The following is a 57,671-nucleotide window of genomic DNA, read 5'->3' on the forward strand; positions in this document are numbered from 1 at the left end:
CTTCAATTTCTCTTTCACAATCAAGCGGTATTTTTGATTTCCGCAGCAACAGGGACATCACTGCAATATCAAAGTGGCAAAAAAGACGTGGCAACGACATTGCGGCTAAATTTAAGGAAAAGTACGGGACTAATCCATGCCCCCTAGCGATCATCATAAAACGGATAAAGAATGGCAATCAAGTCTTTGTATTCCTGAAGATGTATCAAGAGGGTCGTGCGAGGAAAGTTTATTTGTCATGCAAGTCGCTCCCGAAGTGCTGTCAAACGGGCTTTCTCGTGGCGGTTCAAAAACAGAAAATCAGTTTTGTCAACACTGCGACGATGACTCCAGTGGAAGTCTCAATCAGACGATATAGAGGGGCGGCTGCATTTCTTGATGCAATGATCGAAAACTAGGTACAACAGATGATTAGTGGAATAAATTAATGCAATTCAGAATCGCACATACATTCACTGATAGTCTGACTAAACTGACTGGTGAAGAACAAAAATCTGTCAAGATGACTGCATTTGACCTTCAAATGGACCCGTCTGGGCCAGGACTGCAATTTCATAGAATTGATGGAGCTAAAGACAAACACTTCTGGTCGGTACGTGTTAACCGCGACATTAGGCTCATCATACACAAAACAGAAGCCAGTTTTTTATTATGTTATGTAGACCATCACGATGATGCATATGACTGGGCTGAGCGGCGTAAGCTTGAGATTCACCCTAAAACAGGTGCCGCACAGATGGTTGAAATTCGAGAAACCGTCAAAGAAATCACTGTTCCTAGATATGTTGAGAGTGTGGAACCGTCCAACTCACCGAAATTATTTGAAAGCCTGGACGAATCAGAATTACTTAAATATGGGATTCCAGTTGACTGGATTGATGATGTTCATAATGCAACCGAAGATTCATTATTTGAGTTAATCGAGCATCTACCAGAAGAAGCCGCAGAAGTATTACTTGAACTCGCCACAGGTGGTAAGCCGCAACTAGTCCAGACTACTTCTGGTGCAGTAAACCCATTTGATCACCCAGATGCACAACGACGTTTTCATGTAGTTACAAATCAAGAGGAACTTCGCTTAGCACTCAACTATCCTTGGGAAAAATGGTTAGTCTTCCTGCATCCTGAACAACGAAAACTTGTTCAAAAACAATACAATGGCCCAGTAAAGGTTTCAGGGTCAGCAGGAACAGGAAAAACCGTTGTTGCCCTACATAGGGCCGCCTACCTGGCTGAAAAGAACCCTCAAGCAAGATTACTTGTGACAACATTTAGCGAGGCACTTGCGGAAGCATTAAAAAACAAGCTCCGCTACCTCATCGGTAATTCACCTAAGCTTTTCGAAAGAGTTGAAGTCCATTCGATTGATCAAACAGGTTACCGGCTTTATTCAGCCAATATTGGCAATCCTGATCTGATCGATAAATCTGATCTTAGTAAGATGTTACAGGAAGCATCTGAATTCGAAGGCACACATCGCTTTAGTCAACAATTTATCTGGTCGGAATGGAATGATATTGTTGATGCATGGCAGCTTGATAGTTGGGAGATGTATCGAGATGTATCTCGTCTAGGACGTAAAACACGCTTAGGAGAAAAACAGCGGAGTCAGTTATGGACGATCTTTGAGAGAGTGAGAAATAAATTAACTGAGCAAAACCTTCTCACAAAAGCATCAATGTTTTCTGAAATAACAAAATATTTACAGCAGGAACACAAATGCCCTTATGATTATGCAATTGTGGACGAGTCTCAAGACTTTGGGATTCCTGAAATGAAATTCCTATCAGCGATGGGATCTTCCCACCCGGACAGTTTATTTTTTGCTGGAGATCTTGGCCAACGTATTTTTCAACTACCTTTTTCATGGATGTCACTGGGGATTGATATTCGTGGGCGTAGTCATACATTGCACATCAACTATCGCACATCACATCAAATACGAGGCCAGGCAGACCGATTATTGCCGGTAGAACTATCGGATGTTGATGGCAATACGGAAAATCGTAAAGGTACGGTTTCTGCATTTAGCGGGCCAAACCCCACGATTAGAATCTTTGATTCAGAAGATCTGGAAATCGATGGTGTTGTGCAATGGTTACGTGATCGTATCGCAGAGGGAGTCCAAGCTGAGGAGATTGGTCTCATTGTCCGCTCTGAAAATGAAATCAACAGAGCTTCTAAAGTGATTGAATCACTTGGGCTCAAAGCGGTAATCCTTGGAGATAGTATTGAGACTAATCCTGATTCTGTTTCAGTTTTGACAATGCATCTTGCCAAAGGCCTGGAATTTAGAGTAGTCGCTGTTATGGCCTGCGATGATGAGGTTGTTCCTCTGCAATCACGACTAGAATCGATCACAGACGAATCCGATCTCGAAGAAGTCTACAATACAGAAAGACATTTACTTTACGTAGCCTGCACACGTGCACGTGACCAACTCATGGTTTCGGGAGTCGATCCTGCCTCAGAGTTTTTGGATGATCTCAAAGAAGACAATTAAACACATTGGTTTCGTTTCCCTATCCATTATTCTTTTCCAAAGTACAACTTCGTGGATATCGATGTGGATACTCAATTACTCAAATATGGACTCAGGAATGACCAGCCCACTCACATTTCAGAAGTCCCCTCAGGATTGAAATGTAACTGCAAGTGCCCACATTGCGGATCTCCACTCGTTGCTAGAAAAGGTATGCAACGAGAGCACCATTTTGCTCATCATGGACCATCATCTTGCAAGCATGCGATTGAAACTGCCCTTCATCTGGTTGCAAAGCAAGCTCTTGAGAAAAGTTCAGTCATCAAACTTCCTGCTGTGCTTGTCACATTTAGTACCTATTATGCGGCGACAATCCAGATTGCTCCTGAGTCAATGTACCAAATTGATTCTATCAGGTTGGAAAAGCGAGTCGGCGATATCGTTCCTGATTTGATAGCAACCATTCAAAACAGAGAACTTTTCATTGAGATATTTGTGACTCATCAAGTCGATGAGAAGAAAAGAAACAAAATAACTAAACTTGGTATTTCAGCAATCGAAATCGATCTTAGTAATGCCCCCAGAGACCTGGATTTCGATTCAGTTTCTGAACTTGTAGTGAATGGTATCAAGAATAAAAGGTGGATTTATAATGTGAAGAAGGAGAAAGAATACAAGAAGATAATGTCTCAGACGATTCGAAAACATTCAATCACAAGAGGCCTGGCGTCACATGTAGACTTGTGCCCTAAGAGTATCCGTGTGTGGCAAGGCCAACCTTACGCCAATATAATAGATGATTGCCTATATTGTGAGCACTGCTTAAACATGGGATATAATATGAGCTACGTTGACTGCAATGGCCACCTTGAAAAACAAACAAATTCTGAATTGTGATTGTCTTTTCCCATCTAATTAACTGAGATTTGTCTTCAACATATCTACTTGACGGACAACTGCTGTATGTAGCGATTCCAAAATTAGTTTAGCATCCCAATAAACTAGACTGTCCCAATCGTAGATATCTTCTTTGATAAGAAGGTCGAGTATTTCACAGATTTCCAGCATGTCTTGTGAATTTTTACTGTCATCCCAATGTTCCAGTAACTGTTCAATCTCGGCTATACGGTCATAGTTCGGTCCATCTGTATCGGCGATAGCCTTGAATGGGATCAAAAGGACCCTTGCGTCATCACTAGTGCATATTAAATCTGCAATCCATAAACAAGGACTATATTCCGCTATGGTTCCAATTGCCCTCTCTTTAATCCGTCTGATTCGGTCTAGTAACGATGGTGACAGGGTCTTAATTTCCGAACCTATTAGATTGATATCAACCATTTCAATGATTTTCCTCTTAGAATATAATACTTTGATGAGATTGAACGACTTCATTTAGCCATCGATAGTTTTATGTCAGTAGTTTTTCCATAGGAGCTCAGTGCGGTTTTGGCTAGAATTTGAAAATTGAACATGGGTGGATTTTTCAACACAGTTCCAGTTGGTTAGTTGCTCGCGGTACAGTCGAGAATCATAGCTGCTGATCAGGACTTTTCCCTTACATTGTTTGAGCGCATTTAACAGGCATTCATGTTCTACGTCTGTCATGTCAAAGCCATATAATGGTTTGCTTTTCCCTGAGAGCGTAGAACGTGGATAGGGAGGATCACAGTACAACAAAGCATCAGAACTGTCATACTTTTGAATAAGTTCAATGGCCGGGAGTTGCTCAACCATGACACATCGAAACCTATCGGCTACTTTACTCAATCCATCGACTGCAGACAGGTACTTTGATACCGGCTCGGGCATTTCACGGCGTGTTCTTGTACTCGTTGCCCATGCATTTTTCGTGAGATTGCCACTCCCCATACCACCACGAGCCTGACGACAGCGAACAAAGAACCAGTGGGCTCTTTCAACAGGGTTTGTTGGCTCTTCAGACTCACACACATCCTTAAACTCTTCCCTGCTATAGGGAGTTAATTCACAAAGACGCTGAAACACTTCAAAAGTAGAAGAATCCCGAATCACTTGGAAGAAATTTGTGATACGACCGTCGAGGTCGTTAAAATATTCGACTTCACTTGGATGCTTTTTCAGAAGGACGTTAGCCATTCCACTAAAGGGCTCAATATATACCCTGTGATCGGGCATCTGTTCGATGATCCATTTCGCTAGGTAGTATTTCCCACCGATCCACGCAATTGGTGGTTTTGGCCCCTTAGGATCATGCCAAGTTTCCATAGTCTGATTCATTACTAATTCGCTGTAGTTTTTGGGGATGATAAAAATCATTTCAATGATTTCTGTTTTTCTACGATATGATTTACTTCGATCCATCTTTGGTGTCTCATTCCCAATTAGATCTTGATCAAATTTGTAACCTTAATGAGTTTTGTCATTTTCCAGATTTAGCCATTCATGATGCGGAACGTTTTTTCCGTGGACAAAAAGTAGGCCGGTAAAACAGAAACCACGTGTCAGGTACTTGAAGTGTTTCCGCTGCTTTGAAGACAGAGAACGTTCGCCAGGACCCAAACTCCAATTACTTGTCTTTCGCATCGGACTCCTTCCAAAAATAGATTTGGCTCTCTTGCACCATTCTGCCTGATATCTTCGAAGACGAGAAAAGAACTGTGGATTGAGTTTCTCACACGTAATCGTGACGATCGGATTCGAATAGAGATATGTTGGTCTCTCAGAATTCAGCATTCCCATTGTCCGATCGCAAACTTCCTGATTTAGATTATCAATATCTGGTTCGTGCTTTCTGATGTGAACAGGACTCATCCTTGATTTTCGAGTTGGAGGAATCCTGTCATCATCAATACTCATGATTCGTGTTTGATGTGCCATTTTGTCAATCTTTCTTCTTCAAGCAGGTAGATTTAGTTATCGGCTTTGAATTCTTCAGGAGAAGTTCCACGAATGTTGACCAAGAGATTCCTGATAGATAAGCTTGGGCTTTAGCGTGATTGAAGGTGCTTTCCGGGACAGAAACATGGACTATTCGACAGCCGGAGACTGCATGGCCCTCTTTTGTTCGATTAGATCCAGTTTGCTTCACCGTTGGTTGGGTTGTCATTTTGATTCTCCAATTAGACTGGGATGATTTATTTGATTACTATTTCCTATTCTTACCGATTTTCCAGCGAAAGAATGTACCGCCCTGGGCGAGAATCGCTCGCTGGACGGTCGCCTGACCGTAGGTTGTGCCATCGGCAAAGTGTGATTGATCCCATTTGTCCCGAAATAATTTGCTTTTGCGAAAGAGACGATCTATCTGACAGGGATTGGGACCACACCAAAACGCCAGGATACGACAGAGCCCAAGGTCGGCCTCACTATGATTATTCTGGTGGTGTGACAAGCATCCTAACATGAGGTCTCGAAACTTTGTTCCGTTCCTTGCAGAGACTGCCGACTTTATAATTTGTGAATCAGGAGTGGTTAGAAGATTCGTAGGCTGGTAATTTATCGCAGAAATCTGAGACCCAGCGACAGGAAAATGCTCTGCGTGGACTTTCAGGATCTGTTCTGTGCGGTCAACGGGCTCAGGTTGGTTTCCTATTTGATCCCCTGTGATAGTAAAAAATCGACCAGAACTATAAATCTCAATTCCAGGAGAGGATTTTCTTCTACCCAGGACTTTCTTTGAGGATCTCAGGATGCACTTGACTCCTGTACCCGAAGGCGAGACCTCTGTGTAGGAATCAAGCTCGTCAACGAGCAACTGAGCCCACGGAGTCATGCCACCGGAATTCATGTCGAAACAATTATCCAGATCAATCCCGACGAATGGATCATCGTGCGTAAACACAAATCCAATTCCGTCCAAGTTGGAATCGCTTTCTTCGAAACAGGTAATTGCAGAGCCAAGATCTGACCAGGAAGACGGCGAAGTTACCTTGGCAGGTTTCCCAGTATTGGGGGAGATTGGCACCTTGCACCAACGGTGCTGGTTCCCGCTACTTGGTCTGGCGTATCGCCAGCAGACCCATTGGTCATGTTCCGCTAAGCGATTAGGAATAGCGGAGAGGTTTGTTTGTATGACAGGTCTCATTGAGTATTTACTCCTAAAAATTGATCTGATGTTTTAGAATGTACCGGCAGGTTGTAGATTTATCTTGTCGAGACAGATTGAACATTGCACCAAAGTCATCTTTCTTTCCGTTTCAGTTTTCATGGTTCGCATAAAACTTATGTGGTACAACACCTGTGATTTAATATGTGTTTTATAACTGTGACTTATTCCTGTGAGTTAATTATGTTTTCATGGTTCTAGTTCTTCTGGTTCTATCTCTAATTCTTTTATTTAAACTATTTCATTCATAGATTTGGAAAAGTGAAACTTTTCCGCACAGTGACTAAGCACCGGCACCGCACTCCTGAAAGATGATGCTAAGCATGCGGTTGATTCATTAGCTTTCAATACTACGTCCCAATCGAATCATTCACTTGCTTGTGCTAAACGCATAAAATAAGCCCTATGCACAATTCAGCGCACAGGGCTTGAGAATTTTTGTCACTTCAACTTAATGACTTTAGAGCTAGATTATCCTTTCGTTTTCATCATTTGAATAACTGTGTTTATTCAATTCTATATTCATGCCAAAAGCCCATGCTCATCCATATCATCATGTCCAGGGATGGGCGGCGTTTGAGGAGGATAAGGTTTGCTTTGATTCGAACTCCCATCTTTTCCTGACATATCGCCATCTTCTGGTGGATCAGGAGTTATCAAGTTTTGGCGATCTTCCTCTGTTAAATGTGGGTTTAGCAATTGATCCGCCTGATAATTTGCAAGACGTTCTCGAAACTTTTGGATTCTTCCATTACGTTGTTTCTCGCGTTCTTGTTGTCGTTGAACCGCTGACATCTCGTTATAGTACTCAACGTCAAAAGTTCCCCATGCCAGGTGAGGCTCGAACAACCGAAATGCATGTATTCGCCAGACACCCATCGTGACAGACCCCACGCGGACTGTGCATGTATTCCGATCCTTATCCTTCGTAGCAATCCAATTCTCTGCAGCAAGATTCTTCCCGAAGGATTTTTTGTTTGGTAGAATCGATGTACCAGACCTATTTGCTATGCTGTTAGCTGCTGCTAGGGCTGCTTCGGGAATTAAATCAATACATTCATTTTTCAAAGTTCCAATTCTAGATCCATGTGGACGATAAACGGTTTTCGTGACCCATTCAGTTTCAACACCTGCCCCATCATCACTCTCAATTTCTTGTTCAACTTGTGTTTCCTGAATAGTATATCCCAACAGTTGCAGTGGTATGGCCTCGTCCTGGTCTACATAATATTCAATGTCTTCTACTTCAATATGGCAATTAAGTGATGACATAGATGACTTTAGTAAATGACTGAAGGCTTCCGTTGGACAGTCTTCTAGAGATTCCAGGTATGCTCGATCCAACATCGCATCGACTGCCTCACGCATTGCAGTTGCATGTTCATTAAACTCTTCGTTTGAGATTACCTCAAGATCATAGGCAAACGTGAGAAACGCTCCCATTCCAGACAGGATGTCATTTGCGGCGTCCGGTAAACGACGATGTAACTTATCGTTCATTTTTAGACCATGCCCTGGATCATTGAGATACTCTTGTAACATGTCATTATCTTTTGCCGACCAGGCAAGAAACGCGGCCATTGATTTTGTGAAGGTTCCATCCGCTGCTAGCTGCTGAATATCAGAGAATCTATTTGGACGAGACCCTTGGATCGCCTCTTCAAAACAAGATTGATCAATTTGTACGTTAACAGTTCTCCGCTTTAGTGATTCGAGACCCGATGGGAACTGTTCTCCAGTAACAATAATCAATCCCAACGGACGATCATTTGGCCTGAGTGACCCATCCTGAGCAGCACGCTCTTTACCATTAGCATTCACAATTGAGCGGATAACATTATCGGCTTTTTGGACCATAGGCGAGCTTTGGCGTGAGCCAGGTGGCTCTATAAAGTCATCGACCACAACTGGCACATTTCCACTTGCCGAGAAACGGGCACGAAGCGCGTTTTCTGTGGACTTGAAACTTGCTAGATCAGATTCTTGTGGATCCTTGACAAAGAATGACAGAAGCAACATCGCAAAGGCTGTTTTAAGAGAACCAGTCTCGCCGTATAGGAACAGTGCAAAACGTGGATTTCGAAGAGCTGCAAAAAATACAGCAGCTACCGTAATATAAGTTACATTTGCATCTCCTAGTTTGAGTAGAGAGAGGGTATTTTTAACAGCCTTCTGAATTTCTTTTTTGGATTTTGGCTCATCAAATTTATACTTGGAGAATTGTTCCGGTAGTTCAACATAAATTTCTTCAATAGAGATGTCTCTATCGACCAAAATCGGAACATCGGAACATGCCTCATCAATGTCAGTCAGGGCAAAGATTTGCGAAGTTCCGATATTGCTATCACATGTGACTCCAGAAACATCCATTTCGGAACAAATTATCCCCCCTGCATGAGCAAATATTGGTTTTCCTTTCCAGCGAAACCACCCCAACTGTGTCAACACTGCGACGTGTTTCGCTTTTTTAATGTCGAGCATTAACATTTCACGGAGTTTATGAAAAGCACGATGAATGGAAGCTAGAGAGAATCCAGGTGGGGCAATATTCAGAAACGATTTTTCGTCGTTGAGATCCGTATGACTAACGCGCACCACTACTGGTCCCCTACCAGTACGAAATCTAAGTTCATATAAGACATCCACCCCACGATTATTGATTTTGAAGAAAATTTTCGAAATACTAATAGCATGGCTGGCAAGAGGCCTGTATACAGGCTTGCCATTTTTCACGGCGACCTCTTCAAAAGTTCCTTCTTCAGTACGATGGAATTCACGAAGATCATATACGAATTGTTTTTGATCTGTATTTTCATTCTCACTATTTTTTTTATTATGCGACATGATATAACTCCATTTTAGTATTGTTTTTAGAAACGCTACTTCTGACATAATTCCAGAAGTAGCATAGATTTCTGATCAATTAACTCAGTGATTTACAGACATGCGATTCAATGAAGATTTAAGTTCATCTGATGTATAAGTCACTGTCCGCCCAACAAGAGTGTGGGGTAACTTAAGCCGAAGCCTTGCATCGCGAAGCACGTGTGGCTTGACGCCGATACAAATCGCTGCCGATTTCTCTTCCAGTGCAACTTGACCAAGTGGCCAACCAGGAAATCCATCGACGGACCTCAAAACATCTTCAATCAAAGGACGAAGTGTTTCGACAGGAATTGAGAGTAGGTAAGCCGTTTCCGTGGAAACGCTTGGTGAGGTGTCTAAGTTAGTCATACTGTAACCTTTTTCACAAAGGATGATCAGCAGACATTACTGGAATGAAGCGATTCAACAGTAGAAAGCGCATACCGCAAGACTGCCGATCAAAACGATCGAAAATCTCGCGGAGTACTGTCGGGGTCCAGGACAAGCGGCGAGGATGAGCGTCACTATGCTCTCAAATATCAATAACCAATTAAATAATTACTACAACCAATTAAATAATTGCTATTTCCTTTAAATAGACTCTGATTTTGCGCACCAATCAGAGAGATATCGAAATCTCGGCAATCATTACCGGCTTACTAGTCTAGTGGATAAAAATTAGTCGGTCAAGGTAAAGAAATACTATTAATATCAAACTTTTCTAGTAAGAATGAAACAGATAATCTGACTCGATCGAATCAGGTCTTACACTATTGAATCAGTAGAATTGCATCGGGTCGTACTTCGGATTAAATCGTGTCCTGAATACATATCAAAACTTATAGTTCACTAAATCACGCATTTCTAGAGTTTACTGAAACTTCGACACCTGCTTGATTACCTTTTCTAGCTTACACTTTCAAATGAATTTATGACTATCGTTTTTTAACAAAGAGCTCACAAAGTTTGATAAATTCACATAGGCAAAGCATTGGTATAATCATCTAATCTACTATTACTGGTGAAAATAATGCAACGACTGCCGTACTGTGGGAGCATTCAATTGCGCACGACCAAGAGATCAAGTGAATAGCTGGGAATCTAGTCCCGATCACTTTAAGCTGCTTTTTGCTCAAATGATTTTACTAGACCACCGACATGTGATACCACTTGGATTTCATCTCGCGATAATACAACCACTTCGTCTGGAAGCTCTCGTATCGGTGGAAGATGGTCTCTTGCTGTATGCGAGCGACAGGTGTTGTAGTACGAAGTGAACCCAGAGACCAGATGATCGAGATGCTGCTTGCCAAAAATGATAAACTTCGCCAGGCATTCTAACTTGATCGTCTCAATAAATCTCTCACATCGACCGTTCAGATTAGGTGAAGCTTTCGGAAGTGGATTTGTTTGTATGCCGGATTGCTGCAAAGTCTTGGTGAATTCCTTTGTGTATTTCCCATCTCGATCGTGAATGATCATTGTTGGTTTTGCATCTCGTCCCCTGCTCTGTTCAATGAATTTCTGAGTCTGTTCACAAACCCAGGTTGAGTTAGGATGTTCAGTTGATTCGGTGACGATCGCTTCCCGTGTTTGTAGGCAGAGAAACACCATGACATAAAGATCACGGATGCCTTTTGTTGTCACTGATTTCACGGAAAAGAAGTCACAACCCCAAAGTGTTTCACCGTGTCTTTTCAGGAAATCAGACCATGAATCAGAGGTGCGATCAGGACCAGGTTTAATGCCCTCTTCTTTCAAAATGTTTCGCACTGTCTGTCGGCTGATTTTCTTGATTCCGAGTTTTCTTAACTCGCCTATGATTCGGGTATAACCAAAACCAGTTTTCAGTGCGATCTCAATTACTAACTCTCGGAGTTCTCTTGGTTTTCGACGACCACCTTTAGAGTTTTTCGTTTTAGTCCTTCCGGATTTCTCTTCTCTGATCCAACGCTTAAATGTAGCCGGACTGACGATTGAAACGAGTTCTTCGATCGCTCGGCCGATAACTTTGCCATATCGCAACAAAGTTCGTCGTTCATCTGCAGTGGTGTGGACTTGTTTGGGAAGACGTGAACGTAGAATCCGATTCTCATGCTTCAAGAATTCAACATATTTGGCGAGTTCACGATCAGTTGATGAGGCGATTAAAGCAAGCAGTGGGTGGAAAATCTTGGACATCTTGGTATAACGTATTTTCTGCTATTTTTAGGGAGGTAACACATTAAATGTACCCCGCTGAAACGTAGAATTTAACAGATAAAAACCACTAATACCTCATTACTCAAATACCTGAGTACATGATTGAGGATAATACTCCGGTCCTCCAAACCGGTGGTCTATCTCTATGGGTACACATCCTAAAACTGTACCCAGTTTTGCCGATTTTTGCTCTTTTGTCGACTCAGGTCGCTCTTTCAAGTCCCATGATTTCTAGAATCAGCAGGCTATCCGAAAGCCATCCGAAATGCGTATTAGCTCTTCGGAACCGGGGGCTACGGAGCGGTACCTTCAATCTGAGGCAGCCTCAATTAAACTCAGATCAATTCGGCGATTGGTGTCCCATGCGGTAGAATGGGAATCGGTCGTCCCTGGTGGTCAACCAGAGACTGGGTAAAATCAATGCCCAGGTGCTGGTAGATAGTAGCCAGCATATCCTGTGGCGTGTAGGGTGAGTGTGTGGGGTACTCTGCTTTAGAGTTGGTGGCACCGACGACCTGTCCCATTTTTAGATTACCACCAGAGAAGAGTGCAGTGTAAGCCTGGGGCCAATGGTTTCGACCGGTTCCCGAGTTATTGGATGAGAGTCGGGGCGTGCGACCAAATTCGCCGACTGCCACCACCATGATTTTTTTCTCCAGACTTCGTTCATGAATGTCTTCGATAAGTGTCGCCAGTGCCTGATCCATATAGGGCAGACGGACTTTCATATACTTCGCGAAATGTCCGGGGCGCCCGGCGTTTAAAACATGATCATCCCAGTTCGTAAATTCCTGACCGGTCTTGGGAGTATTGAAGAACAGGGAGACAACGCCACAACCGGCTTCCGCGAGTCGGCGGGCCAGCAGGCAGCCCTGTCCCCACATGTTACGACCATAGCGGTCACGCAGACTGTCCGGTTCTCGATCAATTTCAAATGAGCTGGCTGCATCAGGGCTGGTCAGCATTTGAAAAGCCAGATCACGGAATTTATCGTTGCCTGCCAGGTCACCGTTGAGATCCAGGTCGTTCCGCAGACGGTCGAACTGTCTTAATAACTGGCGACGTTCGACCAGATGCTGGCCATCCAGACCGGCCTGTAGTTTCAGGGAAGGCGGGCGATAACTTGCAGACGAGGGTTCGGTGGCTTCAAAGGGACCGTGCTGCATGCCGAGGTAAGTTGGTTGTACCATATAAAACTTTGAAGGGATCGAGACATAGGGGGGCGTCCCCTTGTCCGACAAACCTCGCACAGCGCTGGTGACGGATCCAAAATCAGGATGTTCGCTTTTTGATCCAGACGAAGGATCCAGTTTGGAGGGACGCTTGCCTGTCAGTACAATGATGCCACCGTCGCTGTGGATTCCCACATCATGGTGTAAGGATCGAACCAGAGAGAATTTATCGGCGATTTTAGCCTGCCGGGAAAAGAGCTCGCAGATATCCATACCCGGCACATTGGTCGAAATCGGATTAAAGAGAGAACGATAGTCCGAGGGAGCTTCCGGTTTCAGGTCGTAAGTCTCCAGCTGCGAAGGTCCACCATGTAAAAACAAGAGGATCACGGATGTGTCCTGCCGCAGCTGACCTGCTTCAGTACGTAATGCCAGCAGTTGTGAGAGCGATAACCCGCCCAGGCATAAGGAACCAATTCGCATGAATTCCCGACGATTCACCGGTCCGCTACATGGTTTGACCGCCATATCTTTTTATCCCGTTCCGGAAACTTTCGAGGCGTCTCAGCTTGAGCTGATAGAGTCAATCGATGATTCTAGTTGAACACAGACATTTCCCAGGTAGCTGGAGCCTGGAACCAAGCCAGTTTTTTAATATCCTGTATTCTAGCAATGCCACTCTCGACAAAGCAATTGCAGCATGAATTTCGCTCGTTTTATAATCATGATCCCCCTTTTCCGTCTGATGCGAGAGAACCCGGGTTCCGGCCATGCCATGTGTAGATTCATTACATGGGCATCGCGCAGTTTGTCCCTGTCTCTGGGTAGACCAGAAGAGATCATGGAAACGTGAAGGGCTTGAGAGTACCATAGACGAATGTCGCCGCTGGTGTGCCCGGATCTGTTTCTACCTGGGGAATGCAGGATATCTTCCCGCCCCACCTGACATGGCATCATTCGATAAATTAGAAAGACTGCAATCATGAGACATTTTCTGATTCTCACCGCCATCCTGCTGTTAATGGTGCACGCTCCCCTGCACGCGGGTTCGAAGGATACCCCTGTCGCCACCGGAGAACTGTTAAAAGACTTTGTTCATCCGCAAGTCAATTTCAGCCCGGGGACAGAATCAAACTCGGAGGCGCGAAAATATCAGGGCATCCCGTCAATTGAACGCGCACCGGACGGTCGCCTGTGGGCAGGCTGGTATGCCGGACCGATTAATGAAGACCGCTTCAACTACGTGATGGCCGCCACCAGCGGCGACGATGGCAAGACGTGGAGCGATCTGAAATTCGTAATCAACCCCGATGGCGATGGACCACGCCGCGCTTCGGATCCCTGCTTCTGGCTTGATCCTTCCGGCAAACTGTGGTTGTTCTGGTGGATGAACGGCGGAGGCCTGAACGTGACGATGTCGATCACCACTGAGAATCCTGATGCGGAAAAACCCACCTGGACCGAACCACGGGCGTTGTTCCCCGGCGTAATGATCAATAAACCGATCGTCACCAGGGACGGTGAATGGCTCATGCCAGCCGCGATCTGGAAGCAGGACAAAAGTTGTCGTGTCATGGTTTCCCCCGATCAAGGTCGTACCTGGGCTCTGCGCGGTGCTGCCAACGTTCCGCCCGACCGTCGCAATTGCGATGAACCGATGCTCGTCGAACGACAGGACGGCTCTCTCTGGCTGCTGGTCCGCACCACCGGCTACGGAATCGGCGATTCCGTCTCCACCGACGGCGGGCGTACGTGGACCGAAGTGAAAGATCATCTCCAGCAAACCACTTCCCGCTTCTATCTCCGGCGACTGGCGTCCGGAAATCTGTTGTTGATCAAGCATAACGGAATCGACGAACGCGGACGTGGACGTAATCATCTGACCGCCTACCTGTCCGCTGATGACGGTAAATCGTGGAAAGGAGGGCTGCTGCTGGATGCACGTGATACGGTTTCCTACCCGGACGCCACCCAGGCTCCCGATGGAACCATTTACGTGATTTACGACTGGAACCGTGCGGACGAGAAACACATTCTGATGACGACGTTCACTGAAGCTGATGTTCTGTCTGGCAAATATGGAAGTTCCGTAGCGCGTCAGCGTGTACTCATCAACCATGCAACCGGCATCAACCCGAAGCCCTGGCGGAAGAAGCAGCGTGTCACTTCACTGAATCAGCATGAAAAAGCGGCAGCGCAGCTAAAGGGCCCCGGTACAGAACTGAAACCCGTAAACGGAGAAATACGCGACGTGAAACTCGGTGAGGCGATCTTCAGCAACCGCAGTTATACCTTCCACGATCAGTTGCCACAGTTCCTGCACGGCGGGCACTTTGTATTCAGTACGATGGAGAATACCGAAGTCGTCTGTAACACACCGGGTGTGGTCTATACCGTGACGCCGCTGCCGGAACGCAACAAAGACAGCGTCACGAAAGAATTACAGGAACAGGGATTCGAACTGGCTGCCGTTCCCGAATTCGTACTGTTTCTGATGCCAGGCGGACGCGAGATCCCCGGCAATGTCTGTTCGGTCTATCAACGTCGCGTCGCAGCAGGCGACCGAATCAAGGTCGGCAAATGGGGCGTTCTGTTCACAACACCACGATAATCTCGCACAATGCGTTCCAAGTGAACGCAAACGTATTCCTATTTGTGATGCTTTTTCAACCCAGCAACATACCAACAGGAAACTCGTTATGAATGACAACATTGCCACGTTCATCAGGTTCGCGCTGGTAGTCGGTCTCATCACAACTTCAGAGACATGGCTCATTGCTGCGGAACCGACAACCATTGTTGCCTTCGGTGACTCCACTTCACCTGCTCAAAAACAGATTCCACTGACGCACTCAGAGCAGTGGCAGAATTTCAAACAATCAGAACGAATCACGGACCTGACGCGCTGCGTCCCGGAAGACGCGTTTTCGGAGGGTCGTCATCATGATAAGTGGAAAGTGTTTGAATATGAAACGGCAGAGTTCTCGGGAAAATGCGTCTCCGTCGGACGTGAGTCATCCGCGCCGGACCTGACCTTAAAGCTCGGCAAGCAGGGCTGGCACGCCGTCTATATCGGTCTGAGTTCGATTACCGATCTCGTACGCCCCGCGAAGAATAATGTGGAAGTGAAGTTCACGAGCGACTCTGCTTACACCCGACTGAGCAACCGGCTCAATCTGGGTCCACAACGTCGTGATATGCTGGAAGAAGTATTTCTGGGCGCCGCTGACCTGACCGACAACGACTTACAGTTCTCCACCGTATACCAGATGCCTGCGCGGATTCATTATGTCAAAACCGTTCCACTGACGGATGAGGAAGTCGCCAGGTTACTTGCCGATCGTGCTCAAAAGACGACAAAATCAGCAGTGGCAACCTTCGACGGTTATACATGGATTCATCCGTTCCGTCCTCAAAATCGCGCCGATCTGGCAGCAACGTTTTCCGCGTATCGCGACAGTGATTTCAAGACCTGGTGGTTTCAGGTCGGCGGCGCTGATCTGGTCCATCACCCGAGCCAGGTGGGTAACCTGATGGGGGGGCACCTTGATACATTCCCGAGGGAAGTCGATCGCGAGTATGTCGAATCGGTTCGCCATCTGCATCAGCAGGGGATCGACCCTCTGAAAGTGGCCGTTGAGGAAGCACACCGTCAAGAGGCGGAAATCCTGGTCTGCCTGCGTGCCGCCGGTTGGAAAGCAGCGCCGCCGTGGGAGGAATTCTTCATGAGTGATTTTTACGAAGCACACCCCGAATGGCGCTGCATCGATTATGACGGAACGCCGACGATGCATCTCAGCTACGCCGCCGAGGAGGTCCAGGATCATCTGATCGAAGTCTACCGCGAAGCACTGCAGCGGGGCGCAGACGGCGCAGGCTTTCTCTTTCATCGAGGCATGCCCATGATTCTGTGGGAAGAACCGTTCTGTCAGCGGTTCATCAAAGAACACGGTGATAATCCTCGCGATCTGGCCGAAGACGATCCACGCGTGCTCCAGTTGCGAGCGAAGATCGTCACGCAGTTCGTTCGCAAAATACGGACAATGCTGGATGAAACTTCGTCTCAGCGCGGAAACGCCAAACGCCGTCTCAAACTTGCCGTTTCCACATTTTCTTCCCGCGCCGATAATCAGAAGTTCGGGCTGGATGTGGAACGCTGGATTGAAGAGAAACTGATTGATCAGATCGGCATTGCCTGGTTCGCTTACTATACCAGTGGTCTGAAATCGAAGTCGGGAGACACAGCTTACTACGCACGCATCACGGAGGGGACAAATGTGAAAATCTTTCCCTTCTATGTTGGCTGGAAAATGGAAAGTGCGGACAGTCTGCTTAAGTCTGTCGCGAGGGACTATGACCATGGAGCCGATGGGATCGCAGTCTGGGATCCGAATCAGTTTGTCACCTGGCAAAAAGGCCACAATCCTTATTGGCCCCTTGTTTCAAAGCTCGGTCATCGCCAGCAAATCCGCGCTGGTTCGTTAATCTTCAAACCCACTGCCATCCCACTCACGAGACTCGGCGAAAATCACTATAGCCGCTGGTATCCGAATACCGGATTTTAAAAACCTGCCCTGCCTCGGCGAATGACATCAGTCACGCGACTGAGTGTTCTGTTGTTTTTTTGGCTGCACTGCACTCCTATCCTAGCGGGACGAAAGCAGACGATCAGAACAGCTTCGCTTAAGTTTTAAAACCAATTTGCCCCTCTCCAGCAGATGCTATGTTTTATGGCTGTTGTTTACAGTCGAATATGCAGAAACTAGAATAAGTGGGTACGAAGATAAGTATCGGAGGAGTTTTGGAATGACATTTACAGAGGCACGTTTTATCCGCGGCGCGATTGCCATCATGGTGTGGGGCGTCTTGTGGGTTAGCCCGAACACTGGCATGGCTGAGTCAAAAGAGGATGAGTCTCTGGCGGCACGGAAAGCAGATGCCAAGGAGTTCTTCAGTAAACGTGTCACTCCCTTCATCAAAAAGTATTGCCTGGAGTGTCATCAGAACAGACGACCGACGGAAGCCGGCCTGACTTTTGACCCGGCTCTGCGTAGTCCCGGTCATGCGGCCTTCAGCGAGAAGTGGAAGAAGTCGGCGGCCCGAGTGAAAGCGCACGACATGCCGCCGGACGGGTTGGACCAGCCGACCGATCAAGAACGCAAGATGTTTGCTGAATGGCTGGAGAAGGTCAAATATCTCAGCCCGAAAGATCCAGGGCCGTTTGTCATTCGTCGGTTGACCAAAACGGAATATGGCAACACGCTTCATGATCTGTTGGGTGTCGATCCCAACATCGTCGATAGTCTCCCCGACGAAGTCAGTGGCGAAGGATATCTCAATTCGCTCTCCCCGCTTCAGCTCGAACAGTATCTGACGATCTCTCAGAAGGTCTTGGATCAGGTTCTGGCACCGGAAGGTGAGCCACCCACCGAAATACAAAAACAACTCTTTGGGGAATCACCAACGTCTGAGACGGATATCCAAGCGACTGCCCGCAAGGTGGCGCAGTCACTGGCGCGAAAAGCCTATCGCCGACCGCCTTCCGATGCGGAAATTGATGTTCTACTGAAGGTGTTTGACCTGGGAAGAAAGAACAATCTCAGCTATCAGGCGTCCAGTCGCCTGATGCTCAAGGCGATTCTGGTCTCTCCCCAGTTTCTCTTTATTACTCCGGCCAAAGAGATCCAGGCTGATAAAGGGATTGTGCCCCTTGATGATTTTCAGCTCGCGTCTCGACTGTCTTATCTGCTATGGACCACTATGCCCGACGATGAGTTGATGGCGTTGGCTGACCAGGGAAAACTCCACGAGTTGCCGGTCCTGGAGGCTCAGGTCACGCGGATGCTGATGGACCCGCGATCACGGGCCCTGTTTGATGGCTTTGGTGCGCAGTGGCTGAAGCTGGGAAATCTGCACGATCGAACCTTTGATCCTGAAAAATTCCCGCAGATGACCGCCGACATGCGCACGGCGATGTACGATGAAGCCCGGCTCTTTTTCGAAAGCATCGTGCGTGAGAACCGCAGCGTTGCCGGTTTTATAGACAGCGATTACACCTTCCTCAATGAAAACCTGGCCACGCTGTATGGTTTGGAAAAAACAGTCACCGGCCCCGAGATGCGCAAAGTCAAACTGACCAACGGCAATCGAGGCGGAATTCTGGGAATGCCCGGCGTGCTGGCGGCGACTTCCTTTCCCAATCGTACCAGCCCGGTGAATCGAGGCGTTTGGGTCCTGGAACAGGTACTCGGGGACCATGTGCCAGCTGCCCCGCCCGATGTTCCGGCATTGGAGAAACAGGATCAAAAACAGGTCGCCAAGCTGTCGCTCCGCGAGCGCACTGAACTGCACCGCGCCGATCCTGTCTGCGCCAATTGCCATCGATTACTCGACCCGATCGGGTTCGGGCTGGAAAACTTCGATGCCATTGGACGCTGGCGAGACCAGGACGACAACGGTCAGACCATCGATGCCTCAGGAGAACTTCCGGGGGGCAAGCATTTTTCCAACCCCAGAGAATTAAAAGCCATGATCGCTGAACACAAGGCAAAGTTTTCTCGCAATCTGGTCGAACGCCTGTTAGCCTATGCTTTATGCCGAAAGCTTGAAGGTTATGACGAGATTGTGATCGATGAGTTGATGCAGAAGATCGCGAAAGACAACTACCGTATGCAGACGCTGATCACCGAGGTCGTCACCAGCTATCCCTTCACGCATCGACGCATCGAGTGACCCGCGAACCGTATATTAGATGATTATTGGACGACGGAGTTGCAAACTGTCGTGCAAAGAATCCCTTTTCCTCCGCAACCCACCTGAAGGCCTTCCCATGAGCAAACACACCACCATCGACCGTCGCACCTGCCTGAAAGGCCTGGGAGCCGCCCTGGCCTTACCTCTGCTGGATGTCATGGGCTGGGCGGAAGCCAGCGAGAAAAAGGAATTCAAGCCGCCGGTCCGACTGGGGTTCATGTATATGCCGCATGGCGTGATCATGGACCAGTTCTGGCCCAAAGATGCAAAAAGTTTTCTGACTTCGCCGCCCCCTGCCCTCGCGTCGCTGCGTCCCGTGCTCGATCAGTGTCTGCTGATGAAAGGGATTGCCGCTGTTTCCAATGGTCCCTTTCGAGGCGCGCCGCACGCGCTCGAACTCTCGACGTGGCTTACAGCAGCATTGCCCGATCCGGACAAGCGGGACGAGATCAGCATCTCCATCTCCGCTGATCAGATTGCCGCGAATTCGCTGGGCGCGTTTACCGCGCTACCTTCACTGGAACTGGCTACGATGCCGCAAACCTGGAAGGAAAACCAGGCGGGCCTGAACGAGGCTTACTATTCACATTGCAGCTTTCGCTCGCCAACCCAGGCGGTCCCTGCCGAGACCAATCCACGTAACGTGCTGAATCGTCTGTTCAACAAGAAAGAACAGGGTGGCGGACTTGCATCGTCGGGAATGAGCAGTTTAGATCGGAGTATGCTGGATCTGGTGATTGGCGGCGCACGCGATCTGCGTCGCACCCTTTCACAGACCGACCAGCGCAAGCTCGATCAATACCTGGACAGTGTCCGGTCGGTGGAACGACGGATTGCCGCCATTGAAATCCGCCAGAAAGAAGCGGCTTTGGAGAAGGCAGGAGTCAGACCCAGCCGAAGTTACAAGACCTCTTCCCCGCCCATTGAAATCAAGATTCCAGAGGGGGATAAACGCAGCGAGTACATGCAGGTCATGTGTGACCTCAACGTGCTGGCCTTCCAGACCGACACGACCCGCGTCTGCACTTACATTGGCTCAACGCCGAACGGCGTCTCTTATCCGGAACTCGGATTCAATGACCAGCACCATTCGCAAACGCACCACAACGGCGAAGAGAAGAAGGTCAACAAAGTCGCCGCGATCACGAAATTCAATATCGACCAGTTTGCCTACATGGTCAACAAGATGCACAGCCTGCAGGAAGGTGACGGCACGCTCTTGGACAACTGCATCATGATGTGGGGCTCCGGCCTGGAAGACGGCGACAGGCACACCCGCGCCAACCTGCCTTTCATCCTGGCGGGACGGGGAGGCGGTTCGATCAATACCGGACGCTTCTTGCCGGATGTGAAGGGAAACCAGGGTGACCTGCTGACGACCTTGCTGACGTGCGCCGGGATACCACTGGACCGTCCCGTTGGGATCGCCACGAAACAAATCACAGAGATCCCCGCCAAATCGTGAACTCGTTAGCTGACGCAAGTAAGGTAGCCGAACTCATCAAGAGCCTCTGTGCATCGCACAAAGTGGTCTATTCGAATGCATGACGCCTGGTGGGCATATTCGCCTCATGCTCAATTGGATCAGAATCCTGATCAGTAGATCAAGTTCCGGATCGGGTTGGAGATCTCTATCTCGACTCGGTTCCCCATGCTGAAACAGTGCCTGGCAACATTTTCGCAACACTTTTGAACGAACGGCGATACCACTGACAGCCGAGATTATTATCACGCTCATTGATGCGTTGAATCAGAGGAAACGTTGAGTCGGCAATGATAGTTACCCTTGACTGAAGCGATTCTTATTCATCGAATATCCCTTGGCTTGATGCACCATAAAAAACACGAGTTAAATCCGTCATTACACCTACAATCCCAGATTGCTGAAGAGCACCGTTTCTCGGAACATAGAGTGCCATACCGAAATACGTAAACGGTGGTTTTTCTACAAATCTTACAGCTAACGAGAGTGTGGGATCTTCCTGGTCGTGTCGTAAGGCGGCTATCGGATCAATCCGTGCGGTCCTGCGCGCGGGTAGCGAGATCACATCGGGGCAATCCGTTTGGAGCCGACATCGGTTGTCAAGACGACATGGCTATTAAAGCTCTTTAATATCAACTGCTGTTTGGCAGCCTGATGCTCCGGGTCGTCCCATAAGTTGTTGTGTTCCCAGGGATCCGTTTGCAAATCGTAAAGCTCTCCTAAATCCTTGTTGTGATACAGAGATAATTTATACCGATCGTCGCGATACATGGTCGCAAAACTGCCATCCCCGCCCGTGAAAAACGGATCGAGTGCGTCAAAGTATTCACAGCGAACACTATCGCGAATTTGTGCGCCCGTTTGTTCTCCTGTGAGTACCGGGAGCAAGCTCTGCCCCTGATGATAGTCAGGGATGGGAGTCCCCGTTAAATCGAGTAATGTGGCAGAAAGATCGAGTAATTCCACAAGCCCGGTTGCACGCTGGTTGGCCATAAAGTGTCCCGGCCAGGAAAAAATCAACGGTACCCGTACCAATCCTTCATAAAACCGACATCCCTTTTGTACCAGCCCATGATCTCCCAACGTCTCACCATGGTCTGAAGTGAATATGATGACCGTATTATCTCTCTGTCCTGTTAATTCTAATGCGTTGAGTATGCGCGCAAACTGATCGTCAATTTGAGCAATCATTGCATAATAAAGTGCCTGAATTTTTTGCAGCTCACTTGTTTCCGTTGAGATCGTGACAGGCTGAAAATCAACCTGGGAAAGCAATTCTTGAGTCGCCTTATCAGACTCCTCAAAATGTGGACCGGGCATAGCGGCAGGGTCGAACATATTCGCATATTTTTCAGGAGGAATAAACGGGGGGTGCGGGTCATAGATATTGATATTCAGCAACCAGGGTTGTTGATGATCTTGTTCGATAAATTCGATCGCCCGATCAGATGCCCACTTTGTCTGATGATATTCGGGGTCAACACCCTCTTTGCTGTTTCGCATGTCATCCAGACTTTTCCCTTGAGCGCGCACCCAGTCGGCATAATCGTGTGTTCCTGCAGGCCAATCATCACGCGGGGCATGGCTGTGCAGCCACAGTGTGAACCCATCATCAAGCCGAGGTTCCGCGCGATGGCCGGCACTCACTAAATGGAATTTCCCAATCAACCCGCACAGGTAACCGCTCTCTGCGATCAACCTGCTAATTAGAGGTGGCCAATCAGGAAAGGTGTCGTTGCCATTTCTGGTATTGTGTAAGCGCGAAGGATACAACCCGCTCATAAAACTCGCCCTGCTGGGGGTACAGATTGGACTTTGACAATACGCATGGGTAAAGGCCACCCCCTCTTCAACGAGCGAATCAACCACAGGTGTTTTCACATACGCGTTCCCCAGCGCACCAATGGTGTCAAACCGTTGCTGGTCGGTGCAATACCATAATATATTAGGGCGGGTCATGAAATAGCCTTCGTAATTAGAGACTTAGTGGTTGAAAACACTCTGCAACCTCTGCGTGAGGTCTGTTTTTCTGAACTGGAATGAACCAGTTAAGGCAGCACAACAGAGAATACCGATGTGAACACAATTTCTGTACCCAAACCAGTCAACAAAGCGAGTTCGATGAGAATTAACAAATAGTTCGGTCGCCATTTTGCCATAGATCCTCCAGTTACGGTAACCATTAATGCTGTTGCCAGCCAGTAATTGAACCAGCCCTGATCTAACACCAGCACATAACAGCAAAGCAGTACAAAACAACAAATGGTCAGCCAGATGCGCGGCTTGCAGTTTGAGAATCTATTTGTTGACGGTGTTTGACTGAGAAATTTATCCTGTACGAGGACAATGCTTAACAATAAGAGAGTTGCAAGGATAATATAGAAAGGAAAATCCGGAAGCTGAACTGTTGAGCCGGGAACCAGTTCGCTGAAGATATTCTCACTTTGGCTGATATTCTCATTTAATTTCTCGTCCCGATAATACACAGGTGCAATAGACAACGCCCGCAAACTATTCCTTACAGAATCAGATTGCATCGCCTGTTCCAGTGCATCTGCCAGCAGATCAATCCGCTCTTGCGGAGTCCCTTTGGGTGCAAACCAGTATAACGAGTTACCAACCACAGCATCGATACCCTGTTCATGAGCCGTCGAAATGTTCGGCAGGACGGAATTCCTTTCTTTAGACAATACTGCCAAAGCGCGAATCTGCCCATCTCCTCGATAGGCCAGAAATTCTGCCAGCGAAAAAATGGTGGCATCAATATGACCACCAATGAGCAGCGTGTATCGATTTTGCCCACCTCCCGATTGCACATAATTAAAATATTCACCACCATAAGCCTGTTCTATTTTTTGGGCAGCGAAATGGGCGAGTGCCCCCAAATTGGTTCCAAATTGAACTTCACCAGGATGTTTCTCGGCATAATGCAACAGCTCAGCCAAATTTTTGTGCTGAGCGTTTTGATGCATGACAACTACCAGGTTGATGTCTCCCGTTTGGGCAATCGGTTCAAACGCCTCCGGACCGTAGTTCACTTTGCCTGAGTATTTCGATGTAATAATACCCTCATGGGTACAGAGTATTTTGTAACCATCAGCCCGTGCCTGTTTGACATTTCGGCTTCCAATCGTACCACTGCCCCCTGCCTGATTAATGATGACGACAGGTTGTTTCAACAGCCTGTTCTCGGTGATTGACTTTTGAATAATTCGGGCAAACAGGTCCGTTCCGCCTCCCGCAGAAAACGGCACAACAGCCTGAACCGGGCGTTGTGGAAATTGCGTCAGCTCAGATTTATTCGAGAAGAATCCAGTAAACTGAAAGACCGTCATGCCAATAATGGCCATCACCGCAACAGCATGCCATAACGGTAAACCGTATCGACTCCAAAATGAGTGAGACTCATCTTCAGCGTTTTCACTCAATATTTCTGAGGAATTAAGGGCAGCCGACTCTTCGGCATCATCATGCATGGTCTCTTGTTTGCTGTCCGATTGTCTGTGGAACCGACGCGCAAGCGGCACAATCAGCAATAAGGCAGAGACGACGACAAAGAGTAAAGAAATGGGCCGGGTGATGATCGGTAACCAGCTACCATGCGATGACATCAGCCCGGCAGACAAATTTTCTTCAGCAATCGGACCTAACACAAAACCAATTACAAAGGGCGCCAATGGGATTCGGTTTCGCTCTACTACCAGTCCCAGCAGCCCGAAACCGAGCATCACCCAGACATCGAACATTCGGTTCGACAACGCAAATGCTCCAGCAATGCAAAAGGTGAGAATAATGGGCAACAAAAAAGGACGTGGAATACGTACCAGTTTTGCCAGAAAACCGACTGATGCCATCATCACCGCAAACATGACCAGGTTTGCCAGAAAATAGGTTCCCATAATGGTATGCACGAGTTCGGGATGATCACTGAACAACCGCGGACCCGGTTGCAAACCATGCAGAACTAATGCGCCGAGCAAAATGGCATCGATCACACTACCGGGTATGCCCATCGCCACAAGTGGAATTAAAGCGCCTCCTACAGTCGCATTATTGGCTGCTTCTGAAGCAATAATTCCTTCAGCAGAACCGGAACCGAATTGCTGCGGCGTTTTGGAACTGTTTTTGGCGGCTGAATAAGCGGCGATCGAGCCGATGTTTGCACCAATGCCGGGAAGAATTCCAATCGCTGTTCCAATCAGAGAAGACCGTAACATATTCACCCATTGATTTTTCCAATCTGTGAAAGTCAGCCACACACCCTTGTGCGTTGCCGAGACACGCGGAACTTTTTGATCAATATTCGCAATATCGCGCAGCACCTGATTAATCGCAAATAATCCAATTAAAACGGGCAACAACTTGAAACCACCATTCAGAGGAGTGAACCCAAGTGTGAGTCGCACTTCGCCTGTGGCTGCGGAAATTCCCGGCATGGCTGCCAAAATCCCCAATATGCCAGAAAAGAGTGAGCGCGACAGCGATGCACCATCAATTGTCGCGATTAACACCAGGGCCATTAAAACCAGCGAGAAATATTCAAAAGGTCCCAATTGTGTTGACCAGCGGGCAATCGGGGCAGACAAGGTGACTAAAAATACACAGGAAATTAAACCACCCACCAGGGAAGCATAAATTCCCAGCCCCAGCGCACGACCGGGCTGACCTTTTTGCGACATGGGGTAACCATCAAGCGTTGTCATAATTGACGCGGGTGTGCCGGGCATTCGCAGGAGCGTCCCGGTAATCAAGCCACCGCTGATTGATCCCACATACATACTCACTAACAATGTCATCGCCAGTTGAGGATCGAGCGTAAACGTCAACGGCAACGTGAGTGCGATCAGCATGGCACCGGTTAACCCGGGAATAGCACCCACGAAAATACCAAGCGATGTTCCCACAAAAATCAGCGTCAGGCTGAGAGGCGTCGATAATTGAACAACTGTGGTTTGAATCGCATCCATATTTTGCACTGGTGCAGTTGACTGCTTGCCGCCTTACTCAACGGAGACCGTTCGATTGTGAATATGTTTGAAGTGAATTGAGTTGTCTCATCCTATCCAGAATATTCAAGGTGATAAAGCCTGATACTTGAAATTCATTCGCCAGAGTTCAGCTCTGACCCGCCCCATGACTTAAAGCAGTTGCAAGACTTAACCCTTTGCTGTATCAACTGACGTTCTGTTTCTCAGCTGGAGCGAAAATTGAGTCCGAAAAACGTTGATTTAATCGTTCGTTCCAAAGCCCGTCCCGATGAGAACGATTTGGTCGAGTCTGAATTCGCAATAACGCACGAGTTCTCAGAACATGTTGGCAGCCAGCGAAATCGGTGATTTTCTCGGAATCCAGAAATACGGATGAGTTGATGCTACAGCGGCGGCCAGTAGGCGGAGTCTACCTGGGAGCTGGTTCGCCTTCATATGGGACAAAAAAGGTGACTACCTGTAAGACGAATTTCGTATCGGTACTACATGGGCCGCTATCGTCAATCCAGATCCGTAGCGGCTGGAACCGTAAATGTAATCAGACAGCGACGTTTCACCTGTCAGCCTCCCCGCGATAAGCGCCCAATGCAACTATTCTTCTATTTAGAGAATTTTTCTCTCTTTTTTTCTTTTTTCTTTATGTTCACCGGTAAGAATCTGCAAGGTGCTGACAAATACAGTTACATCAGACTGCTTCCTGGCCAGCGGGCCAAATGGCCCTGTACTCAGAAGGGCCATCAACTGCTTTAGACACTCGGTCCCTGACTACAGGGGGCCTAAAATATGATTCTCAAGGCCCCTTTTCTATTCGCATCTGAACCATTTGAATGAAATTCTCATAGTCATTTTATACGAGGCCCAGTCAGCATGCTAACTTCAACAGATTTGATTCGAGTTGTCTTTGTCGATGATCACATGATTCTGGTAGACTCAATCGTCTCCAGGTTTCAGCGAGATCCTGATATAGAAGTTGTAGGTTCAGCCACAAATGCTTCCGATGGGCTGGAATTAATTCTGGAGACAGAACCTGACGTTGTGATTTTGGATGTAGAATTACCTGGACGTGGGTCATTTGATATTGCCGAAGAGATTAGCTCTCGACTGAAAAACACAAAAATGATTTTTCTGACAGGCTATCTTTCGGACATCTTCATTGAGCTGGCATTGAGAGTAAATGCGAAAGGTTACTTACTCAAAGGAGAGCCAATTGAATCATTGATCCATGCCATTAAAAAGGCCTCTCGCGGAGAATACTGTTTTTCGCAATCGGTTCAGGAACGTCTGGTCTTTGACCACAAGAAAGATCGGTATTCGATTCAGTCAAAAAGTATGCTGACCTCTCTGACTTCTCGACAGATCGAAGTGCTCAGGCACCTGGCCAGAGGGATGAGCGTGAAAGAAGTCGCCCGCTCCATGCACCTCTCGGAGAAATCGATCGACAGCCACAAATATCGGATTATGCACAAACTGGGTATCCATGATCGTGTCGAACTGGCTCGTTTTTCGATCCGTGAAGGTTTGACGCTGCCTTAAGTGGCAGTGCTAAAAACACATCTCTAGAGAGAAGCGTACCTCGCTGTTCAAGAGCACGATCAATGGAATCTAGCTGGGAGTCTGACAGTGGAGATATTCAACGAAGGTCGACTTGACGAACTGATGCGTCAGGCTGGTCTGGCTCCTGTTTTCTTCGGGGAAACGCTGCTGGGGAATTGACCTCCCAGTCTGACCTTTCTGCTGTCTGCGGAAAATGAAGTGGAACACGAAAAACATTGGCGGACTTTCCGGTCTGATCCCCGCTGGGAGCGCGTACGGCAGATGAAGAAATTCCAGTCGACTATCTCAAAGATCAGATCACGTTTGCTATAGCCGATGTCTTATTCAGATATTCGCTAGAACATGGGGGCAAACAGGAGAACATCTTCTGTCACAAACTCTCAGGTACCAAAGCAGATCGACCAGGACTTATGCTTTGCCTGGAGCGCATCACATTTAACCATAGCGTCTCTCAATCTATGATACTCGGTCCAAATGGCCCTGGAGACGCTACACTAAAACGGGGCACAGTCTAAACCACAGCCCCCTGCTCTTGCAGTGTTTTTCGCAATCGTTCAATATCAACTTCGCGAGGCGCGACAGACTGCTTCAGGGAAAGACTGGCTGCGGTTCCTGCGGCCTGGCCGGTGGCATAGCAGGGTGGAATTACGCGTGCTGAAGCGGCTCCTTCATGATCTGCGGAGATCGGTCGCCCAGCTACGAGGAGATTGCTGACTTGTCGGGGGACGAGACAGCGATAGGGAATTTCATAATGGTCGGCGTGAATACCTTCCAGGCGGCCGCGGGGGCCCTGGGGATCATGAATATCAATCGGATAGGAACACTGGGCGATCCCATCTTCAAACTTGCGTCCTTCGAGTACATCCTGACCGTTGAGTACGTAGTCCCCAAGAATATGCCGCGTTTCTCTCACGCCGACCTGACTGCCTGTGGCAAGCAGCTGTACGTTTTCCAGACCGGGACAATGCGATCGAAAAAAACGAATCAGGTCCCAGACTTGACGCCGACTTTCGACTTCGGCGCGAGAGAGGTCATCGGGATTTGTCCCATCCACATTCTGAACGCGGGTCGTATTCACACGCCACTGACCGGGTGTCGGCTCGCGATAGATATTCAGAAACTCGCGTTCCAGAGTCCAGGCGCCGGTTTCGCGTGCTTCTTTCACGATACATTCAAACAAGCGTTCTCCCGGATGCAGTTTTTCATGCTCGCGCATCCAGGCAACCACGCGGTCATCATCCACATTGCCGATCGTCAGGAACAAGGTAACAGGCATCATCCTGCCATCTTCGCGCCGGCCCATCTCGAAGGGAGCCCCTGCTTTAGCCGCGATATCACCATCTCCTGAAGTATCAATCACCACTTTCGGTCGCAGCAGCCCCAGGCCGGCTTTATCCAGAATCACAATATCAGAAATGCGTTCGCCGTCCATGATGACATCCACAAACGAAGTATGAAAGCGAATTTGCGCACCGGAATCGCAGACCATTTCCAAAGTCGCCATCTTGAGCGCTTCCACATGGAAGGGCGTCACGTTGGCATGCCCCAGTTCGATAAAGGAGCCCCAGGCAGAACCGGCTTCTGTTGTGGAAGGGTCAACGGCGCCTCCCATCGCGACCATCCGGTCAATGACTTCCTGAAACAGACCAGCGACGAGTTGTCGTTTGCCGTCGGGTGTGTAGGACGTCATGAAGGGTCCCACCATCCCGGCGGTCGAGGTTCCTCCTAGAAAACCATAGCGTTCGACGAGAATCGTCGATGCCCCGTTGCGGGCGGCGGCAGAAGCGGCGGCGACTCCTGCAGAACCACCGCCGATGACGGCGACATCCACGCTGGCACGCAGTGGGATATCCCAGCTTTTAGTAATGAATTCGGTCTCAATAGCCATGGTTGTCGATCCGGTGAGAGTGATTGTTGTTAAAGATATAACAATCAAAATAGCAATCACTGATTCGGGTCGCAACACAGTCACTGAACGTTCTGAATCCTGATCAGCGAGGATTCTTTCTGGACTCACTTTGTTCTGCCAGTTGCGCGTGCGCCAATCTCAGTTCTCTGTCAGCGGTTCAAAGAAAGCCATTCAGAATCTCAGGCAGAAGTCGGGGCGAGTTCAGGAATGGGGCTTCCAAACGGAAGAATCGCCACCGGGCGTCCCTGGAGATCGTGGAGTACATGCTCATGGTCGATGCCCAGATGTCGATACACGGTCGCCCATAGATCGTTGGGAGTCATGCGACGTTCGACCGGATATTCCCCCTTGGGATTGGTCGCACCAATGACCTGGCCCGTTCGCATCCCGCCACCTGATACCAGGACAGACATGGCTTTCGGCCAGTGATCGCGGCCGGGCTGCATCACACCAGTCTGTGTACCACGCCGCACTGTGATTTTAGGGGTCCGACCAAATTCTCCCGTGACCACCAGCAAAACCCGTCTATCCAGTCCACGCTGATACAGGTCTTCGATCAGAGCAGAAACGGCCTGATCATACGGAGGCAGACGCCAGTCACAGTCTTTAAACAGATGCGCGTTGACCGCATGGGAATCCCAGTTATAGGCGGCTGTCTTCGGAGTGGGCTTTCCTGGATAAGGGTGTTCCCAGACCATCGTCACGAACCGGACACCAGATTCTACCAGTCGTCGTCCCAGAATGGCGCGTTGACCGTAAGCATTCCAGCCGTAACGGTCCCGCAGCTCTTTGGGCTCTTGCGAGAGATCGAATGCGCTGCGAACCTTCTCGCTGGTCAACATATCAATGGCCTGGCGATTGAAACTGTCCATGGCCTTCATTGAGCCGCTCTTGTCGACATCGCGGCGGAATTTATCGATGCCCTTTAACATGGCTATCCGGTCATCCAGTCGCGTTTCCATGGATGACTTGACGCCGATGTTCTGAACTTTAAATTCTGGATTGCTGGGATCACCGGCAACCATAAACGGAGTTGAGGAGGGTCCCAGATAAGCGGGTCCCATGGCAAAGGTATCGATCGAGGCACGAGACGCATCGACTTCGGACACGCAGACCGGCATTTCATTCCCGTTTTTCTCGAGCATCTTTTTCACGATGGTGCTCACAGCGGGTGCATCATTGATGGTTCCCACAGGAGTTGCGGGAACCCGACCGGTCATCAATCGTTTGTGCCCGCCGCCATGGTCTGCAAATTCATGATGAATGGAACGAATCAAATTGAACTTGTCTGCGATCTTGGCATGCTGCGGAAGCATTTCACAGACATCAAGACCGGGAACATTTGTATGAATCGGTCGAAATTCCCCACGATACTCTGCCGGTGCACCGGGCTTCATATCATAGGTTTCCATATGGGGAGGACCGCCAGGAAGCCAGACGAAAATCACAGAAGTATCTTCAAGTGAATCACCCATCGCTTTCGCCAGTGCCTGTTGACGCAGCAGATCGTTCATTCCCAGTCCCAGCAGGCTGGCCCCGCCGAACTCAAGAAATGTACGACGCTTCATCGGACCTGCACAGCGAGCTGTTCCAGATTTCACACCCATTGCAATCTTTCCAATCGGTAAAAAACTCGATACGCTTTGAAAACTAGTACGCATCAACGTATTGTAATGTATATTGCATCGTTTAGAATGGAAATACAAGTTCAATTTAATTCAGAAACTTCTGAAATTTGGACTGAATGAAGAAAAACGATCGATAAATCCGATGCAGCAGCCAGTTTAGCCCTTTTCAGTCACTGATCTGGTCAAATCTGTTTAAGTCGGATTCCTCGAGAGAGTGAATTCAACAGTCAATATAGTGAACCTTCTGAGCCAGTTATTTCGGGAAGCTCTATGAAATCGATCTCTCTTTTACTGCTGCAGATTTTCTGTCTGACAGCTGTCTGCACATCGTATCCCGGTTCTGCTGAAGCCGCGGAACTGGTCGGGTACCTTCCCCGACAGGCGAAGACGATTCAACTCACCGACCCCGATGCCTGTCAGCAGCTGCTGGTAACATTGGAAGATGATCAGAAAGGGACCCAGCGCGATGTGACACGGAAAGTGAAATATGTCCCCTTTCCTGTAGGAATTGTCAAAGTGACTTCCACAGGTTTTGTGACGCCGCTATCCAATGGCACTGCCACCGTCACAGCCCGGTTAGATGAAAATCTGACGGTAAAATTTCCGGTGGTAGTTACTTCTTTTGAAAAACAGCGACCTGTTAATTTTTATAATGACGTGATTCCACAACTGACACGGGGTGGATGTAACAGTGGAGCCTGTCATGGCACGCCTTCCGGAAAGAATAATTTTCATCTTTCCCTGCTTGGTTTTGAACCAGCCAATGATTTCGAATACCTCACGAAAGAATCACTGGGACGCCGCGTTTCTGCCGCGGCACCGGAAACAAGCTTGCTGCTTCGTAAAGCAACGGGTGAGCTTGCTCACGGTGGTGGAAGTCGCTTTAAAAAGGGAGGCGCAGAATACAAACTCATTAAGCGCTGGATACAGGAAGGAATGCATTATGATCCTGAGACCGGCCCGACTGTCAAACACATTGAAATCTATCCTCAGAATCGTGTGCTCCCGTTACATGCGAAGCAGCAGTTGACGGTTACCGCTTACTTTTCAGATGGAACAACACAGGACATTACCCGTGTCGCAGAGTACAAGCCGAACCAGCCCAAGATGTCTGAAGTAGATCATCATGGACTGGTAACACTCAAAGACATGACGGGCACCACATCGGTCATGGTTCGCTTTCAGGAACATGTTGCCGTCTTCATGGCAACCATTCCTTTAGGAAAGCCGACACCCAACCTGCCTGAACCGACGAACTTTATCGACAAGCATATTTTCGCCAAATTAAAAGTTCTGGGACTGCCCCCCTCAGAAAATTGTGATGACTCCACGTTTCTGCGACGCGTCACCCTCGATATGACAGGGAGAATTCCGACACTCGCACAGACCCGCGAATTTCTATCAGACAATCGTCCCGATAAACGGGCGCGAAAAATTGACGAACTGCTGGACAGTCCCGGATACGCTGATGTGTTCGCCGCCAAGTGGGCAGGAATTCTACGCAATAAAGCGGGGAGAAATCTGGAACAGATCGCGCGGGAAACATTCGCTTTTCATTCCTGGATCCGCAGCAGTATTTCTTCCAACAAGCCTTATAATCAGTTTGTCACCGAACTGGTGACGGCACGAGGTAAATCGGGAACCAATCCCGCTGTCTCCTGGTACCGGGCTGTAAAAGACCCTAAAGACCAGATGTCTGATATAGCCCAGGTTTTTCTGGGTGTGCGAATTCAGTGTGCCCAGTGTCATCATCATCCCTATGAAAAATGGAGCCAGGATGACTTCTACGGATTCCAGGCTTTCTTCACGACAATTGGTCGAAAAGAAGTCTATAAACTACCGGAAGATGACACGATCTTTCACAAACGCATGGTTGCCGTCGCGAAAAACCCCAATACTGACCGCGAGTTGAAACCGACTCCACTGGACGGAGATGCTTTGGACATCCCAGCCCATCGCGATCCACGAATCGATCTGGCAGACTGGATTTCCTCAGCCGAGAATCCTTTCTTTGCCCGAATGCTCGTGAACCGTTACTGGAAACATTTCTTCGGCCGCGGGCTCGTCGAACCGGAAGATGATATTCGGATTACCAACCCAGCCACTCATCCGGAACTGCTGGACGAACTTGCTGAATCATTTGTCAAATCGAATTATGATTTGAAGGAATTATGCCGCGTAATTTGTAACAGTCGCACCTATCAGTTCAGCTCTTTTCCCAATAAATACAATCAGGATGACGACCAGAACTATGCCCGCTACTACCCGCGCCGCTTATCCGCAGAAGTCATGCTGGATGCGATGAACGATGCCGCCGGCGCAAAGAACAATTTCAATCATCAACCTGTGGGCGTTCGTGCGGTGGCGTTACCTGATGACTCTGCGAATGTGGAATCATTTTTCCTGCGAGTCTTTGGTCGTCCGCAGATGGATACCGCCTGCGAATGTGAACGCACAGCCAACGCGGACCTGGCGCAAAGCCTGCATTTGATCAATTCTGACACCATGCAGAGTATTCTGTCTGCTTCTGATGGCAGAGCCATACAACTGGCACGCGACAAATCAAAAGATGACCAAACCCACATTACAGAACTCTATTTGCTCGCCATGTCGAGGCAACCGACCCAGGATGAGCTGGATACGGCTTTGGCTCATCTGGCTAAGAAACGTCAACAGGCTGCAGCAGATCCCAAAAAAACATCTGAAGAACAGGCTGTGAAAGAAGCTTACGAAGATATTATCTGGGTGGTCATCAATACTAAAGAATTTTTATTCAACCATTAAACAAAATGAATCATATAAAAATGAAGCCGATCAATCGTTTGAGTTTATGTGGCTGTTTCTTCTCAGTGCTGTTGTTTCTGTTACATCAGCAGATAATTTCCGCGCAACTGCCGACCGCTGATCTCAGACAGATCAGGCCATTCGCTGCCGCTGCAGGAAAAACGGTCAAGGTGTCAGTCATCGGATCGAATCTGGATGATGCCAGTGAACTTCGTTTTTCACATCCGGGGATCACGGCCAAACCGGTGATGCTGCCTGCAGATGACATTTACCCGAAACCGCGCATTCAAGGCTCCCAATTTGAAGTCGTCGTTTCAGATGATGTTCCTCCCGGTATCTATGAAGTCCGTGCCGTCTCCTATTTTGGACTGTCCACAGCCCGCCCGTTTGTTGTGGCACCTGCTGACAGTCAGGAAGTCGATGAAACAGGGAACCATGCCAGCCGAGAAACAGCGCAGCCTGTTGAGGTAAATTCGACTGTTACCGGCAGTGTTCCTTCACGAGGCATCGACTGGTACCGGTTTCAGGCCAAAGGGAGACAACGGATACTCGTTGAGCTGATAGCTGAAAGAGTTGATTCCCGCCTGGATGGCCAGATCGTTGTTTATGATTCCGAAGGACGGGAAATCACCCGTAATCGTGACTGGTATGGACGTGACCCTTTTCTCGAACTCCAGTCAGAACAGGATCAGGAATATTTCCTGGCAATTTCTGACATACTTTACAGAGGCGGTTCAGAGCATTTTTATCGTCTGCATATTTCTGATCGCCCTCACATCGATTTTGTCTTTCCGCCTGCAGGAGAACCCGGATCTCGGAACGTCTATACCGTTTATGGACGCAACTTGCCAGGTGGAAGCCTGGGGAATGCTGTCGTATTGAATGGACAGAGACTGGAGTCCCTCGAAGTGGAAATCCAGCTTCCTGAAGTCGCTACTCCGCCTGACAGTTTTCAGCCTTGGAAGCCTCGACAGGGAATTCTGAATGGGCATGGATTCCAACTGGAGAATTCAAATTCAGTCAACATTGGCTTTGCCACGGCTCCTGTTGCTCTGGAAACCGCCGGAAAGGAAATACAAACCGTCTCTGTTCCTGTCGAAATTGCCGGGCAGTTCAATGAGCCCAATGAAGAAGACGTCTACCAGTTTCACGCCACCAAAGGTAAAACCTACTGTATTGAAGTCATTGCGGACCGGATGAAATCGAAGGTGGATCCTTACCTTGAAATTTTTCAGATCACGAAATCAAAGGACGGTGAAGTCACACGGAAAAAAATAGCCGAGAACGATGATTTGCCTTCATTTTTCAGTACCGACAATAAGGACGCGATCAATTTCGATACCGTGGATGCGGCAGCTTCATTTACTGCTGAAGCAGATGGATTATATGAAGTGGTCGCTTTGAATCAGTTCGGCGGTGGCAGCCCGGCCCATATCTATCGGCTGGCGATCAGAGAACCCACGCCTGATTTTCAGCTATTCGCTTCAACGGAACGAACGCTGCCGACCAATCGGACCGGTTACTCTGTCACCCCCCTGCTCAGGCGAGGTGCAAACTGGGGAGTCCGGATCGTCGCACCGCGACAGGACGGTTTTACAGGTGATATTGTTGTGACCGCAGAAGGTTTGCCGCAAGGCGTCAGCGCAAAGCCGCTGGTTCTGAGTGGTAAAACGGACCGCGGCGTGCTGGTGCTTTCAGCTGATCCCACAGCAAAGCGCTGGGCTGGGGAAATTAAGCTTGTGGGTAAAGCCCAGGTCAATCACAAACAGGCAGTTCGCGAAGCAAAGTTTGCCTCGCTGATCTGGGGACATATTTTCTCAGATTCGATTCGAGTACGCTCCCGACTGACAACGCAAATTCCGCTGGCTGTCAATGAAGATGAAGAGGCTCCAGTGGTGATCACACCCTCTGAAGAGAAGACCTGGACGGTGGAACTGAACCAGAAACTGGAAATTCCGATTCAATTAACCGGCAAAGGAATACGCAAAGGAAACCTGACGATTGAACCGAACGAATTGTTCGGCATGCTACGCCGCCCTCCCACGGTAAATATTGCCGAGAAAGAAACAGAGGGAACCCTGGTCATCGATTTCAAACCCAATGGGAACTTTAAAATTGAACCGGGTCAGTATCAGTTAGCTTTAATGGGGGTGGGCGTCACCCAATATCGCCATAACCTTCCCGCAAGTGAGGCAGCGACTGCCGAAGTGAAGCGTCTCGAAGAACTTATTAAAATGATCAAATCAGATGTCGAACTTACAAAAACGAACACTGAAAATTCCGAGTCTGCTCTGGAACAGGTGAAACAGAATGCGGAGCAACTGAAGCAGACGCAGGAAGATTACGCTACTTCTTTAAAAGCAAACCAGACTGCAGCAGATCGATTGAAACGAGCGGAAACCGCGCTGGCACAAGCAATTGCCAAGGCGAGTTCAACAGAAAAAAAAGCCGTGGCTGCGGATAACAAATTTGCCGCCTGGTCCAAACTCATCACAGTCAATGTGACAAAACCCGCTGAGAAATAAGCTCCCTTCAATTCTTCGAATTTCTCGCTTTTCAAGCGGCGTAACTGTAATTCCGAAATAGATCATGTTCATTTTTAAATTTTAGACTGTGTCCAGTTTTACTGTAGCGTCTCCAGGGCCATTTGGACCGAGTATCATAGATTGAGAGACGCTATGGTTAAATGTGATGCGCTCTAGAATTCCTGTTTAGATTCATTGCTGTTTTCAGAACCTGTGCTGCGCACATCTTTTCGACAGAATTTTACGACACTGCGACAAATTGTCTTCAGCGAACACTCCCCTGAGGACACATATGATGTTTTCATTCCATTCACAGAAACCAGCAGGCATGTGAGATTCTTTTCTGATTGCATTTCCCCTTATTTTCCGGGAGTTCTCCGTCTAAATGCTTAGCAGGCAGGACTTAAAGAGCATATCCATCAACGTTTTCAATCCCTCTGAATCCACAAGGACAAAGCAACGCATGTTCCTGATCTTACTCTTAACCTCGAAGGTATAGCGTCTTTTCAATGGAAGCGCGTAGACAGAAAGTAATGGCTTGCTGATAATATCTTTGAGGTTGTTGATTTTAACCTGACAGGTTGCCTCACCCGAATGCGCAGACTGAAAGAGGAGTTCGCCAGATAGAAAAGTCTTTCTAACTGGTCACAGAGTCGATCAAGACTCTCATCACTGATTAAAAATCTGGATTAATTATTTTCGTGAATGTGAGAAGACAATGACGACAGAATCAAATCGTGTCCAGATGGTGGAGACAGGAAATCCAGCATTAGACACCATTCTTGAAGGTGGTTTGACATCCGGTCGGGTCTATTTAGTGGAAGGTGACCCGGGTACGGGCAAAACCACCCTCGCCCTCCAGTTTCTGCTGGAAGGAGCTAAAAATGGACAGACGGGTCTATACGTCACGCTGTCTGAAACCAAAGAAGAACTCGAGGCGGTTGCCGCTTCGCACGGTTGGAGCATGCAAGAAATTGAGGTCTACGAACTGGTTGATTCGAGTGAACTGGTTGACTCCAATGCCTCACAGTATTCCATGTTCGAACCTTCCGAAGTGGAATTAAGTAAAACAATCCGCGGGGTACTGGAGCACGTGGAACAGAGTAAACCCACGCGAGTCGCCTTCGATTCACTTTCGGAAATGCGGCTGCTGGCACAGAGTCCTCTTCGCTATCGACGCCAGATACTGGCCCTCAAACATTTTTTCACCGGTCGCAACTGCACGGTGCTGATGCTCGATGATAATACCGCACAGGATGCGGATCAGCAATTGCAAAGTATTGCACATGGCGTCATACGCCTGGAACACATGATGGGAGATTACGGTGGTGAACGTCGCCGCTTGAGAGTGATAAAGCATCGAGGCCAGAAATTTCAGGGAGGCTATCATGACTTTCAGTTGCTGACGGGGGGGCTGAATCTGTTTCCCCGCAAGGGGCAGCCACAACCGATTGAAAATGCGAATTTCCCCCTTATCTTGAGTGGAAACGAATCGTTAGACCACCTGGTAGGCGGCGGTCTCTCCCCCGGAACCAGTACCCTGCTGCTGGGACCGGCAGGGGTCGGTAAATCGTCCACTGCCATGCTGTATGCAATTTCCGCTGCCAGTCGGGGCGAAAAAGCGGTCTTTTTTATTTTCGATGAAACGCGTGAAGTCCTCCTGGAGCGTGCAGCCAGTTTAAACATGCCACTTCAGAAATACCTGGAGTCAGGGAATATTCTTATTCATCAGCTGGATCCCGGTGAATTACTGCCCGGAGAGTTTGCCTGTCAGATTCGAGAAGCGATCCAGCCCAGCGAAGATGGCCGGCGGGTTTCTGTCGTGGTCATCGACAGCCTGAATGGTTATATGAACGCAATGCCTCACGAGCATTTTCTGATCGTGCAGATGCATGAAATCCTCAAGACTTTGGCCAAGCAGAAAATACTGACATTTCTTGTTGTTGCCCAACATGGGATGCTGGGGCATATGGCTACTCCCGTCGACGCCAGTTACCTGGCAGATGCAGTCATTCTGTTTCGTTATTTTGAAGCGACAGGAGAACTGCGGCAGGCGATTTCAGTAGTAAAAAAACGGACGGGCTCTCATGAGCGCACTATACGTGAATTTCAAATGCGGGATGGTGTCATTCGAGTTGGTTCACCGTTAGACGAATTTCAGGGAATCCTCAGTGGTACCCCCACTTTCACCGGAAAAACCTCAAAGTTACTGGGAAAAGAGCATGAGTAAAGAATCAGTGACAGAGGATTCCGACAGTCTCTGTGTGCTGATTCTGGCTCCGACCCCCAAGGACAATGAATTTTGCGTCCAGGTGCTGGAAGATGCTCGAATTAAAACACGCGTGTGTACCAGTCTGAAAGGTCTCTGCGAGCAGGTTAACCAGGGGAATGCTGCTGTCGCACTGATCGCAGAAGAATACCTGAAAGCTGATCAGAATGGTCTGATACCGGACTTACTGTCAAACCAGCCGGCATGGTCCGATCTTCCCATCGTTGTTTTACTGATCGCCGGTGAGCATGCCTCGCCTTCACTTAATCGGTTACAGGAACTGGGGAACATTACGCTGATTCGGCGACCGGTTCGGATTGCGGTATTTATCAATACGATTCGGGCCAATCTTCGTGACCGGCAACGCCAATACAGTGTGCGAAACCTGCTGAAAGAACGGAACGATGTTAATCAGAATCTGGAGATTCAGCAAAGACGCTTTTCGCTGGCCTTGAAAGCAGGAGGCATGGCCGCTTGGGAACTGCAGAATGAGAAACTGTACTGGTCGGATGCGATTTATGATTTACTGGGCTTGCCTCGCGGTGAACCTGTCACACTTGAGCGTTTTTATTCCGTGATTCACCCTGAGGATTTACCGAAGCTCCAGGATGTCTGGGAAGCGTCCGTCAGGAAAAGACAGTCTTTTGAAGAGGAATTTCGTATCCTTTACGCTGGTAAAGAACAGAGATGGATGGAATTAATGGGCGAATCTGTAGAATGGGAACTGGGAAACCCCGGTCATTTCGCCGGCCTGTTCTGGGATATTACAGCGGAAAAAGTTCAGGAGAAACGGGAACAGCGTGCAGCTGAAATTGAACGGTTTCTGAGTGAAGCAACGATGACACTTGCCGCTTCGCTTGATTTTGAAACCACACTGGAAAGTGTTACCTCATTGTGTGTGCCCACCTTAGGAGACTGGGCCATCCTGGAGCTGATCAGCGATGATCATACGATTCGACGCATGAAAATCGCTCATGCGGATCCGGCAGCGTCTCCTCTGGCAGATCAACTGATGCAAACCATTTCGAATCCTCAGATGCAGCAGCATTCCAGTCCACATTTGTTCGGAAACGAAACCATTTTTGTTGAGAACATGACAGAGGAATTGCTCCGGGAAGTCGTTCCAACCTCAGAACAACTGCCTGCACTGCGGGAATTAGGTGCTCAGTCATTAATTGTGGTCGCTTTGGGAATCCGTGATCAGCAGTTTGGAGTTTTAACGCTGATTCAAACCAATGCGGCGTCTCGCCATAAAACCAGTGACTTCAAGACGGCCGAAGAGCTGGCGCGGCGGGCATCCATCGCGATTGACAATGCCCGGTTATATAAAATTGGACAACAGGCGAGCGCTGCCAAAAGTGAATTCGTTGCCAACATGAGCCATGAAATACGCACTCCCATGACAGCAGTCCTGGGCTATGCCGATTTACTTGCCGGTTCAGAAAATGATCCAGTAAAGCTGAAACACCTGCGCATGATTCAGAAAAACGGAAGTTTCCTGCTGGATATCATCAATGATATTCTGGACCTTTCTAAAATCGAAGCAGGTAAGATGGAATGCGTAACGGAGAGATTTGCCGCGAATGAGCTCATCGCAGACGTGTATTCGATGATGCAGGTACGCGCCGTAGAAAAGAAACTCGATTTCAGTGTCGAATACGCAACGACCATTCCCAGTCAGATAGAAAGCGACCCGAAACGCTTGAAACAGATCCTGGTGAACCTCGTTGGTAATGCGGTCAAATTCACCACCGAAGGTTCAATACGACTTGTCATTTCATATGTAACCTCAGGTGAGTCGCCTGTGATCCAGTTTGATGTCATCGATACCGGGATTGGGATTACGGAAGCACAGCTTTCTCAGCTGTTTCAGGATTTCTCCCAAGGTGACACTTCTGTCACTCGTGCTTTTGGTGGAACGGGACTGGGGCTTGCCATCAGTGCGCGGCTGGCCCGCATGCTGGGAGGAAGTATTGAGGTTACCAGTCAACCCGGTTCAGGTACTACGTTTACCTGTAAAATCAGTGCCGGGTTAGTCGATTCTGCTCCGTTAATTCATCCGGTGAAAAAACATAACACTACTACTGAAACGCCGGAGTCACAGGAAACGCAACCCGCTTTGTCCTGCAATGTACTGGTCGTTGATGACCGACGAGATATCCGTTATCTCGTCAAACAGTTTCTGATAAAATCAGGTGCCGAAGTGGAATCGGTCAATGATGGGCTCGAAGCAATCGAACGGGTAGAACGCGGACAGAATTCATTTGACATGATTCTGCTGGATATGCAGATGCCAAGACTGGACGGATATCAGACAGCAGAACGACTTCGCAGTCTCGGTTTTAAACGACCGATCATTGCACTCACGGCTGACGCCATGCACGGCGATATGAACCGGTGTCTCGCGAGTGGTTGTGATGCCTTTCTCAGCAAGCCAATCAACACGAAAGAACTGATTGAAATTGTGGCACGGTACACACAGTAAACGATGTGCACCGACTATTATCATGCGAATTTCAGGATCAGGGATATAATCCGCGTGCCAGTTTTGCCTGGGAGACGCGTTCGACCCCCTCAATCATGGCAGCGGTCCGCATATCAAACTGATTCTTTTGTGCGCGATTCAAAGTCCTATGAAACGCGTCTTTGAGAATCGACTTCAAGCGCTGGTTCACTTCTTCGAGCGTCCACATATAGTTTTGCGTATCCTGCACCCATTCAAAGTAGGACACGGTCACGCCACCGGCGTTCGCCAGGATGTCTGGCAGGATAAATACGCCTTTTTCATTAAGCACTTCATCTGCTTCCAGAGTCGTCGGACCGTTCGCCCCTTCTGCCAGCAGTTTGCATTGAATGCGGTCGGCATTCTCTGCAGTAATCTGATTCTGCAGCGCTGCCGGCACCAGAATATCACACTTGAGTTCCAGCAGTTCCTCATTGCTGATTTGATCTCCTTCAGGATAACCTTCCAGAAACCGGTTTTTGGCTACATATTCCAGCAGTGAGGGCATCGATAACCCGTGTCGATTATAAATGCCCGTCGTGGCATCACTCACACCAATGAGCTTCACTCCCAGTTCGCTCAGGAACAGGGCGGCATGACTGCCGACGTTTCCGAAGCCCTGTACCACGGCCGTGCATTCACTCAGATTCATCTTCAGGTGTTTCGCGGCTTCCTGGATCAGATAAACCACACCGCGTCCGGTGGCTTCATTTCTGCCGCGGGCTCCCCCCAGTACCAAAGGTTTTCCGGTAACAACTGCAGGAACAGTGTAACCTTTTTCCTGGCTGTAGGTATCCATGATCCAGGCCATGACACGTTCGTTCGTTCCCATATCGGGGGCTGGAATATCTTTCTCGGGACCGATAATCGGGCTGATTTCTGTCGCGAATCGCCTGGTCAACCGCTGCAGTTCATGGCTCGTCAACCCGGTCGGATCAATGCGAACCCCGCCCTTCGCTCCCCCGAACGGGAGGTGCACCAGCGCACATTTCCAGCTCATCCACATGGCCAGCGCAGAGACTTCTCCCAGGCTGACATCCTGGTGATAACGGATCCCCCCTTTCGTGGGCCCCATCGTCAGAATATGCTGGACTCGATAACCGAAGACGGTTTCCACCTCCGTGTAATGATCCCGTCTGAAAGGTAATGTGACCACCAGTGTTCGCTGCGGGAATAACAGCCGCTGCCTGATATTATCATCCAGCCCCATGAATTGAGCTGCTTTCAGAAACTGTCGCTGGGCCAGACGAAACATGGGAGAATCCCATTCTGCGTCGCGTACCCTTGTCCGTTCAATCGCATATCGTATCGACCGGATCAGTGAAGTTCTGCTGAGCTGCGTCTTCACCAGGTAGTCCTGGGCACCGGCTTCGACCGCCTTGGCAGCCAGTTTGATATCATCCAGACTGGTCACAATCACAATCGGTATCGCGGGGGCAAACGAACGAACCCTGATGAAAGTATCCAGATCCTCACTGTCGGGAAGAGTCAGATCGAGGAGCACCATATCTACCGAAGCCGCATCCAGCTGATTCAATCCGGCCTGCAACGTTCCGGCAAATTGAAGTTGAAAGACCGGGGATTTTGATTCAGCCAGCAAGGTTTTTACCAAACCGACATGAATGGGATTGTCTTCAATCAGCAGTACTTTCACTGTATTCCCAGATGCAGTATTCATGACTCATTCCTTTTCAGAGGTAGTTGACTCAATGTGGTTGGCGACTGCCGGAAGCAAACGGTCGAATTCCCGGTCCAGGTTCTCTAATGCCTCTCTGGCTTCGCTCAGTTTTTTCTCTTTCCCAAGGATTTCCAGCTTCAGCGCCGCTGCGGCAGCAGGATGCGCTTCAAACAGGGCAGCCGAACTTTTCAATGTGTGGGCCGCGCGTCTGAGCGACTGCGCGTCATTCTCTTTCAGTGCTTCTTTGATTTCTGATAATAAGCGAGGTGCTTCGGTCAGAAAGATCTGTCCAAGTTCATTAAGTGCTTCAGCAGGAATTTCAGACTTTTCCATCGCCTGCTGCCAGTTAATGATTCTCTCCGTATCGATGTCGTTCGATTGTTCTTGTTCTCCGGCTGTTGAATTGCTGTTTGAACCACTCACTGTCTCGCCCTCGTTTTTTATTTCCGGAATTATGATTTCTTCAGTGAGAGCATCTGCTGAAGTAAGATGCAGACATTCTTCCATGGTCGAATACAGTTCTCTGACACGAACCGGTTTGGATACGTAACCGTCCATACCTGCTTCCAGGCAACGTTCGCGATCCCCCTTCATGGCATGTGCGGTCATCGCGATAATGGGCACATGCTCTCCTGTTTCCTGTTCGTATTCTCGAATCTGTCGCGTCGCTTCCAGACCATCCATTTCGGGCATCTGCACATCCATCAGAATCAGATCAAAGTCGCGAGACTTCCTCTCCGCAACGGCATCACTGCCATTCAGAACGACAGCGATATCATGGCCATGTGGTTCCAGCAGAGCGAGCGCCAGTTTCTGGTTTACCAGACTGTCTTCCGCCAGTAATATCTTGAGGGGTGGGATCCGCCGTGCCAGATCTGTTGTCGCGGTCCGGACATGATGCTGGGGTGTTCCATTCATTCCCAGTGTTTCGGCAATCGAATTGAACAGTTCGGATTGTTTCAAAGGTTTAATCAGATGGGCGGCTATCCCCAAATCTTTGCAGCGGGAGATTTCCCCCTGACGGTCACTGGAAGTAATCATCATGATGACAGCGCTGCCGAGTGTGGAATCCTGCTTAATGGCTTTCGCGACAGAAAATCCGTCCATGACAGGCATATTCGCATCAACCAGCACCAGGTCAAAGGGTTGCTTCGCCTGCTGACTGGCATGCATGACATCCAGAGTATCACTGCCACGATTGATGGATTGCGTCTGCATATTCCAGCTGCCCAGCATTTCTTCAAGAATCTGACAATTCGTGTGATTGTCATCAACAATCAGAACCCGCAAACCATCAAGCTCCGCTTTCAGCAGTGGTTCGTTCGCGGGAACTTCTTCCTCTGTTAATTCGAAGCGTGCGGTAAAATGAAATTCACTCCCCTTGCCGACTTCACTGTTCACCCAGATCTTTCCGCCCATCATTTCAATCAGACGCGAGGCAATTGCCAGCCCCAGCCCCGTACCGCTGAAACGGCGGGTCATCGATTCATCGACCTGTTCAAATGCCTGGAAGATCTGTTGCTGTTTCTCTTCGGGGATCCCGATGCCTGTATCGCGGACAACAAAATGCAGTTGCAGTTCATTCTTTGACTGGAAATCGTAATTCACATCCAGAACAATTTCGCCTTCCTCTGTAAATTTAATGGCATTCCCGACCAGGTTGACAATGATCTGCCGCAGTCGGAAACGGTCACCAACGATCGTATCAGGGACATCTGCGTCGAGGTGGAATGCCAGTTCCAGATGCTTATGATGGGCGCGGACTGCGAGAGACCTCATGGTATCCCCCAGATTTTCCCTTAGATGGAACGGCGCTTTCTCAAGATCAAATCGTCCCGCTTCAATTTTGGAGAAATCAAGAATATCATTGATCACCGAAAGCAACGATTCCCCCGATTCCTGCACCATCGTCAGATACTCGCGCTGCGTGGAATTCAGTTTCGTTTCGAGCAGCAGTTCTGTCATCCCAATGACCGCATTCATCGGAGTGCGAATTTCGTGACTCATGGTTGCCAGAAATGCGCTTTTCGCACGACTGGCAGCTTCGGCGGCTTCCTTCGCCTGCCTTAATTCTACATCTGCCTGTTTTTCCTCAGTAATATCATGAATAAAGGCAGCGAACAGAAACCCGTTTCCCTGAGGCACTGGTGTAATAGTCAGCTCGACAGGAAATTCGTGGCCATCCCGATGCATGGCAGAAAGTTCCAGCCTCTTGTTCAGCAAAGGACCCTCGCCTGACCGGAGATAATGTTCTAATCCATGAACATGCTTGTGCCAGTACCTTTCGGGCATAATCGTCTCTTCCAGAGAGCGACCAATGGCTTCTGCAGGAGACCAGCCAAATGTCATCTCCGCCTGTTCATTCCATTCACAGATAATGCTCTTCTCACTGATCCCCACAAAGGCTTCATGGGTGGTTGCCAGAATTGCACGGTTCTTTTTATCTCTTGATTCCAGTTCTTCCTGGTTAGCACGGGACTCGGTAATGTCCCGCATCACAATCACACCACCCCGTAATTCACCACGATCATTCCTGAGAGGTCGGGCTGTCACATTGATCCAGGTCCCCTCCGGTATATCCGGATTCTCAAGATACAACACGACTTCATCCAATGATTCTCCCCGCATCGCACGGGCCAGGGGTAAATCCCTGGAGGGGCACATGGTTTTTCCATCTGCCAGATAACATCCATAAATCTGCGACCACTTGTCCGGATCCACATTCTGCGGACCGATTCCTACAATCTGCTCGGCAGCCGGATTCCAGAATACCGAATTACCATCCTGATCCGCAACGATCACGCCATCGCCCATACTGTCCAGAATGGATTGCAGAATCCGAGACTGTCGCCTGAGCTGTTTCTGTGAAGTTTTTAACTCAGCGGTCCGCTGTTCAATTCTGTCTTCCAGCTCTTCACGTGAAGCCGACAGCTCCTCTGCCATATGATTAAACGCAGCTCCGAGCATCCCGACTTCATCTGATGAAGTAATGGGAACCCGGACATCCAGATCACCTCCCGCAATTTTTGCGGCGGAAGATGCCAGACCCAGTACCGGTCGGGTAAAGCGTCGTGCAACGAGAAATGAAACTGCCATCCCGAAAATAACCAGCCCTGCCTGCAGCAGCAGCAGCAGTTTGCGCAAATAAGTCACCGGCGCGTAAGCTTCGGCCAGACTTATTTTGGCAACCATTCCCCAAGGCGCTTCCAGATCCGGTTGATAATCAACGGGACGATACGAGACTAGAACCCGATCGCCTCTGTAGTCCATCACCTCTGATCCACTTTCGTCCTGTAGCGCTTTCGCCATGGCTGGTACATCAGAGAGTGGAACAGACCAGTCATCACTGTCGCGTGGCTGAAACAGATAGCGAACATGATCTCCCTGCTTGGTCGCAACCAGCAAATCACCAGTCTTCTGCAAGCCAACCCGATTCGTTAATATTTCTTTGAGTGGAGTCACATCCAGCCAGACCATGAGGACACCCAGCAGGGTTCCTGCTTCATCTTTCATCGGTGCGACCAGATAAGTGAGGTAGCGGCCATTGACCTCCTGTGGCAGATCCAGGCGTGGATGCTCTTTGCCTTCCAGAAAACCTGGGTCCCCGGCGTAGGTCTTACTCAAATAATCCTCATTGGTCGCAGTAATCACGGTTCCCTGTGGGTTCACAATCCACAGATCACGGAAACCGGATGTACTTCCAAATTTTGTATCCTCCAGAATTCGCTGCGATTGCTCACGAAACGAATTCAGATTAATCTCTCCCTCATTGAACTCCTCAATCAGTTCATGCAGACTGGTACGATTCGTCACCAGAGCCGCGCGTTCCAGCTGCTGCTTCACATATTCTTCAAACAGAGCGGCCCGATCTGTGACAACCAACTGCAGACGGAGATGAATATTATCATGAATAATATCGCGCGCGACAACATAGGCCAGATGCCCGAGGATCCCTCCGCTTAATACCACGACGGCTGCGACGAACAGAGTATTTTTCAACAACAGTGAGCGCCAGAATGAAGGCGCCTCATTTGTGAAAGTATGTTGTTTTGTTGCAGTAGCAACCTGTTCTCGATCTATGGAAGCGCACATGGAGCTGATCCTTCCTGACACATCACGATACCGGCGTCTGGACAGAATGGCTGTCATCCAGCCCCTCTCCAGGCGAGGCAATTTCATTGCAATCGTCGGACGACTGCAATCTGCAATTTATTGCATCGTATGCGTTTAGGTATATTCTATGCAGAAACCACTGTTTTGGAAATGGGTTGTTTAAAAGTTCGAAAGGATCTATCGGACTTTCGGATAGATTTCATCAATTCTGAGGAAAACCCGACGTTTCACAGATTGGAAGCAGTTAATTTGAGATTCAAACTGGCATCAGTATTTAAGCCAAAACACTATAATCCCACTTCCGTAAAACCCGGCAAAAGTAAGCAGCTTTAAGATTACAGATAGACAGATTCCCTTGAACTTTTCTTTGGAAAGCTGTGCTTCCAGCAGCCCCAGCGGAAGTGCCCCGATCGGACCAGCCAGAAAGGCCCATTCAAAAACCAGACTCAAACGTCGGCATAACAGAAAATACAGAATTGAAATGCCAGCAAACACCAGCAAAGGCAGGTAGTCGCGCCAGATCGTGCTCTGTTTCAATCTCCGGAACTGAACGACGGCCAAAACAGGATCGAAGGCAATATACAGACAGAGAGGCCAGGTAAAAACGAACTCTTCCATCCAGGCACTGATCCAGGTGGTCCCCAGGGCACCGCATACAAAAGCGAGCGTTCGATAACAAACGGTCCACGTCAACAGACGTCTCTCAGCTCGAACCAGACTCGCTGGCACCATCGCGATCAGCAGACTGGCCAGCAGCAATCCTATAGACCAGAAAAACCAGTTCCAGAGCCAGGCATGGGAAGGCAGGTCAAAGGCATACTCCGGTTCCACGGAAAGAATTTGACCCGCCCAGTCCACATATTGTTCCTGGGGGATCTCATCAACACGCAATGTCTTTTGCTGAGTCGGCAGTAATTCCGATTCCCCTACATAGATACAGGCCGCCCGCGACTGATTACGTATATAAACACAACCGCGATGCAGAATCGGCGGCGTCCAGGTCAATTCACCAGTCAGAACAGAACAGCGGGCCAGGATTTCACATTGCTCCGGATTGATTCTCAACAAAATCAGTTCGCCACGTTCGTTGAGCAAAATCAATTTGTCATCTGCGACGATGATTCCAGCCTGACCGATCTCGTCTGCAATATCATTGTTGGAACGTTCCGGCCTGCCGGACCCCTGCTCCCATAATTCATTTCCCGTCAGAAAGTCAATACAACGAAACTTTCCCCGTGAAGGACGCTGCGTTTTTGACTGCTGATCGAAAATATCAAAACCATAGATTTGATCGCCCACCAGAACACTCGAAAGCACATCATTAGACAGAGTCCGTGACCGCCAGATATTTTTAAGTGTTGTCTCTTTATCGAATTTGGCAGGAATTTCAAATAATTGAGAGCCTGCTCTAAAGGGAGCGGCAATCCATAAGTATGGCTCCCGGTAAATTGGCCAGGACGAATGTTCGTCGTATCCGTCTGACAGTTCCTGTTCCAGTAGTAATTCACCGGTTTTCAGATCGTGGAGTACCAGTGCATTTTCCAGATAACCCACAATCAGTTTTCGCCCCTTGCGGGTAATGGGCATGGCCGGGGTATAGCTGGCTGGTTGACTTCCCGACTGCCAGGCTGTTTTTCCATCTTTCAGATGCAAGGCAACCATGCTGGCCCCTGGACCTCCGACAGGCATCATCACCAGTTGATCGACGACCGCAGGCGAACAGGCGTAACCAAATCCGGTCCCCCCATCCCCCTTGAATTCGGTAACGAGATTGCGCGACCAGATTAATTTTCCGGTCGCAGCATCCAGGCATTCGAGTAGGCCACTGGGGCCAGCAAACAACAGACGCCCCTCTGCCAGTGTGGGTGTGGCACGCGGTCCCGGGTAAACTCCCGCCAGTTCGTAAGGCCAGTCATACCAATACTTCCAGATTTCTGTTCCCGAACGGGCATCCAGACAATAGACATACTGCCCCTGCAGATTCTGCCCCTGGGTATAGACTCGATTTCCTTTCGCAACAAAAGCAGAGTAGCCCTGCCCCAGCTCTTTCACCCACAGCACCGGAGGCCCTGCCGCAGGCCAGGTATCTGCCAGATGTATTTCAGGGGAATGTGCATCAAAATGAAGCCCCCTGACGGAAGGCCAACCGGCCTCTTTGGCATCTGCTGGTATAAATGGATTGGGAAGGTCTGTCTGTGCGAATACAGTTCCGGGAGAGGTCACCAGTGAGAGAAACAGTAGCCAGACTGTCTGACGCAGTTGAACAGTAATCCCCCGCGCAGGGGGTGAGAACTCATTCGCCACTGGCTGCTCATTAAAAAAATGAAAACGAATCTGAATTGAAAATCAGATATGTCAGGAATCAACTGCCGAAAGTTTGGAGAGCGCGTCAAGCGCTTGAATGGGAACGGTCATGGACGAATCCAGTGATTTCAAGGCATGCACAACAGGAGTCAGTATGTCTTGCAAATCCTCGTTATCAGAAGCCAGATGATGCAATACAAAACAGGCACCATCTCTGAACTCCGCGGGATCTTTGATTAATGCATGCAGAATCTCTGGCACCCCCTTTTCGTTTAATGCGATCAACGCATCGCCGGCTACCCATTTCACACTGGTATCATCTGTCAAAGCTTCTACTAATGCAGGCACTGCAGCCGGGTCGCAGATGGCTTCAAGCGATTTGGCTGCTTCCCAGCGCCGCATTTCGGAAGCACTTCCCAATGCTTCCGCCAATGCAGGGACCGCTGGCTTGCCAAGTTTTGTCAAACTCTTTCGTGCGGCCTGGCGCAATTCACTGTCTGAACTGTCAAGCTGACTGATCCATTCAGCAACCTGAGGATCTGCGAATTCTGTCTGATATGGTTTATCGGTCATCACCGTTTCTCCTGCTGATTAGACAGTTAAAATACTGAAAACTACAACAAGCGGTATTATAACATTTTTCGAATCAAAAATACACGATTCTTTCCTGTTTGGAATGCGAATACAGATCTCCCAGAATCCATCACCGTATCACAGTTTGCAATGATTGCTGTATCCCCGTTGAGTCATTACAATCAGGCAGATGGTTACTTAATAAGAATAATCGTACGCTGACAATGTAATCCGGTAAACGGCATGCCACATCGATTGAACAGACTTCTGGTTTTTCCGCTCCTGCTTCTTACGCTCAGTCTTCCGCTGCGTTGGGGGCACAGCCATGAAAGACTTCTGGGACAACAATTGGCTCAACGCATACAGTTGTTCCACCCGCCTTTTCAAAATCGATCACTCCCCTCTGGCTGGCATTCACACCCTCTCTTCCCCAGTGTTGTCCTGGAAGACCACGACCATACATTCGTCTTCACCAATTCTTCTGCCAGCGGATTTCAGTCACCTGTTGAGCACATGCATCCTGACCTTGAACCTGTTGATCCCGGCATCCCTGATTTTTTAGACCTTAAACCTGCTTCAGCGTAATCGTCTCGAAAGTCAGGCTTACAAAGCATGCAGCACGCAGACTTATCTGTATCTTCAGATTCTGCTCATTTAAAGCTGCGTAAATCACGAGCAGATATTACAAACCAACAATTGAATTTTTCTGTAATCCACCCACTTCAAGGAACGCCCATAATGAATTTGAATATAAGACTGATCATTTCCGCCTGTTTCACCCTGTTGGTCGGCATAATACTGGCATTTAATTCGTCTTCTTCCGTGCAGGCTGAACCAGCAAACGAGAAGAAAGATACAGGCGAACCGGTTGAGCCGGATATGCACGAGTTTATGGAATACGTTTTCCAACCCACTTACAAACGACTCAAACGGGCGATGGCTGCAGAACCTGCCGACAGAAATGCCTGGAAAACGATCAAAACCGACTCTCTGATTCTCGCAGAAGGGGGCAATCTGTTACTCCTGCATGATCCCGGAAAAAACCGTACAGAGTGGGACGCTCATAGTGTTCAGGTACGTAAAGCAGGTGGTCAGCTTTATAAATCAGCGAAAGCAAAAGATTTTAAAGCAGCTCAAATGCACTATCAATCCATGCTGAAAAACTGTAATGCCTGCCATCAGCAGTTTGCAGACGGCAAGCATCAGTTGAAACCCTGATCTCAAAACCGGTCCCAGATAATTCATTACCGCCTGTCTGCCTTCACCGGGCAGCAGGCGGTATTTGCACGATCTGTTTCATGCAGACTAAACCTGCCAGATCATGCAGATTACTCAGGCGTCCGCTTTGTCTCTTTTTCCGCGTGAGTTGCTTTACTGATGAGCTGCTTCAACCTGGACTGCGGGCACACCAGTTTTTTCGCGAGGATATCCTGCTCGGTAAATTTCGCCAGTAAGATTTCGCCATCCGTGGACCGATTACGATCATACGAAATGTAAATCGATCCATCCGGCGCCTGAAAACCATCGGGGTATGAAATTCCTTTTCGCTCATCTATCACCAGCCCGCCCTGCCAGGTCAAACCATCGTCGTCTGACAACCAGGCGCTTAACTGCACGCGTCCCTGATGGGAGTCAATCTTTTCTCCATGCTTGATGAGCAACAATCGGCCTGATGCCAGTCGACGGATATGGAATCGCGCATTAGGCTGACGGATTTGTGGAGGCAATGAAGGAGTCGCCCAGGTTCGACCGCCGTCTGTGGAAGTGGTCTGCATAATCCCTTTTCGGGTCCGCGCCAGCATCCAGAGAGAACCATCCTTGCGTTCGACGATCATATGTTCGTGCCAGTCCGGGTCAGGAAATACTGCCGCACCACGGTGTTGCCAGGTGGCTCCCTGATCGGTCGAAACGAAGACATTCGCACCACGCTGAGCGTCCAGTTCTTTAAAGCAGCCTTTAAACGGACCGAAACCGCTGCGCTGATCCAGCGAGATCGGCAGCATCCACTCTCCATGGGACAGCACTATTGGCTTGTTTAAAGTGACTCCATGCCAGATCCTGTGTGGTTTGGACCATTCAGGGTTTTCTGCATCCGGATTCTCGCAAACCGTCGCCCAGACCCCGGCCCGGCCATCAAACATATGCAGTGATTGATCAAAAATCAGCCATAGCCGCCCGAGGGGATCGGTCCAGAGATTGCCAACCAGAATACTGCGATCAATGGGATGATCCGGCGAATGGGAATCAAGGACCACACGCGGCCGCGACCAGCTTGCCCCGTCATCATCACTGGAGGCAAGTACAAAAAAAGCCTTGGGACTGTCGCCACCCGCCACCCAGCAGGCCCAGAGCCGCCCGCCAGGCGTTCTTTCGATGCCAATCGTCATCCCGTAATCAAGTTTGTCAGAATCATATTCAGGCAGCGGTGAAGTATTCACAACGGGCGGAACCAATGCCAGATCGGCCAGCCGTTCCATATTTTTAATCTCAGCCTGTTTCTCTTCTTTCGACCTGGGAGTCGCTTCAGTTACTTCGACGCTTGTGCCAGCCCCCATTACGAGTAACACCAGTTTCTGAAACCGCAGATGCTCCCCTTGTTTTACCTGTTTTCGCCAGGTAGTCACCCGATTGATTTCACCCGGAAAGAGCGGGAATTCCGGGAGATTCACTTTTTCAAATCCCTGTCGAATCAGATCGAGTTCTCGACTCGCCGCTCCTGGCCGTCGGGCAGGAGTCAGGGCGTACAGAGTTCCCGCATCACTACAAACCGCTTCATACCCTTCAATCGTTGTCTTGAGGAACTTCAGTCCTTTTAATAATTCAGGAACTTCCTGGAGTCTGTATTGACGATCGGTAAACAGCTCTACGCCCGGCTGCATGACGGCAGGCTGGACAACCGGTTTAGGTTTTTCCTTTCGTTGCATGCCCGCTTGAGAAGCAAAAACGCCCGTCTCTTCGAGTTTGCCAAACATGATCCGTTCTTTGCGGCTGGGCGAAGAATCTCCCTGTGTGACGCAGAGCCAGATGGCCCCCTCATACTCAGCGAATGTGGGATATTGAAAAGACTGAGGTGTTTCGAACCGATACTTACGTTGCCACGTCTTTCCATCCCGGGATACGTCGATGTTAAAGACACTGCGATTCACACCATCAATGCGGGTCGCTTCCTGCCAGCCCAGATAATACACGTCACCAAATTTGTCGAAAGTTGGTTTCGAATTCGTGCCATTGGGTACGGCAGTGACTGGTGTTCCCTCTATCCAGTTATGACCATCCTGACTGGTAGTGAAATAGTAATTGCGATCGCCGCCATCATTGCGACAGATGGCCATCCAGGTACCATCCGGCAGGCGATTAATGGCCGACTCGCTCAGTTGTGCGGACTGAGGTTCGTTGTAATGCCCGAGTACTTCAATCGTATCATGCTGATCATTGATGCGAGCGAGTGCATTCTGTTTTCCCGCAAAATTATTAATTGCGATATAAGTCTGGTCTCCCCAGTTCTTGAAGGAATCAAACAGATAGAGTCCGAAATCTTTTGCTGGTTTCCTGAATCCGCTTGCAACGGCATCTGAATGAAAATACTGTGGCTGCATGTCAAAGGTACCGGAGGCTATCTTCAGTTTGAGCTTCTGTATTTTGTTTTCAAATGCACGCGTAGAAAGATTGAAGTCGACAAACCAGGTTTGCGCCTGACGTTTGCCGGGTTGTTCACTGGCGAAAAAACAACGCAGGGTATTTTCATCGTGTTGGAGAATCCGGGGAACAAAACAGGCACCGACGGGCAATGTTTCATTTTCGTACTTCTGACTGCTGCGTGCGAAGGGAATGACGGCTTCGACTTTTAACGACTTGAGATTTACGATCGACATCGCACAATAGATTTCAGGCCAGCCGGCACTTTCACCGGCTCGGGTATCATTGACCTCAGCAACAATAAAGGCGTGATCGTCCCACAAGACCATTTCCGCATCGTGAGCCCCCTTTACCTGTTTGCCTGTGACTGGGATCAGCCGCTCCAGAACCTGATCTCCGGCAAGCGCAGCATCCCAGCCCGCAGGAACCAGGGGTTCCGCAGCAGTGCACAGTGAGACAATCAGAAAGAAGTGGACAGTGAATCCGAGCGCGTATTTCATGGGAGTCATTCTTTTCTATAGTTTTCAATGAATTAAATGCAGGTCTCTGTTATAACGTAATTAATTATGCGCAGTCGAGCAGTTTTCGAACAGTCAGACGTGTCGAGATAAAGCGTTTTGAGTGGTCTGCAGAGAAAAGTAAGAGGTGATGAGCACGAATTCAAATCAGGAATCACAGGCAACTTCGAGCGGCAGTCTGCCATCGTGGACGACCGGCGATCTGCCCGCGCCGCCTCCCTTTACACTTCGCAATTTATTTCGCACGATTGGTCCGGGAGCAATTTTACTGGCGGGTTCCATTGGGGGAGGTGAATGGCTCGTCGGACCGACCATTACGGTCAAGTACGGATTGGATATTCTGTGGATCGCCACAGTTGCGATTGTGCTGCAGTTGCTGTTTAACCTGGAAGCGATCCGGTACACACTTTATACGGGCGAGCCGATTCTGGTGGGAATCATGCGATTACGCCCCGGTTCCCGCTTCTGGGCCAGCGGTTATATCTTCGCCACCATTGCCCAACTGGGGGTTCCCGCGCTGGCAGCGGGTTGTGCTTCCGTACTGTTTGCCGCGTTTGCCGGTCATATCGCCGGCGAAGGTGATGCCACGTACCTCAGCTATTTAACTTATGTTGTGATCCTGGTGACGGTGGGCATTCTGCTTAGCGGCAAGACGATCGAACGCATGCTGGAATATTTTTCCTGGGCGATGATCGCATTCATTTTTTCGTTCCTGATCATTGTGAATGTCCTCTTCGTTCCACTCGAACACTGGCTGAAAACGTTGAGCGGATTCTTTCAGATTGGTCAAATCCCCGCGGATATCGATATCTTATTACTGGCAGCCTTTGCTGCGACCGCAGGCTCCGGAGGCATCGGCAATCTGGTGATCACCAACTGGTATCGCGATAAAGGCTTTGGCATGGGCAGCAGGGTTGGGTCGATTTCGAGTGCCTTCAGCCACAGTGAAGTACAGTTGTCCGCAACCGGTCAGGTATTTCCCATCACGGACGAGAATCTGAAACACTGGCGTTCCTGGTGGAAGTATGTGTCGGCAGACCAGATCTGGCTCTGGGGCATGGGTTGTCTGGTCGGTATGTTTTTGAACGTCAATCTGGCGACAGCCGTCATTCCGGAGCATACGGAGATGGATCACATGGCGGCAGGTGCATTCCAGGCCCGCTACATGGCGGAACATCTCTGGTCAGGTTTCTGGTGGATGGCGCTGTTGAACGGGTTCTGGGTGCTGATGTCGACTCACTTGAGCAATACCGATGTTTTGATTCGTACAGTGACCGATATCGTCTGGGTGGCCAGTCCGCAGGTACGTGAACGTCGCAGAATGAGTATCAGCCGGCTGTATTACTTTTTCCTGTTGCTTGCCACGATCTGGGGCCTGCTGGCTGTGAACTGGGGACATGCGCTGTCCCTGTTCAAGATTCTGGGAGCCGTCGCCGGGCCGGTACTGGCAATCGCTGCGGTACAGATTTTGATTGTAAACTCAACGCTGCTTCCCAAAGAACTGCAGCCTCACCTCTGGCGGCGCGGTGCTTTGATTTTGTGTGCGATCTGTTACGGATGTCTGTCACTGGCTCTGCTTTGGGACTTGTATTTATCGCTGAGATGAGCCAGACTGTACTGTACAAAGAGCGTGCTCATTGGATCATGGAGATTCCAACTGTGAAGCCACTTGCATCGACCAGAGAACATTGCACACCTTTTTTCCAGCGAACGGTTTTGTTAGCGATCCTGTTCTGCGCTACTCTTCCCTCTCTCTCTGCCGCTGTTGAGAAACCCAGCCCGCAAACACCTGTGTTTTATGAAAGCAGGATTCAAAAGATCTTCGAGGAGAAATGCCTCGGTTGTCATAATGTCAAAACCAGAAAAGCGGGACTGGATCTGAGTTCGCCCGAGAGCCTCCTGAAAGGGAGTGAGTCAGGGCGGGTTATCCAGGCGGGAGACGCAGACGCCAGTCTGCTGTTTCAGATGATCGACGCGGGAGAAATGCCCCCCGATGAGAAAAAGCATCTCAGTAATAAGGAACGACAGCAACTGCGTCACTGGCTGAACGCGGGTGCCCACTTTCGTAAAAAAGTCAAAACAGCGCCTACTGTCACACAGCACGACATTATACCTCTGCTTCATTTGCGGTGTGTTGCCTGTCATGGGGGTCGTCGCAAAGAAGCTGGTCTGGATTTGCGCACGAAAGCCTCCATTGTGAAAGGAGGAAAATCCGGCCCGGCTGTCGTTCCGGGCAACCCGTCAGACAGCCTGTTGATCAAACGGATTCACGCAGGCGAAATGCCCCCGCCGCGCAAGCTGGTCTCTGCCAGCGTCAAACCGATGCAGGCCAACGAACGGGAACTGCTTTCGCAGTGGATTGCGCTGAAATTACCGGAAATAGAAGCGCCGCGAAGTGAGGCAGAAGCACTGGTAACGGAGGCTGATCGGAAATTCTGGTCATTTCAGCCCCCCGTACAGCCGAAGCCACCAGAAGTTGAGGGGCAGGACCGTGTCCGTAATCCGATCGATGCTTTTATTTTACACCGTCTGGAAAAAAATGGGCTGAGCCTGTCTCCTGCCGCCAGCAGACGAACTTTAATTCGCCGACTCTGTTTTGATCTGACCGGGCTGCCTCCGCAGCCTGAGGACATCGAGCAGTTTCTCAATGATACGGATCCGCGTGCCTATGAAAAACTGGTGGATCGTCTGCTCGCTTCCCGTCGCTATGGCGAACGCTGGGCACGGCACTGGCTGGATGCCGCTGGCTATGCCGATTCAGAAGGTGCACAGAATGAAGACAAACTGCGGCCCCACATGTACCGCTATCGTGATTATGTAATTCGGGCCTTGAATGAAGACAAGCCTTATTCCCGTTTTTTGATCGAGCAGATCGCCGGTGATGAGCTGGTCGATTACCAGTCGGGTAAAATCACACCGGAAGTTTACGACTGTCTCGTCGCGACAGGATTTCTGCGGACCGCTCCCGACCGCACGTTTGCGGACATCACAAACTTTGTCCCGGATCGCCTGGAAGTGATTGCAGACGAGATGGATATCCTGGGTTCGGCTGTGCTGGGATTAACAATCAAGTGTGCCCGCTGTCATTCTCATAAATTTGATCCCATTCCTCAACGCGATTACTATCGGCTGACTGCGGTTTTCAAAGAAGCCTATGATGAACACAACTGGCTCAAATCGCAGGGACCACGGACACTCTCTTACATCCCGAAGGAAGAGCGCGACAAATATCATCAACGGGAGCAGGAACTGGCTGCGAAAGTGCAGCAGATCGAGCAGGAAATTGCCAAGCTGACAAAGCAGACACAGAAGCTGCAGATCGAGAAACAGGCCAAGTCTTTAGAGGAAGCTGATCCGCAATATAAACAGAAATGTGATCAGTTACAGCAACAGATCAAAGCGGTGGTAGCCAGAAGACAGCCTCAACCGCGGATTCGCGCACTCTGGTCGCGGGGCACCCCTTCCCCCAGTTATATTCTTAAACGTGGAAACTATCTCACGCCTGGACGACCTGTCGACCCCGGGGTGCCCGCCGTACTCTCTGCCAGACAAAATCCGCTGGATGTGATTTCAAAGTCCGGTCAGCAGGAAAACAAGGGAGGCAGACGGCTGGCGTTTGCACGCTGGCTGACTCAGCCGGATCAT

The 57,671-nt window shown here is 49.1% G+C and carries 31 protein-coding genes (2 of these 31 only partly in view); 15 read left to right on the plus strand and 16 right to left on the minus strand.

The window, feature by feature from the left end:
* The 3 genes from Pan161_RS08740 to Pan161_RS08750 all read left to right on the plus strand — a co-directional run.
* Positions 1-398: the 3' portion of a hypothetical protein gene (locus Pan161_RS08740; RefSeq protein WP_145225922.1), read on the plus strand. The gene continues 340 nt to the left of window position 1, outside the view; 398 of the gene's 738 nt are visible here — the last part of the coding sequence; the start codon falls outside the window, past its left edge; the stop codon is at positions 396-398.
* Positions 399-427: 29 nt separating this feature from the next.
* Positions 428-2,503 carry a 3'-5' exonuclease gene (locus Pan161_RS08745; protein WP_145225924.1) on the plus strand — a complete coding sequence of 692 codons (2,076 nt, stop codon included), beginning with the start codon at positions 428-430 and terminating at the stop codon, positions 2,501-2,503.
* Positions 2,504-2,695: 192 nt separating this feature from the next.
* The gene (locus Pan161_RS08750) at positions 2,696-3,379 is read left to right on the plus strand and encodes a hypothetical protein (protein WP_197995780.1); all 684 of its coding nucleotides are present in this window, start codon (positions 2,696-2,698) and stop codon (positions 3,377-3,379) included.
* Positions 3,380-3,397: 18 nt separating this feature from the next.
* Here Pan161_RS08750 and Pan161_RS08755 read toward each other — a convergent pair whose 3' ends face one another.
* The 6 genes from Pan161_RS08755 to Pan161_RS08780 all read right to left on the minus strand — a co-directional run bounded on the left by Pan161_RS08755 (position 3,398) and on the right by Pan161_RS08780 (position 13,336).
* On the minus strand, positions 3,398-3,823 hold the full coding sequence (locus Pan161_RS08755; protein WP_145225926.1) for a hypothetical protein: 426 nt from the start codon (positions 3,821-3,823) through the stop codon (positions 3,398-3,400).
* 75 nt (positions 3,824-3,898) lie between these two features.
* Positions 3,899-4,825: a DNA adenine methylase gene (locus Pan161_RS08760; RefSeq protein WP_145225927.1), complete on the minus strand. Its 927-nt coding sequence runs from the start codon at positions 4,823-4,825 to the stop codon at positions 3,899-3,901.
* Between the two features lie 784 nt (positions 4,826-5,609).
* Positions 5,610-6,548, minus strand: coding sequence for a phage NrS-1 polymerase family protein (locus tag Pan161_RS31360; RefSeq protein WP_390620733.1), 939 nt, complete (start codon positions 6,546-6,548; stop codon positions 5,610-5,612).
* 543 nt (positions 6,549-7,091) lie between these two features.
* Complete coding sequence (locus tag Pan161_RS08765; protein ID WP_197995781.1) at positions 7,092-9,413, minus strand: DUF927 domain-containing protein; 2,322 nt, start codon at positions 9,411-9,413, stop codon at positions 7,092-7,094.
* Between the two features lie 1,137 nt (positions 9,414-10,550).
* Complete coding sequence (locus Pan161_RS08775) at positions 10,551-11,615, minus strand: DDE-type integrase/transposase/recombinase (protein ID WP_145225933.1); 1,065 nt, start codon at positions 11,613-11,615, stop codon at positions 10,551-10,553.
* Positions 11,616-11,971: 356 nt separating this feature from the next.
* The gene (locus Pan161_RS08780; RefSeq protein WP_145225935.1) at positions 11,972-13,336 is read right to left on the minus strand and encodes a DUF1501 domain-containing protein; all 1,365 of its coding nucleotides are present in this window, start codon (positions 13,334-13,336) and stop codon (positions 11,972-11,974) included.
* A 454-nt stretch (positions 13,337-13,790) separates the two neighbouring features.
* Between Pan161_RS08780 and Pan161_RS08785 the strand changes: the two genes are divergently transcribed.
* The 4 genes from Pan161_RS08785 to Pan161_RS08800 all read left to right on the plus strand — a co-directional run bounded on the left by Pan161_RS08785 (position 13,791) and on the right by Pan161_RS08800 (position 21,026).
* Positions 13,791-15,419 carry a sialidase family protein gene (locus Pan161_RS08785; protein ID WP_145225937.1) on the plus strand — a complete coding sequence of 543 codons (1,629 nt, stop codon included), beginning with the start codon at positions 13,791-13,793 and terminating at the stop codon, positions 15,417-15,419.
* Between the two features lie 88 nt (positions 15,420-15,507).
* Positions 15,508-17,373, plus strand: a complete 1,866-nt coding sequence (locus tag Pan161_RS08790) for a family 10 glycosylhydrolase (RefSeq protein WP_197995782.1) — start codon at positions 15,508-15,510, stop codon at positions 17,371-17,373.
* Positions 17,374-17,614: 241 nt separating this feature from the next.
* The gene (locus Pan161_RS08795) at positions 17,615-19,540 is read left to right on the plus strand and encodes a DUF1592 domain-containing protein (protein ID WP_145225941.1); all 1,926 of its coding nucleotides are present in this window, start codon (positions 17,615-17,617) and stop codon (positions 19,538-19,540) included.
* A 97-nt stretch (positions 19,541-19,637) separates the two neighbouring features.
* Entirely contained in the window at positions 19,638-21,026 is a 1,389-nt protein-coding gene (locus tag Pan161_RS08800; RefSeq protein ID WP_145225943.1) for a DUF1552 domain-containing protein, read from the plus strand.
* A 579-nt stretch (positions 21,027-21,605) separates the two neighbouring features.
* Here the strand turns inward: Pan161_RS08800 and Pan161_RS08805 are convergent.
* Both Pan161_RS08805 and Pan161_RS08810 read right to left on the minus strand, forming a co-directional pair.
* The gene (locus Pan161_RS08805; RefSeq protein WP_145225945.1) at positions 21,606-23,003 is read right to left on the minus strand and encodes a sulfatase family protein; all 1,398 of its coding nucleotides are present in this window, start codon (positions 23,001-23,003) and stop codon (positions 21,606-21,608) included.
* Positions 23,004-23,092: 89 nt separating this feature from the next.
* The gene (locus Pan161_RS08810; protein WP_145225947.1) at positions 23,093-26,011 is read right to left on the minus strand and encodes a tripartite tricarboxylate transporter substrate-binding protein; all 2,919 of its coding nucleotides are present in this window, start codon (positions 26,009-26,011) and stop codon (positions 23,093-23,095) included.
* Positions 26,012-26,899: 888 nt separating this feature from the next.
* Between Pan161_RS08810 and Pan161_RS08815 the strand changes: the two genes are divergently transcribed.
* Entirely contained in the window at positions 26,900-27,565 is a 666-nt protein-coding gene (locus Pan161_RS08815) for a response regulator transcription factor (RefSeq protein WP_145225949.1), read from the plus strand.
* A 532-nt stretch (positions 27,566-28,097) separates the two neighbouring features.
* Here the strand turns inward: Pan161_RS08815 and Pan161_RS08825 are convergent.
* Positions 28,098-29,474 carry an FAD-dependent oxidoreductase gene (locus tag Pan161_RS08825; protein ID WP_145225951.1) on the minus strand — a complete coding sequence of 459 codons (1,377 nt, stop codon included), beginning with the start codon at positions 29,472-29,474 and terminating at the stop codon, positions 28,098-28,100.
* A gap of 200 nt (positions 29,475-29,674) precedes the next feature.
* The gene (locus tag Pan161_RS08830) at positions 29,675-31,063 is read right to left on the minus strand and encodes a DUF1501 domain-containing protein (protein ID WP_232103671.1); all 1,389 of its coding nucleotides are present in this window, start codon (positions 31,061-31,063) and stop codon (positions 29,675-29,677) included.
* 330 nt (positions 31,064-31,393) lie between these two features.
* Between Pan161_RS08830 and Pan161_RS08835 the strand changes: the two genes are divergently transcribed.
* The 4 genes from Pan161_RS08835 to Pan161_RS08850 all read left to right on the plus strand — a co-directional run bounded on the left by Pan161_RS08835 (position 31,394) and on the right by Pan161_RS08850 (position 41,186).
* The gene (locus tag Pan161_RS08835) at positions 31,394-33,907 is read left to right on the plus strand and encodes a DUF1549 and DUF1553 domain-containing protein (protein ID WP_145225955.1); all 2,514 of its coding nucleotides are present in this window, start codon (positions 31,394-31,396) and stop codon (positions 33,905-33,907) included.
* A 20-nt stretch (positions 33,908-33,927) separates the two neighbouring features.
* Positions 33,928-36,432, plus strand: a complete 2,505-nt coding sequence (locus Pan161_RS08840) for a hypothetical protein (RefSeq protein ID WP_145225957.1) — start codon at positions 33,928-33,930, stop codon at positions 36,430-36,432.
* 718 nt (positions 36,433-37,150) lie between these two features.
* Complete coding sequence (locus Pan161_RS08845; RefSeq protein ID WP_145225959.1) at positions 37,151-38,662, plus strand: ATPase domain-containing protein; 1,512 nt, start codon at positions 37,151-37,153, stop codon at positions 38,660-38,662.
* Complete coding sequence (locus Pan161_RS08850; protein WP_145225961.1) at positions 38,655-41,186, plus strand: ATP-binding protein; 2,532 nt, start codon at positions 38,655-38,657, stop codon at positions 41,184-41,186. The genes Pan161_RS08845 and Pan161_RS08850 overlap by 8 nt, the downstream gene beginning before the upstream one ends.
* 37 nt (positions 41,187-41,223) lie before the next feature.
* Here the strand turns inward: Pan161_RS08850 and Pan161_RS08855 are convergent, their stop codons facing one another.
* The 5 genes from Pan161_RS08855 to Pan161_RS31220 form a co-directional block, all read right to left on the minus strand.
* The gene (locus Pan161_RS08855; protein ID WP_145225963.1) at positions 41,224-42,882 is read right to left on the minus strand and encodes a Glu/Leu/Phe/Val dehydrogenase dimerization domain-containing protein; all 1,659 of its coding nucleotides are present in this window, start codon (positions 42,880-42,882) and stop codon (positions 41,224-41,226) included.
* A 3-nt stretch (positions 42,883-42,885) separates the two neighbouring features.
* Positions 42,886-46,974 (minus strand): response regulator, encoded by a 4,089-nt coding sequence (locus Pan161_RS08860; protein WP_197995783.1) that lies wholly within the window; start codon positions 46,972-46,974, stop codon positions 42,886-42,888.
* 288 nt (positions 46,975-47,262) lie between these two features.
* Positions 47,263-49,299, minus strand: a complete 2,037-nt coding sequence (locus tag Pan161_RS08865) for a PQQ-binding-like beta-propeller repeat protein (protein WP_197995784.1) — start codon at positions 49,297-49,299, stop codon at positions 47,263-47,265.
* 51 nt (positions 49,300-49,350) lie between these two features.
* Positions 49,351-49,872 (minus strand): HEAT repeat domain-containing protein, encoded by a 522-nt coding sequence (locus Pan161_RS08870; protein WP_145225969.1) that lies wholly within the window; start codon positions 49,870-49,872, stop codon positions 49,351-49,353.
* 198 nt (positions 49,873-50,070) lie between these two features.
* Complete coding sequence (locus Pan161_RS31220; protein WP_261342949.1) at positions 50,071-50,199, minus strand: hypothetical protein; 129 nt, start codon at positions 50,197-50,199, stop codon at positions 50,071-50,073.
* A gap of 411 nt (positions 50,200-50,610) precedes the next feature.
* Between Pan161_RS31220 and Pan161_RS08875 the strand changes: the two genes are divergently transcribed.
* Positions 50,611-51,090 (plus strand): cytochrome c, encoded by a 480-nt coding sequence (locus tag Pan161_RS08875; RefSeq protein ID WP_145225971.1) that lies wholly within the window; start codon positions 50,611-50,613, stop codon positions 51,088-51,090.
* A 110-nt stretch (positions 51,091-51,200) separates the two neighbouring features.
* Here Pan161_RS08875 and Pan161_RS30490 read toward each other — a convergent pair whose 3' ends face one another.
* On the minus strand, positions 51,201-54,008 hold the full coding sequence (locus Pan161_RS30490) for a sialidase family protein (RefSeq protein WP_197995785.1): 2,808 nt from the start codon (positions 54,006-54,008) through the stop codon (positions 51,201-51,203).
* Positions 54,009-54,156: 148 nt separating this feature from the next.
* On the opposite strand from Pan161_RS30490, the gene Pan161_RS08885 reads away from it, so the two are divergent.
* A complete protein-coding gene (locus Pan161_RS08885; RefSeq protein WP_145225973.1) occupies positions 54,157-55,632 on the plus strand; it encodes an Nramp family divalent metal transporter in 1,476 nt (491 codons plus the stop codon).
* Between the two features lie 53 nt (positions 55,633-55,685).
* On the plus strand, positions 55,686-57,671 hold the 5' portion of the coding sequence (locus tag Pan161_RS08890; protein WP_232103672.1) for a DUF1553 domain-containing protein. The gene runs 834 nt beyond the window's last position; only the first 1,986 of its 2,820 coding nucleotides appear in the window; its start codon is at positions 55,686-55,688; its stop codon lies beyond the right edge, outside the window.

This window comes from Gimesia algae (assembly GCF_007746795.1).
GTDB lineage: Bacteria > Planctomycetota > Planctomycetia > Planctomycetales > Planctomycetaceae > Gimesia > Gimesia algae.

Bases quoted from the DNA above. Each gene is read 5' to 3' on its own strand.
- Pan161_RS30490 (WP_197995785.1), bottom strand. From the start codon at position 54,008: ATGAAATACGCGCTCGGATTCACTGTCCACTTCTTTCTGATTGTCTCA.
- Pan161_RS08875 (WP_145225971.1), top strand. From the start codon at position 50,611: ATGAATTTGAATATAAGACTGATCATTTCCGCCTGTTTCACCCTGTTG.
- Pan161_RS08745 (WP_145225924.1), top strand. From the start codon at position 428: ATGCAATTCAGAATCGCACATACATTCACTGATAGTCTGACTAAACTG.
- Pan161_RS08765 (WP_197995781.1), bottom strand. From the start codon at position 9,413: ATGTCGCATAATAAAAAAAATAGTGAGAATGAAAATACAGATCAAAAA.
- Pan161_RS08755 (WP_145225926.1), bottom strand. From the start codon at position 3,823: ATGGTTGATATCAATCTAATAGGTTCGGAAATTAAGACCCTGTCACCA.
- Pan161_RS08825 (WP_145225951.1), bottom strand. From the start codon at position 29,474: ATGGCTATTGAGACCGAATTCATTACTAAAAGCTGGGATATCCCACTG.
- Pan161_RS08800 (WP_145225943.1), top strand. From the start codon at position 19,638: ATGAGCAAACACACCACCATCGACCGTCGCACCTGCCTGAAAGGCCTG.
- Pan161_RS31360 (WP_390620733.1), bottom strand. From the start codon at position 6,548: ATGAGACCTGTCATACAAACAAACCTCTCCGCTATTCCTAATCGCTTA.
- Pan161_RS08760 (WP_145225927.1), bottom strand. From the start codon at position 4,825: ATGGATCGAAGTAAATCATATCGTAGAAAAACAGAAATCATTGAAATG.
- Pan161_RS08850 (WP_145225961.1), top strand. From the start codon at position 38,655: ATGAGTAAAGAATCAGTGACAGAGGATTCCGACAGTCTCTGTGTGCTG.
- Pan161_RS08885 (WP_145225973.1), top strand. From the start codon at position 54,157: ATGAGCACGAATTCAAATCAGGAATCACAGGCAACTTCGAGCGGCAGT.
- Pan161_RS08810 (WP_145225947.1), bottom strand. From the start codon at position 26,011: ATGGATGCGATTCAAACCACAGTTGTTCAATTATCGACGCCTCTCAGC.
- Pan161_RS08795 (WP_145225941.1), top strand. From the start codon at position 17,615: ATGACATTTACAGAGGCACGTTTTATCCGCGGCGCGATTGCCATCATG.
- Pan161_RS08780 (WP_145225935.1), bottom strand. From the start codon at position 13,336: ATGGCGGTCAAACCATGTAGCGGACCGGTGAATCGTCGGGAATTCATG.
- Pan161_RS08805 (WP_145225945.1), bottom strand. From the start codon at position 23,003: ATGACCCGCCCTAATATATTATGGTATTGCACCGACCAGCAACGGTTT.
- Pan161_RS08750 (WP_197995780.1), top strand. From the start codon at position 2,696: ATGCAACGAGAGCACCATTTTGCTCATCATGGACCATCATCTTGCAAG.
- Pan161_RS08840 (WP_145225957.1), top strand. From the start codon at position 33,928: ATGAAGCCGATCAATCGTTTGAGTTTATGTGGCTGTTTCTTCTCAGTG.
- Pan161_RS31220 (WP_261342949.1), bottom strand. From the start codon at position 50,199: ATGGCTGTGCCCCCAACGCAGCGGAAGACTGAGCGTAAGAAGCAGGAG.
- Pan161_RS08785 (WP_145225937.1), top strand. From the start codon at position 13,791: ATGAGACATTTTCTGATTCTCACCGCCATCCTGCTGTTAATGGTGCAC.
- Pan161_RS08855 (WP_145225963.1), bottom strand. From the start codon at position 42,882: ATGAATACTGCATCTGGGAATACAGTGAAAGTACTGCTGATTGAAGAC.
- Pan161_RS08845 (WP_145225959.1), top strand. From the start codon at position 37,151: ATGACGACAGAATCAAATCGTGTCCAGATGGTGGAGACAGGAAATCCA.
- Pan161_RS08815 (WP_145225949.1), top strand. From the start codon at position 26,900: ATGCTAACTTCAACAGATTTGATTCGAGTTGTCTTTGTCGATGATCAC.
- Pan161_RS08775 (WP_145225933.1), bottom strand. From the start codon at position 11,615: ATGTCCAAGATTTTCCACCCACTGCTTGCTTTAATCGCCTCATCAACT.
- Pan161_RS08860 (WP_197995783.1), bottom strand. From the start codon at position 46,974: ATGTGCGCTTCCATAGATCGAGAACAGGTTGCTACTGCAACAAAACAA.
- Pan161_RS08790 (WP_197995782.1), top strand. From the start codon at position 15,508: ATGAATGACAACATTGCCACGTTCATCAGGTTCGCGCTGGTAGTCGGT.
- Pan161_RS08835 (WP_145225955.1), top strand. From the start codon at position 31,394: ATGAAATCGATCTCTCTTTTACTGCTGCAGATTTTCTGTCTGACAGCT.
- Pan161_RS08870 (WP_145225969.1), bottom strand. From the start codon at position 49,872: ATGACCGATAAACCATATCAGACAGAATTCGCAGATCCTCAGGTTGCT.
- Pan161_RS08830 (WP_232103671.1), bottom strand. From the start codon at position 31,063: ATGAAGCGTCGTACATTTCTTGAGTTCGGCGGGGCCAGCCTGCTGGGA.